The sequence below is a fragment of the Neorhizobium lilium genome (assembly GCF_004053875.1).
In the GTDB taxonomy this organism is placed as follows: domain Bacteria; phylum Pseudomonadota; class Alphaproteobacteria; order Rhizobiales; family Rhizobiaceae; genus Neorhizobium; species Neorhizobium lilii.
Genome location: NZ_SBIP01000002.1, coordinates 1,187,820 through 1,242,963, shown reverse-complemented (window position 1 = coordinate 1,242,963; position 55,144 = coordinate 1,187,820). Strand labels below are relative to the sequence as shown.

Below are 55,144 nucleotides of genomic sequence, written 5' to 3'. Positions count from 1 at the left end.
TTAATGCAGGAAGGGGCCGGATGTCATGCCGAAAGATGGCGGCAGGTCTTTCTTGCAGTTCACTTAGAGCGGGGCTGCCGGTCGGCCAGCCGGTCTACACCGAAATAATCTCAAGTCGCGTGACGATGGCAGGAGCTCAATCCATGACACGAACACTTCATCTTTCTCTCGACATCAATGGGAGGCGGCACGAGCTCGACGTCGAGCCGCGTGTCACCCTGCTGGATGCCCTGCGTGAACATCTCGCGCTGACCGGCACCAAGAAGGGCTGCGACCAGGGCCAGTGCGGTGCCTGCACCTGTCATGTGGACGGCCAGCGGGTCCTCTCCTGCCTTACGCTCGCGGCCCAGGTGGAGGGCCGTCAGATCACCACGATCGAAGGCGTCGCGGGGCCGGAGGGCGAGCTTCATCCGGTGCAGGCGGCTTTTCTGGAGCATGACGCCTTCCAGTGCGGCTATTGCACGCCGGGCCAGATCATGTCGGCGGTCGCCTGCATCCGCGAAGGCCATGCCGGCTCCGACGATGAGATCCGCGAATACATGTCCGGCAATCTCTGTCGGTGCGGGGCCTATAACAGCATCGTTGCGGCGGTGCGTGAAGCGGCGGAGGCAGCCCGATGAGAGATTTTTCCTATTCCCGCGCAGCCTCGCTGGAGGATGCCCGTCAGGCAATCCTTCAGCCGGGCGCGTTTGTTCTTGCCGGCGGCACGACCTTGCTCGACCTTGCCAAATGCGGCGTGACCGAACCGGAAACGGTGGTCGATATCAGCCATCTCGCCGGCCTCGATGCCATCACCGTCGATGAGGAAGGCGTCACCATCGGTGCGATTGCCCGCATGAGTGCTGTGGCCGACCATCCCGGCGTCCAGGCCGCTTTCCCGGCAATCTCGGAATCCCTGTCGCTCGCCGCCTCGGCGCAGTTGCGCAACATGGCAACCATTGGCGGCAATCTTCTGCAGCGGACGCGCTGCGCCTATTTCCGCGATCCCGCAGCATTCCCTGCCTGCAACAAGCGCGTGCCCGGTTCGGGCTGTTCGGCGATCGGCGGCGTCACCCGCAACCATGCGGTGCTCGGTGTCAGCGACAAGTGCATTGCGAGCTATCCGGGCGATCTCGCCGTTGCGCTGGTGGCCTTCGATGCTGTCGTGGATCTCGGCGCGCGCCAGGTGACGGTGGAGGATTTCTTCCTTCCCTATGGCGATGCGCCGGAACAGGAAACCGTGCTGCGGCCGGGCGAGGTGATCCTCGGCGTGAAGATCCGGGCATCTGCGGCGGGGATGAAATCCACCTATCTCAAGGTCCGCGACCGCCAGTCCTATGAGTTTGCTGCGGCAAGCGCTGCCGTCGGCCTCGAATTCGAAGAGGATGGTGTGACGGTGCGGGATATCCGCGTCGCGCTCGGCGGCGTTGCCTCCAAGCCCTGGCGAGCCCGCTCCGTAGAACAGGCCTTGATCGGAAAGCCTCTGGAGGCGGAGACCGTCGCCTGGGCCGCGCGCCTCGCGATGGATGGCGCCGTCAGCTACAGCGACAATCTCTACAAGATCGAACTTGCTCCGCGCGTCATAACCCGCGCCATCCTGACTGTTGGAGGTCTGGCATGACAATCATGGAACCCCGCAAACATGGTAGTGCCTCGGATGGCCTTGTCGGCGGACGGCTGTCGCGTTTCGAAGGCCGGATGAAGATCACCGGCGCCGCTACCTATGCGCTGGAATATCCGGTGGAAGGCGTCGCGCATGCGGTGCTGGTGCAGAGCACGATTGCGGCCGGACGCGTTACCTCCATCGACACGTCGGCAGCACTCGCAGCGCCGGGCGTGCTGCTGGTGCTGACGCCCGAGGACGAGCTGGGTCTGATGACCGCCTCCGACTGGTATGGCAACCGGCCCGAAAACCAGCCTTACTTTCCGCTGCCCCGCGAGGTGAGCTATAACGGCCAGAGCATTGCCGCAGTCGTTGCCGAAAGCCGCGAACTTGCCGTCGAGGCGGCAAAGCTGTTGCGGATCGCCTATGACGAAGCTCCCCGCGTCGCCGATCTCTACGATCCCGCGGCCGGAAAGGGCAAGCTGATGGAGAACCTTTCGGCAGGGTGGGGCGATGCGGAAGCAGCGCTTGCTGCGTCTCCGGTCAGGATCGAGGCGGAATACAGCACGCCGCGCGAATACCACGTCGCAATGGAACCGCATGGGCTGACCGCCAGATGGGATGGCGACAGGCTGACCGTCTGGGAGCCCAGCCAGTGGACCCATGGCATGCAGCGCAATTACGCCGAATGGTTCGGTCTTCCGCTCGAAAATGTGCAGATCGTGTCACCCTTCATCGGCGGCGGCTTCGGCTCCAAGGGTGTGGCGCTGGCCTATGGGGCAGTGGCTGCCGCGGCGGCACGCAAGCTCGGCCGGCCGGTCCGGCTGGCCCTGACGCGTCCGCAGAACTTCACCAGCTATGGCGGCCGTGCCGCGACCCGGCAGACCATCGCACTCGGTGCGACAGAAGACGGCGTGCTGCAGGCGATCGTCCATCGCGGCTTCAACGAAACCTCCACCTATGCGGATGTTCCCGAACAGACGGGTGCCGCAACGCCGATCCTCTACAAGGTGGAGAACTTCTCCTCGCAATCTCGCGTTGTGCCGGTCAACGTGGTTTCGCCCGGCGCCTTGCGTGGGCCGGGCAAGAACCCCAGCGCCTTCGGCATCGAATGCGCCATCGAGGAACTTGCCTACAAGATCGGCATGGATCCGCTGGAACTGCGGCTGAAAAACTATGCCGATCACGATTACCAATCCGGCAAGCCATGGTCGACGCGACGGTTGCGCGAAGCGCTGACCGAGGGCGCCGACGCTTTCGGCTGGAGCAAGCGCAGCCATGCGCCGCGTTCCATGCGCGAAGGCCGCACGCTAATCGGCTGGGGCATAGGCTGCGGCACGTTCCCGGTGCTGCGGGCGCCAAGTGCCGCCATGATCCGCATTCTCGGCAATGGCCGCGTCGAAGTCGTCAGCGGTGCGATCGATATGGGGCAGGGGACCTACACCATCCTTGCCCAGACGGCATCGGAAGCCTTCGGCGTCCCGGTCGAGCAGATCGACGTGGTGCTGGGCGATTCCCGCCTGCCGGGCTCGGCAATCGCGGGTGGTTCCATGCTGGCCGGCTCCATCACCGGGGCGGTCCACAAGACGGCTGCGGCGGCCCGCGACGAATTGATAGGCCTTGCGCTGAACGATCCGATGTCGCCCTTCCGCGACACCGGCGCCAATACGCTGACCGTCAGCGAAGGGCGCATCTCGGTGCCGAGCGGCGAGGGACTTTCACTTGACCTTGCCGAGCTCATGGCTGCCCTCGGCCGCGAGGAGATCGAAGTGACGCGCAACACGCTGCCGGACGATGCGCAAGGCCTGACCGACCAGAACAATGCGTGGAGCAGCATGGCGCGGGTCCAGGGGCCGACCATGGGCGATTATTCCATGCACAGCTGGTGCGCCCATTTCGCCGAAGTGCGGGTGGACGAGGATTTCGGCACGGTGCGGGTTTCGCGCATGGTCTCCGCCTTCGATTGCGGCCGGCTCTATAACCCCAAAATGGTCGAAAGCCAGTGGCGCGGCGGCATCATCATGGGCATCGGCCAGGCGCTGTTCGAAGAGGGCCATGTGGATGGGCGCAACGGCCGCACCGTCAACAACAATGTTGGCGACTATCTGGTGCCGACCAATGCCGACATCCCCGATCTGCAGGTCATCTCCGTCGGCGTCCCGGATTACGAGGCCTCGGCGCTCGGCGGCAAGGGGGTTGGCGAAGTCGGGATCGTCGGCGTCGCACCGGCAATTGCAAACGCCGTTTTCCACGCTACCGGCAAGCGCATTCGCGACCTGCCGCTGACGCTGGAAAAACTGATCTAGCGGAGAAAAGGGCACCTGGTCGCGATCAGGTGCCCTTTCTCATTCAATCGTCCGAGTAGCGTTCCTCGGCCCAGGGGTCGCCGCGCATATGGTAGCCGTTCTTTTCCCAGAAGCCGGCCTGGTCCCGGCTCAGGAATTCGATCCGGTGCAGCCACTTGGCGCTCTTCCAGAAATAGAGATGCGGCACAACGAGACGCACCGGTCCGCCATGCTCCTCCGTCAGCGGCTTGCCGTCCCAATGGGTGACGACGATGGCATCGGGAACCGCGAAATCCGAGAGGAGGAGGTTGGTCGTGTAGCCGTCATAGCTGGTCAGCATGACGGCGACCGCCTCTTGGCGGGGATCGACCGCGTCCAGCAGGTCGTGGGTCGAGACGCCCTTCCAGTCATTGTCGTAGCGCGACCAGGTCGTCACGCAATGGATGTCGGAGCGCATTTCCTTCTGCGGCAGGGCGTGGAAACTGGCCCAGTCGAATGTGATGGGGTTGTTGACGAGGCCGCGCACGTCGAGCTTCCGCTGCGCCGGCGAGACACGCGGCTGCTGGCCCAGATCCAGGACAGGCCAGTTCTTCACGAGATGCTGGCCGGGCGGCAGCCGGTCCGTGTCGGGCCGGGCGATCCGGCCGGTCAGGAACTTGCCCTGGTCCGCCCATTTTCGCTTGGTCAGCGTGAGCTTCGAGTCTTCCGGCAGATTATCGTCGGCCATGCTTGGGTTCTCCTTGCGTTGCCGGATAATCTGATGAACATGAGGCGCAAATCAATCGCCCTTCCTCCACAATCTTCCCCGGAATGCCATGACCCGCTTCAATCCGCTCGTCGAGACGCTTGCGCCTCCGCCCGTGCCATCGGTTGCCGCCTGGGGCCGCGCCTATGACAGATCGAAAGGTCCGCTGATCGACCTCTCGCAGGCGGTGCCGGGTTATCCTGCCCATCCGGAGATGCTGCGGCTGCTCGGCGAGGCTGCCTCATCCACGGCCTATACGGGCTATGGACCGATAGAAGGAGAAGCGGAACTGCGGCAGGCCTATGCGCTGCATTGTTCCGCTGTCTACGGGGCCACCATCGGGGTCAATAACACTCACATCACCTCCGGCTGCAACCAGGCTTTCGTCTGCGCCGCCATGGCGGTGGCCGGTCCCAATGCGGGAGGGGGCGACACGGTGCTGATGACCGAGCCCTTCTATTTCAACCACGAGACCACGCTCTCCATGATGGGGATCAGGACCGGTTTCGTGCGCTGCGACGCCGGCCGGGGCTTTCTCCCTCACATCGAGGATATCGAAGCGGCGATCGTGCCGGGCGTTCGGGCGCTTGCGCTTGTCTCGCCCAACAATCCGACCGGCGCCATCTATCCGCCGTCGCTGCTCGCCGCCATTTTCGAGCTCTGCCGCGCCAAGGGCATATGGCTGATCCTGGACGAGACCTATCGGGACTTCCTGCCGGAAGCGGGCGAAGCGCCGCATGGCCTTTTCGGGCTCGACGGTTGGGAAAACAATCTGATCAGCCTCTACAGCTTCTCGAAATCCTTCTGCATTCCCGGCCACCGGCTCGGCGCCATCACGGCCGGCGCGGAGACCGTCAGCCAGATCGCCAAGATCATGGACAACCTGCAGATCTGCGCACCGAGGGCAGCCCAGGCGGCCGTTGCCAAAGCGCTGCCGCTGCTGGCCGGCTGGCGCGAGGAGAACCGGCAGGAGATCGGTCGCCGCGCCGACGCGCTGCAGCAGGTGATGCGCGGGCTTAACGGCTGGAAGCTCGATGCTATCGGCGCCTACTTCGCCTTCGTGCGACACCCGTTCCAGGGCAAAGGCTCGGCCGACGTGGCAGAAAAGCTTGCAAGGCAGGCGGGCATTACCTGCATTCCGGGCGCCTATTTCGGCGATGCCTGCCAAGATTATCTGCGTTTCGCCTTCGCCAATGCGGATGTTGCGACGATCGGGCAGCTACAGGAACGTTTGCAGAACTTTTCACTGTCGTGAGCGCTGCCGCCGTTCTATAAGCAAGGCATGGCTCAACGCGCAGGCAGTGCCGATCTCCCGCTCCACGGCGGCCGGGTTCCCCGGTGGCTCGGCGAGCGCATGACCAAGCTCGGGGCGGTGATCACCGAAGCAATCGTCATCCATTACGGCCGCGACGAGCTCCTTCGGCGGCTGGCGCACCCGTTCTGGTTCCAGTCCTTCGGCGCGGTCATGGGCATGGACTGGCATTCGTCGGGCATCACCACCAGCGTCATCGGCGCCTTGAAGCGCGGGCTTAACCCGATGTCGGGCGAGCTTGGCATCCATGTCTGTGGCGGCCGCGGCCGCAATTCCAGGGCGACGCCCGACGAGCTGATGGCCATCGGCAACCGCGTCGGCATAGACGGACAGGCGCTTGCGACCACCAGCCGGCTGGTCGCCAAGGTGGACAGCGCCGCCGTGCAGGATGGTTTCGATCTCTACCTCCACGGTTTCATCGTTACCGACGATGGCCGCTGGGTGGTGGTGCAGCAGGGCATGAACGGCGACAGGCGACAGGCGCGGCGCTATCACTGGCTGTCGGAAGGCATTACCAGTTTCGTGGACTCTCCCCATGCGGCGATCGAGGGCCGCGGGCAGGGCGAGATCGTCAATCTCGCCGACCACCGGGCGGATGCCTCGCGAAAGGGCCAGCTCGATCTGCTCGCCTCGCTCGGCCCCGACCGCATCATCCGCGAAATGATCGCTATTGATCCTGGCCGCAAGAGGCCAGAGCCGGCGCAGGGCATGCTGCCGCATCTGGTCATGCCTGAGCATCACGATGTCCGGCAGGAAGACGTCAACATGAAGCGGTTGCACGGAACGCTTGCCGCCGCCATCGACCGCGGCCCGAAGGATTTCGAGGACCTGCTGCTGACGCCGGGCGTCGGCGCCCGCACCGTCAGCGCTCTCGCCATGGTGGCCGAAGTGGTCCATGGCGCGCCCTGCCGTTTTTCCGATCCCGCCCGTTTCTCGCTTGCCCATGGCGGCAAGGACAGGCACCCGTTTCCGGTGCCGATCAAGGTTTATGACGAGACGATCCGGGTGATGAAATCGGCCGTGGGCAAGGCGCGGCTCGGCCGCGATGAGGAGATGCAGGCCCTGAGGCGGCTGGACGATCAAGCCCGGCAGCTCGAACGATATGTAACCGGCCCAGACCTCAAGGAGATCGTCGCCGGCGAATTCTCGCGTTCGCACGACTGGGGCGGCCGCAGCGTGTTCGGCTTCGAGCCGCCACCGGAAGATATCCCGATCCCGACCATCTCGCGGACGGTCCGGGAACGATGACGGCCGACGGTGGTTCGCGAAGAACCACAGGAGGCCCATCATGGACGACAAACCCATCACCAATCAGCCCGATATTGCCGAAAGCTCAGGCACCGCCGCGGTTCCGCGCAAGCAAGACGCACAGCCGGTTGCCGAGGATATCGACGCACCCGCCAAGGTCTGGGAGACGGAAGGGTCGGCCGATCCAAGCGGCCGCGTGGCCGATGTCGGCGGCGCAGGCGGCACGCATTCCATGCCCTATGATGTCGAGAAGGCATCCGACGTGATCGGCGGGCAGACCAATCCGGACAAGGGCAAGGCATAGCCTCGCGCTTCAGGCTCAGGCCGTCGCGCCGATCGTGTTCAGTTGGTGGATCTCGATCAGCGACGGCCCGTCCACGCGTCGCATCGCAGTAAGCGCTGCGGGCAGTTCGTCCACATGCGCCAGCCGCTTGGATGGCAGACCGTAGGCTTCGGCGATCTTCAGGAAGTCGGGAGCGGTGGGCTTCACGCCTTCCGGTTCTATGCCGTTTTCCACCATATAGGTCTCGATCTCGCCATAGCCGTCATTGTTCCAGACGAGGAAGATGACATTCGCGCCGGCATCTCTGGCGGAACCGATTTCCGCGAGGGTGAACTGCAGGCCGCCATCTCCTGTCAGGCAGACCACGGGTGCCTGCGGATCGGCGATGGCTGCGCCCACGGCTGCCGGCGGGCCATAGCCGAGCGCGCCGTAGCCGGTTGCGGCATTGAACCAGCCGTTCGGGCGGCCGGCCTCGTAATAGAGGTTGCCGGCATAAACGGCCTGGGTGGAATCTCCCACGATGATGACGCCCGGAAGCGTGTCGCGAATGATCTCCAGTATGCCGATCTCGACGCGGATCTTCGGCGTCATCTCGGCAAGCGCCTCGCTCCGGGTTGCCTCTGCGCGCTGCGCGCCATTTCTTGGCCGTGGTTGGCCGGGCTTCACGGCGTCCAGAAGATCGGCGGCTGCATTTTCCGCCGAGGAGAGGAGAGACAAGGTCGCCTGCGGCCCGCGTGCCAGCTGCGTTGCATCAATATCGATGCGGATGAGGTTGCCGAGAACGGGGAAGTCGTTTGTGGCATACATGTCGTAGTCGGTCTGGCCCATCTGGGTCCCGAAGGCGAGCACGAGGTCCGCTTCCGCAAGCAGTCGGCGCACTGCGACCAGGCTTGGGCTTGCCGGCACCGAAAGCGGATGCCGGGCGAAGGCGCCGCGGGCATTGGTCGTCGTCACCAGGGGGGCATCCAGCCGTTCCGCCAGCGCCCGGATATCCGCACCCGCAGCCACGCCGCCGCCGCCCACGAGGATGACAGGACGCCGTGCCTCGAGACAAAGCGATGCTGCCTCGGCCATCGCTGTCGCATCGGCGCGCGGCCGCGACACTGCGGGTCGGTGGAGGTGCGGTAGCTCGATCGTCAGCACCATCACATCGGTCGGGATCTCGATATGCACCGGCCCGGGGCGTCCGGAACGGAGGATAGCGAAGGCCCGTTCCATTACGGATGCAAGGTCGTTCGGATCGTGCAGCGTGTGCGACATCAGCGCGAGTGTTGCGATCATCGCCTGCTGGTCCGGCAGTTCGTGCAGCCGGCCGCGCCCATGGCCAAGCGTTGCGCGGGCGTTGACGCCGGAGATCACCAGCATGGGCACGGAGTCCTGATAGGCCTGCGCCATGGGCGTGATGATGTTGGTGAGGCCCGGCCCGGTGATGACCAGGCAGACGCCCGGCTTGCCGCTGACGCGGGCATAGCCGTCAGCCATGAAGCCCGCCCCCTGTTCGTGGCGCGGGGTGATGTGGCGGATGCGGGAGGCGGCGAGGCCACGATAGAGTTCCACGGTATGCACACCGGGAATGCCGAAGACGGTATCGACGCCGTTCGCTTCCAGAAGGTCTATCAGCGTTTCGCCGACCGTCTTCAGCCTATCGGACATGCAGCGGCGCCTCCTCGCGCGACACGATGCGGCCGGCCAGATCGGCGATGCGGGCCATGGCCGTCTGCAGCACATCTTCCGGCACGGTCAGCGATATGCGCAGGAAACCCGCCGCCTGGTCACCGAAGGAGGTGCCGGGCATGACTGCCACCTTTTCCTCCTGCAGGAGCTCCCAGGCAAATTCCTCGCCGCCGATCCCGGTGGCGGTGACATCCAGCAGGATGAACATGCCACCTTCCGGCGCCATCGGCTTGACCAGATTGCTTCCCGCAAAGGCCCGTTCGACGATCGCGGCGCGGCGGCGATAGTTTTCCCGCATCACGTCTGCCGTATCGAAGTGCCGCGACAGGGCGAGCGCCGTCATGTCGGCAATGAAGGGCTGGACGCCGAAGAGCATGGTTTCAGAGACCGGCAGCAGCTTTTCGCAGAATTCTTCCGGTCCCGCCGCCCAGCCGGAGCGGAAGCCCGGTGCGGCATGCGATTTTGAGATGGAGGAGACGACGATGGTGCGTTCCGCAAGTTCCGGCATGTCGAAAGGCGAGGCGAAGGGCGTGCCTTCGAAGATCAACTGCTCGTAGACTTCGTCGCAGACGATCCAGAGATCGTGCTTGCGGCAGATGGTGCCGATCGCGGCAATCTCCGCCGCCGTCAGCACGGCGCCGGTCGGATTGTGCGGCGTGTTGAGGAGCAGGACCCGCGCCTCTGGCGTTACCGCGCGCTCCAGATCCTCGGCCTGAAGGTGGAATTTCTTCTCGGGACGAAGCGGCACCGGGATCGTGTGGGCGCCGGTCGAGGCGATCACGCCCTCGTAGGTCGCGTAGAGAGGATCGCCCACCAGCACGCCGTCGCCGGCTTCGACAAGCCCGGTCATGACGCTGTAGAGCGCGGTCTGGGTGCCGGGGAAGCAGAGAATGTTCTTTTCGGTCACGCCCGGCCGGCGTTTCGCATATTTCTCGGTGAGCGCCTTCAGCACGGAGGGCTCGCCACGACCGTTGGAATAGCGGGTGCGGCCCGCATACATGGCGCGGGCGGCCTCGTCCAGAAGCGCCTGATCCGGCTTCACGTCCGGTTCGCCAATGGTCAGCTCGATGATGTCCTCACCCTGCGCCTTCATGCGGCGCGCGGCCAGATGGACGGCCCAGCGGCCGGAACCGAGATGGGCGAGGCGGTCGGTGATCGAGGCATAACGCATGGGCAAGTCCTTTTATTGTTTTGGGCGTCTTATGCTTTTGGGCATCCGGCGGACGTGCCGTCGGAGGAAAGATGGCCTGGTTCGAGGCGAAGCAGTGCTTCGACGGAACTCAGGGCGTTGTCGGCAAGCTCGCGTTCGCCGAACATGTCGGCGGCGAGCGTCCCTTCCAGCCAGAGACCGTCCACCAACGCGTTGAGCGCGATGGCATAGCCGCGACACTGCGCCTTGCTCACCTCCCGCTTCTCCTCCCGGAAGAAGCCGGTCAGCAGGGTTTCCATCGCTTCGAGGAAGGCGAGGTAATTTTCGCGGTGGATGGCTGCAAAGCTCTGATCGGTCTGGATATGGCTGATGAAGGCCGCCCAGAGCGAAAGGGTTCGCGGATCGGTGACCGGCGGCGTGACATTGGCAACGATGAAGTGCTGCAATCTGGCGCGGGCCGTGTCGCCATGCGCGGAAGCTTCGATTGCGATCTCGGTCATGCCGGTCATGACCTTGCGATAGGCTTCCTGCAGCATCTGGTCCTTACCGGAGAAATAATGCCGGATCAGCCCGCCGGTGACGCCGGCGCGGGTCGCGATCTGCCGCACGGTCGCGCCCTGTATCCCGAACTCGGCGATGCAGTCGAGCGTCGCCAGGATCAGGTCCTCGCGCCGCTCGGCTTCGGAGGCCCGCGTATAGCTGCGGCGGACCACGGTCATCATCTCCGGAGGACGGGCCGCGTCAGGCAGGTCGGCCCTCCCTCGCAGGCAATGCACAGCGCATCGGCTTCGAAGGTCTCGACCGTGCAGCCATTCGCCTCCATGGCCTCCCGGGTCAGGGGAAAGCCGTCGACCATGATCACGTGGCCGGGGCTGACCGGCAGAACGTTGAGGTTCAACCCGTTGCTCTGCGCAAATTCGGATTCCGGCGCATGGATCAGCGTGTAGCCATTGTCCTTCAGCATCAGATAGAAGGCAGCCGGCATCAGCGGCGCATGCACGAGCGCAAGCCTATCGGCCAGCGGGCTGATGACCGACATCAGGTGAAGGCAGGCTTCGACGCCCTGCCAGAGCGGCAGATCATAGCCGAGCACGGTCACGCCGATCGGTGCAAGGATCTCCGCCAGCTGCTCGATACCGCTCTGGTTGGTGCGCACGCCGCGCCCGACGGCAAGCGTCTTGTCGTCCACCCACACGCAATCGCCACCTTCGACCGTGCCGGGCGCCGTGATGCGCCCCAGAACCGGAATGCCGGCAGCGAGATAGGCTTTTTCATGCAGATCGGGTTCGGCGGAGCGCAGCGGCTTGCCCATGCGCAGCAGGACCGCGCCGTGATCCGTCATCAGAGAGGGGTCATGGGTGAACATGCTGTCGGCCAGCCCATCGCCCTCGTCTTCGATCCACAGGATCTCGGCGCCGGATTTTTCGACCAGAGCCGTGAAGGCCGCGTGCTGCGCAATCGCCTTTTCCGCATCGAAGCTCGGGCCGTAATGCCATGTCCGCGGATCGGCTGCCTGGAGGCTTGGGCCCGGCTGTCGCATCAACACGCGCAGCAAGGGCGCAGACATGGCTTGAGAGCCGTAGGCGTTCATGAATTTCCCCCTTGAACCGGTCCGAACCCTTGTTTCCCCCAGGGGCTTTCAGTCCGTTCCTTTTGCAGATCTGGCGTTATTATACGCTTGAACAATTGTCGCACAAGTGCAAGACTTGGTTCCAACAGAGCCGCGGGTCCAGCGCCGCGAGCCATAAATGATAAGCTGGGGGAACAGTTCAATTGTGCGGATCGGCTCCACCAGGGCCGACAGTGACGGTGTCCATGGCGGAATTGGCGCAAGCCATAGAGGTATCCAATCTCCATAAACGTTTCGGCCCTCTGGAAGTTCTGAAGGGCGTCTCGCTCTCAGCGCGTCAGGGCGACGTGGTCGCCATTATCGGCGGCAGCGGCTCGGGAAAATCCACCTTTCTGCGCTGCATCAACATGCTGGAACTGCCGAGCGCGGGTTCGGTCGCCATCCACGGCGAAACCATCGAAATGAAGACGGACCGGCATGGCGGGCTGATGCCCGCCAACCGCCGTCAGGTTCAGCGGCTGCGTTCGCAGCTCGGCATGGTTTTCCAGAACTTCAATCTGTGGCAGCACATGACGGTGCTTCAGAATGTCATCGAAGTGCCGGTGCATGTCCTGAAGCAACCAAGAGACAAAGCCATCGCCGTCGCCGAGGCGCTATTACGGCGCGTCGGGCTCTACGAGAAGCGAGACGCCTATCCAGCCTTCCTGTCCGGCGGCCAGCAGCAGCGCGCCGCCATCGCGCGGGCGCTCGCCATCCAGCCGCTGGTCATGCTGTTCGACGAGCCCACGTCCGCGCTCGATCCGGAACTGGTGGGCGAGGTTCTGGCGGTGATCGGCGATCTGGCGCGGGAAAAACGGACGATGATCCTCGTCACCCACGAGATGAAGTTCGCCCGCGAAGTAGCAAGCCATGTCGTCTTCCTGCACAACGGTATCATCGAGGAACAGGGACCGCCGGATGCGATCTTCGGCGCACCGAAATCCGAACGGCTGCGGAAATTCATCAGCTCCATTCACTAAAGCTAACCATAAAACAGGGGAAGATCATGAAAAGCATCGTGAAGACACTGGCTCTCGCCGCAGCCCTTGGCGCCGCCGCTCTCGGCGCGGCCCAGGCCCAGGAAGTCAAGGTTGGCTTTGCCGCCGAACCCTATCCGCCCTTCACTTCGCCGGATGCGAACGGCAAATGGGTCGGCTGGGAGGTGGATTTCATGGACGCGATCTGCGCCGAAGCCAAGCTCAAATGCGTGATCACTCCGGTCGCCTGGGACGGCATCATTCCGGCCCTGACGTCCAAGAAGATCGACATGATCATCGGCTCCCTGTCGATTACCGAAGAGCGGATGAAGACGATCGACTTCTCCGATAAATACTACAACACGCCGACCGGCATTATCGGGCCGAAGTCGGAAAAATTCGACGCGACGCCGGAAGGTCTCAAGGGCAAGGTGATCGGCGTGCAGGTCTCGACCGTGCACCAGGAATACGTCGCCAAATATTTCGGTCCCGGCGCCGCCGAGGTCAAGGAATACCAGACGCAGGACGAGGCAAACCAGGATCTGGCTGCCGGCCGTCTCGATGCCGTCCAGGCGGATGCCATCGCGCTGGATGCCTTCCTCAAGTCGGACGCGGGCAAGTGCTGCGACCTCAAGGGCAATGTGAAGGATGATGTGGCGATCCTCGGCGCGGGCGTCGGTGTCGGCCTGCGCAAGGGCGAGACGGACCTGAAGACCAAGATCAATGCCGCAATCAAGGCCATCCGCGCCAACGGAACCTATGACAAGTTCTCCAAGAAGTATTTCGACTTCGACGTCTATGGCGGCTGATCGGTAGCCGTACGGCATGCCTGCCGGTTTTCAGCTCCTGTCTCTGACGCCGCCCGGTTGGGGTGGCGTCCTTCTCGCCGGTCTCTTCGCTTCCCTGCAGCTGGCCATCGGCGGCTATCTGCTCGGGCTGGCGATCGGGGTCGGCGGGGCCTTCGGCAAGCTCTATGGCGGGCCGATCCTGCGTGACCTGCTGGAGGTCTATACGACGGTCATCCGCGCGGTGCCCGAGCTGGTGCTGATCCTGCTGCTATATTATGCGGGCACCGACATCATCAATCAGCTGATGGCGCTTGCCGGATTTCCCGCCGTGGATATCAGCGGGCTCGTCGCCGGCATATTCGTGATCGGCGTCGTTCAGGGCGCCTATTCGACAGAGGTTCTGCGGGGTGCGATCAAGGCCATCCCGTCCGGACAGGTGGAGGCGGCGCGTGCCTATGGCATGGGGCCGATTCTGGCGCTGCGGCGGGTTACCCTGCCGGCCATGCTGCCCTATGCCATCCCGGGCCTTGCCAATCTCTGGATGATCGCCACCAAGGACACAGCGCTGCTGGCCGTGGTGGGGTTCAGCGAACTCACGCTGGTCACGCGTCAGGCGGCCGGCGCCACCAAGGCCTATATGACCTTCTATTTGGCGGCCGGTGTGCTTTACCTTGTCGTGACGCTTGCCTCCAGCGTGATCATCGCGCTGATCGAACGCCATGCCCGCCGCGGCATGCCGAGAATGGGGTAATGCCATGAGCGACGGACTGTCCGGCCTTCCCCTCTATGTCGCGCCCAAGGCCCGCAGCCTGCTCGAGCCGCACCGGCTGGTGCTGATGGCGGTATTTGCCGCAATCATACTCTGCGCCATCTGGTTCATGCGCTGGGACTGGCTGCCCAAATACGGGCCGCGGCTGCTCTACGGCGTCTGGCAGACGCTGGTCATGCTGTTCTCTACGGCATCGATCGGTTTTCTCCTCGCCATACCCATCGGTCTGGTGCAGGTGACGGGGCCGCGTCCGCTGGCATGGCTGGCGCGCATTTTCTGCACCGTCATCCGCGGCACGCCGCTTCTGCTGCAGCTCTGGCTTCTCTATTACGGCCTCGGATCGATCTTCGCGCAATATCCGGAACTGCGCTCCTCCGTGTTTTGGCCTTACCTGCGCCAGGCCTGGCCCTATGGGTTCACGGCGCTGATGTTTTCCTTTGCGGCCTATGAGGGGGAGGTCATGCGCGGCGCCTTTGCCGGTGTGCCGCGTGGCGAGCTGGAGGCGGCACGCGCCTTCGGCATGAGGCGCTTCACCGCCTTTCGCCGCATCTGGCTGCCGCGGGCGCTTCACCGAGCGCTGCCGACGCTTGCCGGAGAAACCGTGCTGCAGCTCAAGGCGACGCCGCTGGTGGCAACAATCACCGTGATCGACGTCTATGCGGTGATCTCGAAAGTGCGGCAGGATACCTACCTGACCTACGAACCGCTGCTGCTGCTGGCGCTGATCTATCTCTGTCTGACAGCCGTTCTCGTGGCCGCCTTCCGCTTTCTGGAAGGCCGTATTCCGACACGAGAGGCGTGATCAGCGGCATGCGTCAAGATCCTTGCCTGTCGCCGTCTTTTATAGGATGCTTTAGTCCATTATAGAAGACGAGCATCGGAAACCCGACAAGTTGGAAAAAGCGCAGATCGACCCGGTTCATGCCATTGCGGCAAGGGTAAAGCTCGACCGCGAAAACCGCGGCTGGTCGCTGGCGGATCTTGCGGAACGCTCCAGCGTCTCCAAGGCGATGATCAGCAAGATCGAAAGGGGCGAAGCCAGTCCCACCGCGACGGTGCTCGCCGGCTGTCCGGTGCTTTCGGGCTGCCGCTGTCCGCGCTGCTTGCGCTGGCCGAGCGCGAACAGGAACGTCTGGTGTCGAAGCAGGAGCAGCCGGTCTGGACTGACCCGGAAACCGGCTATACGAGGCGCGCCATCTCGCCCCGCAACGCGCTGCTGGAGCTTGTGGATGTGACGTTGCCGCCGGGTGTGCGGGTTCCCTATCCGGCCTCGGCTTTCGCCTTCCAGCATCAGCAGATCTGGGTCCTTGCCGGCACGCTCGAATTTCGGGAAGGAGCGGCGCTTCATCTCCTGAAGGAAGGAGACTGCCTCATGCTCGGAGCGCCATCCGACTGCGTCTTCTTCAATCCGTCCGACGGGCCGTCGCGCTATCTGGTGGCACTTGCCCGCCGTTGACAGTCGTCGGGGAACAATCGCCTCGACCAGCGGTTGAGCCCCTATGGAAAAAGTATCGTGCAGAACCGGGGAGGGTTCTGCAAAGGACGGATTTCCAGGGAGGAAACCATGATCGACAGATCCCGCGAAGATCACAACCGAAGCGAAACCGCCCGCCAGCTTGCCGAGGCGGTGGAAGGCGGCCACCTTACCAATCCCGTCCTCGTCGCCTTGTCGAATGACGGCTTGCCCTTCGCCTTCGAGATGGCGCAGAGGCTCGGGCTTCCGCTCGATTTCCTGATCATCCAGGAGATTGCGGCGCCCGGCGATCCGCATCACTCCATCGGCATGGTCATCGACGGACCTGAACCGCATACGATTGTCGATGAGAGCGCAGCGCGGCGCTATCGGCCGCCACCCGGCTATATCGATGCGGAACGGCATCACCAGCTTGCGGAAATCGAGCGGCGTCACCGGATGTATTTCGGCGAGGACAATCCAGAGGACCACGATCACAAGGGGCGGGACGTTATCCTTGTCGATGACGGGAGAGCCCCAGCCGCCTCGCTTCAATCAGCCATCCAGGCGCTTCGCCATATGCAGGTGGCATCCATCCGGCTCGCCATGCCGTTTACGCGGGGCGAGGTGATGGACACGCTCGGTAGCGAAGTCGATGACATTATCTGCCTGTCATCGCCCGACAGCCGTTCAGAAGCCGATGCCGCCTATGCGGGTTCGGAATCGACCACAGACCAGGAAGCCGTCCGGCTGTTGCGGGAGGCGAGGAAGCTCGGGCGCATGCTTCACTAGACCTAAACCTCCACGGTCACCAGAAGCGGCAGATGGTCGGAAGCCAGCCTTGCAAGCGGCGTCGAGACGACCTGTGCGTCGACTGCCTTCACATCCGGCGAGATGAAGACGTGGTCGAGGCGCAGGAGCGGAAAGCGCGATGGAAATGTCGCTCTTGGCCGCGGATGGCCCGCCGCATGCGCATCACGATAGACGGCGGCCAGGCTCTTGTATGTTCGCGTCAGCGGCGTCGAGTTGAGGTCGCCGATCAGGATACGCGGCTTGCAGCTCCATGCGGGCTGGGAAAGCCAATCCTCTCCCAGCAGCGCTGCCATCTGGGCGCGCCGATCCCTGCTTCTCAAGCCGAGATGCGTATTGACGATCTGCACGGAACGGTCCCCCACGGAGAGTTCGACCGCCAGCGCGCCACGTTGTTCTCCGAACGAGGGTAGCACATCGGCCTTGATCATTTTGGCCGGAAGCGTCGTCAGGATGGCATCGCCATAGCGTTCTTCCGCCAGATTGAGTGCGGCGTGGAAGTGATATTCCATGCGCAGCAGCGTTGCGATCTCATGCGCCTGGTCCGTGCCGCCCGTGCGGTTACGGCCGACATCCAGCTCCTGCAGGCCGATAACATCCGGCTCCAGGGCGGCTATAACGTCGGCAATGCGGGCAGGATCGAGCTTCCGGTCGGTGCCGATGCAGCTATGGACATTGTAGGTCAGGATTTTCAAACGGCGAGGGGAGAGGCTGCCGACGGGTGTCAGATCGTTCATTCGCGGGGAACACGTTCCGCCCGGTTTCGTTCCCATTTCCAGCAGAAGAGGTGCGGAGAGACGATGACGAACTGGCGGAGCATACTGAAAATCCTGATCATTGCGGCCGTCTGCCTTGCGGCTCTTCTCGTCTACCGCAGCCTTAGCCGGTACAGCTGGGACGAAATCGAGGAATCGGTGCTGTCGATTTCGCGCTACCGTCTGGCGGGCGCTTTCGGCTTCGTCATCCTGTCCTATATCTGCCTGACGCTGTTCGACACGCTGGCAGTGCGCTATGCCGGCAAGCCGTTGCCTTATTACAGGACGGCGCTCGCCTCCTTCACCAGCCTTTCCATCGGCCATAATGTCGGCATGGCGGCGCTCAGCAGCGGCGCGGTGCGCTATCGTTTCTATTCGCGCTGGGGCCTGACGCCGGAACATGTGGGCAAGGTCATCCTGTTCTGCGGCGTCACCGTTGGCCTGGGGCTGGCGACGCTTGCGGGGCTGGCGTTTCTGCTCGATATGCGCAGGCCGGAGGATCTGCTCGGTCTGGATCAGACGGCAAGGGCTCTCCTCGCATTCGCCTGCCTCTCCATTCCCGCCATCTATCTCGTGCTCTGCGTGACGGTCCGGCGGCCGCTCCGCATACGCTCGTGGAACTTCGACATGCCGACGCTGCCGCTCGCTCTTGGGCAAATCCTGGTCGGCGGCTTGAACTTCGCCTGCGTCGCCGCCTGCATTCACCAGCTGCTTGCCGCCTTCACCGATGCCGGATATCTCGAAGTCGCAACGGCCTATGTCACAGCCAACATGGTTTCGCTGATCAGCCATGTTCCGGGCGGGCTTGGCGTGCTTGAAGCCACCATTCTCGGCATTATTCCGGGCACAGCCGCGATCGGGGCGCTGGTGGCGTTTCGTTGTCTTTATTTCTTCGTACCCCTCAGCATAGGCCTCCCGACTCTGCTGGTCGCGGAGGCCTATTATCGCCGGCAGGGGCGTCAGGCTGTCAGGACAGACGGCCCGCTGACAAGCGGCCGGCCATTTTCCTGACCCAGGAGCCGATCTCCGGGATTGGCCAGAAGGGCTGCTTCGGGTCTACCAGACCGGTGCCGATCAGGGAGCCCGTCTCGCCCTTGTGCGGATCGATGTCGAACTGCCTCAAGCCACGCGGACGGGTGTTGAGCCGGTCCACGGCCGCGATCATCGAGCCGGTTTCCTCGATAATGCGAGCCACTTCGGCCGGATCGGCATCGAGATGTTCCGCAATCAACTGGTTGCGGAGCGACACGATGGACGCGCGCGCAACAGGGTCGTTCGACTCGACTGCGATATCGCACTCGGTGTCCAGGCCCTCCGACCGGTTGTTCAGGTTGGACGATCCGACGCGGACGAAGCGGTCATCGGCGATGATCAGCTTCGAATGGACGATGATTTCCCGTTCGCCGCCCTTGCCGTCCGGGGTAACGGCAAAAAAGACGCGCAGCCTTCCATGCCGGTCGGCGCGCCGCAGCCTGCGGATCAGCCGGTTGCGATTGCCGCCCATGGTCACCCGTTCCAGAAAGCCGTGGGATTCGCAGGTCACGATCACGACGATCTCCGGTCCGTCGGAGAGCCGCAACTGCTTGGCCAGCGTCCTGCCGATCCCGAAGGAGGCGAGGTACTGCGTTTCGATGTACAGATGGCGCCTGGCCGACTTCAAGGCGTCATGCGTCAGACGGATCGCTTCCCGATGGCCGCGCCGTCCTTTCCATTTCCAAGGTTCCGTCAGGGCAAGTCCTGTATTGCAATCGACAAGGGATGGCTGCAGGTCGGCCGGCCATGGAGCAGGTTTGTCGACAGCGGTGGCAGGCACGTCCTCGCCGGTTGCCTTGCTCCAACGCCTGCGGGCCACGCCGCCGATCAGCCCGGCAATAGGGCCTGTCGCCAGCGTCTGCATGTCATGCACAGGGCCGTAAGGGGTTCCGTCGGGAGAAACGCGCACGGGGTTATCTATCGAATGACTACGATCGTCCCAGCGGCGGGCGGTGAGGTCTATGCCGCCCAGAAACGCTGTCTGATCGTCGATGACCACGATCTTCTGGTGATGGCTGGCGCGGAGCGGATGGCGGAAGTCGAAGCGCAGATGGATGCGCGGATGATCGCTCCATTCCATCTTGCCGAACATCCTGAAGCTCTTGCCGGAATAGATCGGCCCCATGCCCCAGACGAGGATACGCAGTTCGAGTTCGGGGTTGTCCTCGACGCATTTGCGCAGGAGGTCGCCGAGCTTCGGGCTATCGGGCTCGCGAGGCTTGAGGCGGATGTCAGGATTGAAATCCCATCCGACGATGAAGATCGATCGCCGGGCCTGATGCAGAACGTCCTCAAGGCGAAGGAAATAGTCTTCGCCGTCGATGAGAAAGGCCATCCGGTCCGCACGGGCCGAACGCCACACATTCTTGCCTGGCTTCAGGATCACGTCCCGGCTCTGGAATGAAGTCCGACTGGAAAAACTCGTCACGTCCACCTACTACCCCTGTCCTGTTGGCGCAGATGAACGTACGGCTTCAAATTTTTGTTCCAGCAGTTGGAACAGAATGCTTCTACAGCGAAGATGGATGGTTCAGGTGTCCCGCGGGCGTCTGGAAAGCCAAGCCCTTCTCGGGTTCCTTGAAGACTTCCATCGCGCCGACAAGAAGAAGCAGAATCGCCGCTGCCGCGACGATGAGCTTCCATAATCCCGGATTGACTTGCGCTTCCTGTCTGCAGATCTCGACCCTGTGCGGGTGTGGATGCAGATTGGTTGGGAAAGCCATACTTACCTCATCAATGTTTATCGCCGGTATTCATGTGTCTGGTCGCCCTTTTCTCGAAGGCCAGCCACGGCGGCGGCCTCAGTAGCCGATCTTCCGTCGACAGGTCAAGTCTTGGTGCCTGCGGCTTGCCGCCGCGGAGGTACGCCTTTGCACCATCGTCTTGTCCTTTTATGGTTTCGACGGATCGACCGAGCTTGTGGGTGCCTGGGTTCTCGGATCTGCCGGCCCGGCCGGCAATCTTGTTTCCGTACCTGCCCGGTCCGGCGGATTGCTCGGAGCGGTCGCCGGCATCATCCCGACGAAGTAGCCCAGAGCGCCGATTGCCAGTACAATGACCAGGGCGACCACCAAGACCTTGCCATTGCTGCGGTTCGTCATATCGTCGGCCTCGTTCATCGAATATCCGGCTCTAACCCGGCCAATGGTCAAATGTTCCCCGGTCCGGAACCTCGGCTGCCCCGCCGGGGTTGATCCGCAACAGCCCTGGTAACCAGGAGGAGGAAAAGCATGACACATGCGAGAGACAACTTCATCGCCTGGCTTCGCAATGCGCATTCCATGGAGGAGCAGGCAATCACCATGCTGACGGCGCAGGCTCGGCGCATCGAGAACTATCCTGACCTGAAGGCAAAGATTCTGTCGCATCTTGAAGAGACTCGCGCCCATGCGGAAACGCTCAAAGTGCTTCTCGACAGGTTTTCGGGCGGCGCTTCGACATTGAAGGGCATGGCGGCCAAGCTTGCCGCAACCGCGCAAGGGGTGGGCGGGATGTTGACCAGCGACGAGGTGATCAAGAGTACGGTCGCCACCTATGCCTTCGAGCACACGGAGATTGCCACATATAAGGTGCTGATTGCCGCCGCTGACGAACTCGGCGAGGAGGAGATGAAAGCGGAGCTGGAAAGGATATTGGCGGAGGAAGTCGCCATGTCACAGTGGCTCGAGCTGCATCTCGACGAGATCACGCGGATATTCCTGATGCGCGACGAGCGGGATCTGCTGGCAAAGCGGTAGCGAATAGGCAATTGGCTGCCAGCCCTATGCGTCGGCTGGCAGGAGGTTCAGTTTTAGTTGTTGTGGAAGACGGCCGTCAGTTTCGACTGGAGATCTTGCTCGCTTCGCACGCCTTGCTGGTAAAGTTCGATGATATGAGCAGCAAGCTCGGTGGCAGCGGATGTATCGCCGGGAACGCCCCGCTCGGCGCACATGTCTTTGTAGAAACGCTGGAGAAAGGCGAGATCGCTCGGTTCCAGCGCAGTCGTCGTCATGCCGGCATGGTTCATCTTTTCAGCCTCCCCAAAGGGGCGAAAGCATTCATCGCTCCCGGTCGCCGCTTCCCGTACCCACTCGCTGGCGATGGCGTGACACTACTCCTTCCCCTTTTCTTTACAAGGGAGAAGACCATTACAATTCCGTTAGAGGAAGGTACGCAGCCATAGCTGCGTCGAGAGAATTCCGACGAAGGCCGCGTTGTCGCGGAAACCGGAAACCGGCTGAGCACGGCATTTCTGAAGCAGTCGCGAGACGGCCATGGGATTGAACAGACCGCCCTTCGCCACGGCTGCGGCTCCGAGCGTTTCGCCCAGATACGAGGGCTCTGACGCGCCGAAGAAGGATCTCGAATCCGGCGCCCGGTATGGCTGTTTCGGTCGGTTGACGACGGTCGCGGGCAGAATGCCTTGGGCGACGCGCCGTAGGATGTATTTTTCCTCCAGCCCTCTCAGCTTCATCTCGGGTGGCAGCTTGTTGGCGAACTCCACCAGCCGGTGATCAAGGAAGGGAAAGCGCCCTTCGACACCATGCGCCATGGCCATGCGATCACCCTGGCTCGACAGGATATAGCCCGGCAGCAAAAAGCGGGCTTCAAGATATTGGGCCTGGTTCAGCGCATGCCAGCGGCGGAAATCTGCGGGCAGGCGCGAGGCGAGGTCTTCCGCGGCATCATAGCCGCGGAGCTCAGTACGCAACTGGTCCGAATAGAAGATCTTTGCTGCCGAAGTGGAGCGGAAACGCGGGCGGTGCGAGAAAAGCGGATCATCGGCGATATCCTTCGAGGTGCCGAAGAAGGCGGCCAGATATTCCGGCGACTGCTGCTTGAGGCCCGGCAGATAGGGATAGAGCTTGCGGAACAGATGCGGCCGGATTTTCGATCGGGGCTGGCGGGCGCAAAAGCGGCGCACCCGCGCCTCGCGAAAGATGTCGTAGCCGGCAAACACTTCGTCCGCGCCTTCGCCGGTCAGCACGACCTTCAAGCCGGACTGCCGCACCAGTCGGGCAAGAGAATAGAGGGGCGCCGGGGCGGTGCGCAGGATAGGCCGTTCCGTAAACCTCACGACATCTGGGAAGTCGGCTGCGATATCGCCGGTGCCGCAGGCCACCGAATGATGGCGGGTGCCAAGAGCCTCGACGACCGCCTGCTGGAATGTGCTCTCGTCGTGTTCGGCATCGTCGAAGGTTACGGAAAAGGTGTTGAGCCGATCCATTGCCATCGGAGCCGCCAGCGCGGTGATCAGCGACGAATCCAACCCGCCCGACAGATAGGCGCCGACCGGAACATCGGCACGCATGCGCAGCCGCGTCGCATCCGTCAAAAGAGCGCGCAGTTCCTCTTCCACCTCGGCCGGATGACGCTGCGGGTGTTCGCCCTGGTCCGGATAATCCAAGCTCCAGTAGGAACGAAGCGTCATGCCGCCATTTTCGGCAATTAGAATCTGGCCCGGCTCGAGCTCGGATATGCCCTTGAAGGCGGTGCGGGGCGCGATCGGCGCCCAGAGCGTGAAGATCTGGTCGAGCGCGAACGGGTCGAGTGCCGCCTCGATGCCTGGCACTTGCAGCAGCGCCTTCACTTCGGAGGCGAAGTAGAGACCGCCCCTGTGCTGCGTATAAAACAGCGGGCGCACCCCCATGCGGTCGCGGGCGAGGACGAGCCGCCGCTCGCGCGCATCCCAAATGGCGAAGGCGAAATCGCCGTTGAGGCGCGACAGGCATTGCTCGCCGAAACTGACGTAAAGCTGCAGCAGGACTTCCGTATCGGAGCCGGTGCGGAAAACCACGCCCCGCGCCTCAAGATCGCGGCGCAGCTCGACATAGTTGAAGATTTCGCCGTTGAAGATGATGGTGAAGCGGGCGCTTGGCTCCGTCATCGGCTGCTGGCCGTCGGCAAGACCGACGATCGAGAGCCTGACATGCGCCAAGCCAGCACCTGCCATCACCAGCTGGCCGTTACCGTCGGGTCCGCGATGGGAGATGGCGGACCCCATGGCAGACAGCAGTGCCGCGGCTGCCTCGTTGCCAAATCCGTCACCTACAAAGCCAGCAAAACCGCACATAAGCTTCCATCACGAACAGGGCCGCTCCTGTTCTAGTGCCAAAAGCTTTCACAGCTTCTTACGAAATCCGTGATTCCGATCCTGATAAAATCAGGCGGGCTTCATGGACAGGATGACAGTCGGCCACAGTTCCGAAACGGTCGGATGCACGGGCACTGCCCAGCGCAGCATTTCGTAGTTCGCGCCGGCATTCATCATGTCCAGCACGCCATGGATGGATTCGTCGCCGCCGGTTCCCAGAATGGCCGCGCCCAGAATCTCCTTGCTGTCGGCGTCGGCGACGATCTTCATGAAGCCCTGCGTTTCGCCTTTTTCCACCGCGCGGCCGACGCGGGTCATGGGGCGTTGGCCGACGAGGATCTTGCGGCCGGTCTTGCGCGCTTCCGTCTCGCTCATGCCGACCCGGCCCAGCGGCGGATCGATGTAGAGGGCATAGCCCAGCAGCCGGTCCGAAACTTTCCGGCTGTCGCCATCGAACAGATTGGCCGCGACGATCTCGAAGTCGTTATAGGCGGTGTGGGTGAACGCGCCCCGGCCGTTGCAGTCGCCCAGCGCCCAAATGCCTTGGACATCGGTGGAAAGGTCCTCACCGACGTTGATATAGCCGCGCGCATCCGTCGTTACCCCGACAGCGTCCAACCCGAGATCATGGGTATTGGGCGTGCGGCCAACGGCCAGCAGCACGTCCGAGCCGATCACTTCGGGCTCGCCTTCGGTACAATCGACTCCAACCGCCACGCCGTCGGGATGTTTGGCAAAGCGGATGCACTCGGCGCCGGTGCGAACATGGATGCCTTCGGCTTCAAGGATCTCCCGCACCGCCTGCGAAACATCCTCGTCTTCCCGGCCAACCAGGCGCGGCCCTTTTTCCACCACGGTTACCTCGGCGCCGAAGCGGCGATACATCTGAGCGAATTCCAGGCCGATGTAGTTGCCGCCAATGACAACCAGATGTTTCGGCACCCGGTCCAGCACGACGATATCGCTATTGGTCATGAAGGGCACGTCGTGAACGCCTGGAAAATCGGGAATGGTCGCGCGCGCACCGACGTTCAGGAAGATCTGCGGCGCCGTCAGGATTTCGTCGCCGACGCGTACCGTGTTGCGGCTTTCCAGCCGCGCATGGCCGCGGATCAACGTGCAATGCTCCATGCCCTCCAGCCAGTCCTCATTGCTGTGGCGGCTGTCGAGCGTCAACTGATAGGCGCGGCGCATCACGGCCGGCATGTCGATCCCGACCTCGCCCCGCAGCACCACGCCGTAATCTGCGGCGCGCCGTGCGAGATGTGCCGCATAGGCGCTTGCCACCAGCGTCTTGGTGGGCTTGCAGCCGGTATTGACGCAGGTGCCGCCGACATATTTGCGCTCGATGATGGCGACAGTCTTGCCGGCATCGTTGAAGCGACCGGCGAGTGATGGCCCCGCCTGACCGGCTCCGATGATGATGGCGTCGAAGGATCTCATCGAACGGGGGCTCCGGGAAGCAGAGCGACGACGACGATGGCGGCAATGACGGCAACGGCGTCCTCGATGAAGGCTGCCGGCGCGTCGCGGCCGAATTTTGCGGCGAGCTTGGCGCGCGCGGTGGCCCCGCCCAGCGTTCCGATGACCGCGCCGATCACGCCGGAGACAAGCCCCGCCAGCCAATAGCCATAGGGCATTCCGAGCGCTGCACCGCTCAAGCCGCCGGTGAGGATGCGGGCTGCAAATTGCTGCGGCACTTTGCGGCTCGGCGTTGCCGGTAACTGGTCCGTCACGAATTCCACGCCGGCGAGCAGGGTCAGGATCAGGACGGCCCAACTGCTGCCCAGGAAGGCGAGCCAGGTGCCGGAAAGGTTCAGCCAGCCGAATTGCGCAGCCCAGGCCACCACGGCCGGCGCGGTCATGGCCCGCAGGCCGGCAACCGCACCGATGAAAAGCGCCAGTAGAGAACTCATCCGTTTTCCCCTTCGTCCGCCGCCCCCGGCTATAGACCCGCCGACATGGCGGATACGCAGCATGCTTCAACCATGGCGATATGACAATGCTGCGTCGGCTCGACAAAAGAGGGAGGGCCGAATTCGCAAATGCGGTGATTCGACCCGGAAATCCTGACGCCAGACCAAAGTCCCAAGCAGGAACCTGTCAACTCCTTGCTCGTTATCCGGCCACGACAATCAAGGAGAAGACAATGAAAAAGCTCATCATCCTGTCCGCCGCTCTTGGTCTCGCCGCAACCGGCGTCTTCGCTCAGGAAGGTAATGGCGCTGCCACCGGCATGCTCGGCGGTGCCGCAACCGGCGCCATCGTCGGCGGTCCTATCGGTGCGGGCGTAGGTGCCGTCGTCGGTGCGGTCGCCGGTGGCGCCATCGACCCTCCGCCGCGCGAAGTGGTCACCTATGTTCAGGAACAGCCGGTACAGCAGTCCGTCATCGTGCAGGAGCCGATCACCGTCGGTCACGCCGTGCCAGAAACTGTAATCCTCACTCCTGTCCCGCAAAACCCGAAATATGCCTATACCGTGGTCAACCAGCAGCGCGTCATCGTGGAACCACAGTCGCGCAAGGTCGTTCAGGTTATTCAGTAACCGACGTCACAGATTACCACGCCCCTCCAAGGCAAGCGGAAAACCCCTCCACAGCGAGGGGTTTTCTGCGTTTGGGCCTGCTATTGAGGCCAATCAGGCCCCGTGCAGCACCTGCAAATCGGCAACCGGCGGGCTTCCCGTGATGCGGTTCAGCAGCAATGTCCCCATCTGCCGTCCCGCCTCCGACAGGTCTTCATAGATCGTCTCCACCCGCGGGCGCACCTGGTCGAACAGGCCCGAGGTCTGCTTGGCCACCAGCCGCACATCCTGCCCGATCTCAAGGCCCAGATCATAGGCAGCCGACATCACCGCCATGGCCGAAACCTCGCCGCCGCAGATAAAGCCATCGGGCGGGTCGGCCTCGCTCAGCCGGGCGGCGATGTTGTCGCGGATGGCATCGGATTTGCTGTCCAGCGTGATGCCCTGGGCAATCTCGAAAGCGATGCCGTCTTCTCGCACGGCGGTCATGAAGCCATGTCGCAGGTGCTGGGCAAAAGTAAACCGGGCAGGCGGCAGGATGATGCAAAGCCTGCGACAGCCCGAGGCGATGAGGCTGCGAGCCGCCTTATAGGCGAACTCGTAATTGTCGTAATCGACATAAGGGTGTGCGGTCGCAAGTTCCGTGCGGCCATGGCACACGAAAGGGAAATCGTGCTCCAGCAGGAACCTTACCCGCTCGTCGGACGGCTCGGTGCGGCTGAACAAAATGCCGTCGGCCATCCGGTTGCGCACGATATGGCGGACCGGGTCGATCTGCGGCGTGTCGGAGAAATGCGGCGTGATGACCAGGTGATAGGTGGTGCCACGCAGTGCCGCGGTCACGCCTCGAATCATCGAGGTTCCATAGCCTAAGATTTCCTCATGCGGATCGAGCACGAGGCTGATGACATTGGTGCGGCCGGTGCGCAGGCGCTGGGCAGCCCGGTCAGGCAGATAGCCGATCTCAGCCGCCACCTGGCGGACCCGCTGGCGCGTTTCCAGAGCGATCTGCGGCGCATCGGCAAGTGCGCGTGATACGGTCGTCACAGCAAGGCCGGTCAGGTCTGCAATGGTCTTCAAGGTCGGCTTACCCACATCGGCAGCCTTGCTCTGGCCGGGCTCGCGCCGCGTTTTTCGACCCCGGTCCTCCAGGTCATTCAGCGGCATTCTCCACCTCCCAACGGCACTCTCTAGGAGCCAGACTATATCGATTTAAATCGTCATAAACGCGGTGCAGATACTCTTCCGCACCCTCTCGTTCCTTATACTGGCTAATCAATTTTAATGTAATCAGCGGATTACTTGAACCAAGCGAATTCTGAAAAATCGAATGACTGTCTTGACACTTCACCGATTTATATCGTTATAAATTCTCATATCCGGAGAGGAGCCCGGATGCAAAGGGAGAATCTCGATGAAAATTCGTATGATCAGCAAGCTTGCTGCAGGCGTTGCCATGGTTGCCATGGTCGCGGGTGCCGCCAAGGCCGCCGAGCAGGTTGAAGTCCTCCATTGGTGGACCTCGGGCGGCGAGGCCGCCGCACTCAACGTGCTCAAGGAAAACCTTCAGAAGGAAGGCGTGGGCTGGAAGGACATGCCGGTTGCCGGCGGCGCAGGGTCCGCCGCCATGACCGCGCTGCGCGCCCGCGTCACTGCCGGTGATCCGCCGACCGCCGTTCAGCTGCTCGGTTTCGACCTGCGCGACTGGTCCGAAATGGGCGTCGCGGCCAATCTCGACGATCTCGCCAAGAAGGAAGGCTGGGACAAGGTCATTCCGCCGGCGCTTCAGGCCTTCTCGAAATATGACGGCCACTGGATCGCAGCCCCGGTGAACATCCACTCCACCAACTGGCTGTGGTTGAACAAGGCCGCGCTTGACAAGGCCGGCGGCAAGGCCCCGACCAATATTGACGAGCTGTTCACGCTGCTAGACAACTTCAAGAGCCAGGGCATTATCCCGCTCGCCCACGGCGGCGTTCCGTGGCAGGACGGCACGATGTGGGAATCCGTCGTGCTTTCGGTCGGCGGTCCGGACTTCTACAAGAAGGCAGTTCTCGATCTCGACCCGGCTGCACTGTCCGGCGACACCATGAAGAAGGTGTTCGACGACATGTCCAAGCTGCGCAGCTATTTCGATCCGAACTTCTCCGGCCGCGAATGGAACCTCTCCACCGCGCTCGTCATCGAGGGCAAGGCCGGCGCGCAGGAAATGGGCGACTGGTCCAAGGGCGAATGGTTGCGCGCCAAGAAAGAGCCGGGCAAGGATTTCGTCTGCATCCGCTTCCCCGGCACGCAGGGCTCGGTGCTGTTCAACGCCGATCAGTTCATGATGTTCGACGTGGGTGAAAAGCAGAAGGACGCGCAGATGAAGATGGCGTCCGCCGTCGAGAACCCAGGCTTCCAGATCGCTTTCAACACCGTCAAGGGTTCCGTCCCGGCGCGCACCGACATCTCGGACGAGAAGTTCGACGATTGCGGCAAGAAGGGCATGAAGGACCTGAACGAAGCCTCCGCCAAGGGCACGCTGCTCGGCTCGCTCGCTCATGGTTACGCCCAGCCGGCGGCGATCAAGGAAGCCATGCTGGACGTCATCACTCAGCACCTCAACGGCCAGCTGACGACCGACGCCGCCCTGAAGCGTCTGCCGGAAGCGGTCGCTGCGGCGAAATGATGTGATGGGTGCGTGGCTTTGTTACATTGCTGCTTTGCTGCCTTGAGGGCCACGCACTCCTCATTCCTGTGCTTGTCACAGGAATCCAGCAGCGCCGCGTCCGCGGCGCGAAAGGGTCTTTTCAGCCCAAAGACTTGGGCTGGCTGGATCCCTGTGACAAGCACAGGGATGAGGAGAGGAGGCACCCTCGCTTGTTACCGCTATGGCTTTCGGCAGGAATAATTCTCCGCCCCAATTTCTCTCTCGCTCCTCACCGGAGATCTCCATGACGACAATCGAACCGATGCCGGTGGTTACCGCAAGGAGACAGCGGCGATCGTTTGCCGATGGTATTCGCGACGGGTTGCCTAAGCTGGTGCTTGCGCCGTCCTTCGCCATCATCCTGGTGTTCGTCTACGGGTTTATCCTGTGGACGGTCTACCTGTCCTTCACCACGTCGAAAATGATGCCGATCTACAAATGGGGTGGCTTTGATGCCTATTACCGTCTCTGGTCGCAGCCCAACTGGTATGTGGCGATGGAGAACCTGGCGATCTTCGGCGTGCTCTATATCGGCATCTGCATCGCTCTTGGGCTCGGCATCGCCATCCTGATGGATCAGCGCATTCGTGCCGAGGGCATCTTAAGGCCGATCTTCCTCTACCCGATGGCGCTGTCCTTCGTGGTGACTGGCACGGCCTGGAAGTGGTTTCTCAATCCCGGCCTGGGGCTTGAGAACACCATGCACAATCTCGGCTGGACGAGCTTCAAGTTCGACTGGCTGGTCAACCCCAAGATGGCGATCTACACGATCGTCATCGCGGGCGTCTGGCAGGCGTCGGGCTTCGTGATGGCGATGTTCCTGGCGGGCCTGCGCGGCATAGACGGCGAGATCATCAAGGCCGCCCAGATCGACGGTGCCTCGACCGTTGCGATCTACCGCCGCATCATCATTCCGCTGCTGCGGCCGATCTTCCTGTCGGCCTTCATCGTGCTCGCCCACATGGCGATCAAGTCTTACGACCTGGTGATCGCGCTGACCGGCGGCGGTCCGGGCAATGCCACCGAACTGCCTTCGACCTTCATGTATTCCTACACCTTCAACCGGAACCAGATGAATGTGGGCTCGGCGAGCGCCGTGATGATGCTGATGGGTATCAGCGCCATCATCATCCCCTATCTCTATTCGGAACTGCGGGAGAAGAACCGATGAGCGGAGCTGCCGAAACAGCCAACGGGACCGTGAGCGCAGGCTCGGCGCGCACGGCGCGCTACTTCATCTATGCGACGCTGATCGTGCTGGCGCTGGTTTACCTGCTGCCGCTCTACGTCATGCTGACGACCTCGCTGAAGTCGCTCGACGAGATCCGTGGCGGCGACATGCTGGCCCTGCCGAAGGACCCGTCGATCGCGGCCTGGGTCAAGGCCTGGGGCGAGGCCTGCATCGGGGTCTCCTGTGTCGGCATCAAGGGCTATTTCTGGAACTCCATCAAGATGGTGGTGCCGGCCGTGTTCATCTCCACCCTGCTCGGCGCGCTGAACGGTTATGTGCTGACCAAGTGGCGGTTTCCGGGCCACAGAATAGTATTCGGCATGATGCTGTTTGCCTGCTTCATTCCGTTTCAGGCGGTCCTCATTCCCATGGCCCGCCTGCTGGGCGCAGCCGGCATGTCGAATTCGACGGCGGGGCTGGTGTTCGTACATGTCGTCTATGGTCTCGGCTTCACCACCCTGTTCTTCCGCAATTATTACGAGGCCTTTCCGGACGAGCTGGTGAAGGCTGCGATGATCGACGGCGCCGGCTTCTTCCGCATCTTCTGGCGAATTCTTCTCCCCACATCGGGGCCGATCATCGTCGTCACCGTCATCTATCAGTTCACGAATATCTGGAACGACTTCCTGTTCGGCGTGTCCTTTTCGTCCGGCGAAGCCTCGCCGATGACGGTCGCGCTCAACAACCTGGTTTCCTCCTCCACGGGCGTCAAGGAATACAATGTGGACATGGCGGCAGCCGTCTTCGCGGCGCTTCCGACGCTGTTCGTCTACGTCGTTGCCGGACGCTATTTCGTGCGCGGCCTGATGGCCGGCGCAGTCAAGGGATAATCTCATGAGCTTTCTCGAAATCAGGAATATCCGCAAGAAGATCGGCAACATCGAGATCTTGAAGGGCATCGATATCGACCTGGAAAAGGGCGGCTTCCTTGTGCTTGTCGGCCCCTCCGGCTGCGGCAAGTCGACCTTGCTCAATGCGATTGCCGGGCTTCTGCCGCCTTCATCGGGCGATATCGTCATCGACGGCCAGGTGGTGACGGACCTGCACCCGTCCAAGCGCGATATCGCGATGGTCTTCCAGTCCTACGCGCTCTACCCCAATATGACGGTGGAAGAGAACATTGCCTTCGCGCTTGAAATGCGCGGCGTGGAAAAAGCGCAGCGCGTTACAGCCGTGCGGCAGGTGGCAAAGACGCTGCAGATCGAGCACCTGCTGGACCGGCGTCCGAGCCAGCTATCGGGCGGCCAACGCCAGCGCGTCGCCATGGGCCGCGCGCTCGTGCGCCAGCCGCGCGTCTTCCTGTTCGACGAGCCGCTGTCAAACCTCGACGCCAAGCTGCGCGTGGAAGTGCGCGCCGAGATCAAGGCGCTGCACCAGAACACCGGTGCCACGATCGTCTACGTGACGCATGACCAGATCGAGGCGATGACGCTTGCGACCAAGATCGTCGTCCTGAAGGAGGGCATGGTGCAGCAGGTCGGCTCTCCGGCTGAAATCTACAATCGTCCGGCCAATCTTTTCGTCGCGGATTTCATGGGCTCGCCCGCCATGAACATGCTGAAGGGCAGGGTGGCGGAGACCGGCATCGCGCTGTTCGGCAGCAACGGCGTCGTCGTGCCGGTGCCGCCTTCCGTGACGAAGAAACTGCCTGATGGCAAGGAGGTCATCATCGGCCTGCGCCCGGAAGCGATCACGGATGACGGGCTGGTCGATCCCACCGCCCGCTCCATTGCCCATATTGCCGCAGAAGTTTCCATGATCGAGCCGACGGGTTCGGACACGTTCCTGACCGGGAAGGTGGACGGCGCAAGCTTTACCGCCCGGACCCGCGCCGAAGTGGTGACCGAGCTTGGCCAGAGCTTCCGTTTTGCCTTCAACCTGGACAAGGCGGTCGTCTTTGACCCCGAAACCGGCAGCCGGATCGACTGAAGCTTCACGAAAAGGAGCCCTTTTCGTTCTGCGATCCGCCCTATGCGCCGCAATTTGCATGAGAGCCCCGCCAGCCTGAAATCTCGGAACAAACCCTGGAGGGGGTGGTTGGACTTGATGTTCCGCCTGAGGAACCAAGTCAAACCGAGGAGACAAACAATGGCGAACGGACCTTATTCCCCATCCGGTGGGTATCGCAACGACCGCGGTCGCGACGAGCAAGACCATTCGCGCCAGCCAAGCGAGCGTTCGGGTCGCGATGGCAACGTGCGCGGCTTTGCGGATTATCAGCGCGACGTCGAATTCGGTGGACGCGACGAGCGCGACCGCTCGACCCATGACCAGACTGACAGAGACCGCGGCGGACGCGACGACTACGGACAGGAGGGCAGCTTTAGCGACAGCGATCAGGCTCGTGGCTGGGCACGCGAATCCTATCGCGCCAATCCATCGTCCTTCACCTATGAGCCAGACCGTGCGCGGCCCAATCCTGTCCCGCGGGATCGCTACGCGTCCGGCGTTGACGGTGGTTCCGACGCTGGCCGTTATGGAACCGCTGACCGCCACGGGACCGACCGCTATGGCTCGAGCAATTCTGACAACTACGGCTCGGGCGATCGCACCCGCAGCAATGACGGCCAAGGCGAGCGCCGCGGCCTGATGGAACGGGCCGGCGACGAAGTGGCATCCTGGTTCGGCGACGACAAGGCCAGCCAACGGCGCGACATGGATCAGCATCGCGGCAAGGGCCCTAAGGGATACCAACGTTCTGACACGCGCATCGAGGAAGATATCAACGACCGGCTGAGCGACGATCCTATCCTGGATGCCTCCAATATCAGTGTCACGGTCGCTCAGGCGGAAGTCACCCTGGACGGCTTCGTGTCCAGTCGCTGGGACAAGCGACGGGCTGAAGACCTTGTGGAGGATATTTCCGGCGTTCGTCATGTGCAGAACAATCTGCGCGTCAATAACAGCATGAACGACACGCTTGGTGGATCGACCACGGTTTAAGACAGCGATCAGGGTCGAGCCGGGGTTTCCGGCTTGGCCTGTTCCTGTCCGAAAGCGGTACGACCTTCGAAAAGCGCCTGCCCATCGGAGGTATCGCGGAGGGCTACCCACGGAAAAGCCTGGGATTTTTCAATCAATCCTTGGCCATGTCCGCAAAAACAGATAAAAAAGTTCCGCTACTGCATAGCAAGGGGCGGGACAACGGATGCCATGTGCGTGCGGGTGGAACAGCGCCTGCGAACCAGATCGTGGATCAAGCACGCGAGATGAATAGGTTCTCGCGTTTGCTCCCTGTTGCGCCGATTGGCGCCTATCTGATTGCACTGGCAGTCGGCATAGCCTTGCCTTTGCTGGTCTTCGTCGGCTTCCTGATGATGCAGCTCGAGGAACATGAGCGCGATATCCTGTCCAGCGATACCGCGGAGGATGCCCAGCTGATCGCTCGTTCGGTCGATCGCGAGCTGCAGGATATGGCGACCACGCTTCGCTTGCTGGTCACCTCGCCGGAGCTGGAGGCGGGCGACTTGCGCTCCTTCCACAATCGCACCCAGAACAGCCTCAGGTCGAACTCGCTTTACGTCATTCTTGCCAGTCCCGACGGGCAGCTGCGTCTCAATACGCGTGTGCCTTTCGGTACGACGCTCGGGAAAACCGCCAACATGCCGGCGCTCCAATCGGTGATGCGTTCGCAGGTGACGGAAGTATCGGACGTATTTCTGGGCGCGACCAGCGGCAACTGGGTGTTCAACGTGGCGGCGGCGCTGCCGAAGGACATTTCCTATTCGGGCGCCGTGATGATCATTACGCAGAACGCCGAGGAGCTGAAAAAGCTGATCTCGACGGAAGGCCTTCCCGCCGGTTGGTCGGCGGCCGTGGTGGACGGATCGGGTCATGTGGTCACGTCGGTCGGCGCGCATGCGCTCGGTCCTGGCGATCCTTTTCCGGCTGGCACTCTGCGGCTGATGACAGGGTTCAAGGGCACGATCGAAGATGTCGAAGGCGTCTCCCGCCAGATGTACGGCTATGCGCAGATTACCGGCTGGACCTGGAGGGCCGTGGTATGGGGGCCGATCGATGCCGCTCAGGCCAATATTCTCGCCACCTGGCGGCAGCTCGTGCTGGGTGGCATCCTGTTTCTGGCAGTCAGCGCGCTTTGCGCCTATCTGGTGGCCCGACAGCTGCGAATGCCGATCCAGCAGATCGCGCAGATGGCAGCGCGCATCGGCGAGGGCGAAATCGTCTCGCCCATTCAGACGAGGATCAGGGAAGCCAATCAGGTCGCGATCGCGCTTTCTAATGCGTCCTTCGACAGAAGCCAGGCCGAGGACCGGATACATCTCATTCTCCACGAGCTTGTCCACCGCACCAAGAACATCCTGACCCTGGTCCAGGCGATGATGCGCCAGCTCGCCCGCAAGGATACGAGCATGGAAGAGTTCCAGAAGGCGATCGGCAACCGGCTGCAAGGACTCGCGAAATCGATCGAGGCGCTTGCCAGGGAGCAGTGGGCCGGCGTGTCGATCCGGCGCGTGGTCGAGATCCACATGAGCACGTTTGCCGAAGTGGCAGACCGCGTCGATGTTCAGGGAGAGGATTTCGTTCTCAAGGCGGAAGCAGTGCAAAATCTGGGGCTGGTGCTGCACGAGCTGGCGACCAATTCGGTGAAGTATGGTGCACTGTCGGCACAGCACGGCACGGTGCGCATCGCCTGGACCAGTCTTGACGAGCCCGCCCAGGGCGGCCCTATGCTGCGGCTGAGCTGGGAGGAGCAGGGCGGGCCACCGGTAAAGGAACCGTCCGAAACCGGTTTCGGAACGACCATCATCAAGCGCCACGCGGCCGCATCCTTTGCCGGCCAGGTAGAGGTCAACTTCCGTCGCGAGGGCCTCCAATGGATACTGATTGCCCCTCGATCCTCTTTCGAGCGCGGCGAGGGCAGCGAAACTCCCGCCGACGTGACCGTTTAGACTTGCGGCTTCGTATCGTCGCGCGTGCCGGGAACGAAGCAGTTTCTGCTCCGTTTAGCGGGCATGGACGCTATGCTCACTGCCACCACAATCACCGCCGAAACGACGACGACCACGACGATCGAAATCGATCAGGTCTCTCTCGAAAGCATTGGCCTCACCTATGTCAGCGATGGCGAACCGGGAATCCGCCGGCTTCGCCGCGGCAAGGGGTTCTGCTACCGGCTGCCGGATGGGGGGCTACTTTCCGACGAACTGGAAAAGCGGCGGATTGCTTCGCTCGGCCTGCCGCCGGCTTACGAGAATGTCTGGATCTGCCTCGATCCGCGTGGCCACCTGCAAGCGACCGGTTACGACTCCCGTGGCCGTAAGCAATACCGTTACCACACGGAGTGGCAGCTGTTTCGCAGCGAGCAAAAGTATGACCAGCTTCTCCGGTTCGGAGAGGCCTTGCCGCGCATCCGCCGCCGCGTGACGCGTGACATCTCGCTTGGCCTCGGTCAGACGGAAGCCGTGATTGCGGCCCTGGTCGCGCTGATGGATGCGACGCATTTGCGGGTGGGCAACCGTCTCTACGCCAAGGAGAACAAGACCTACGGCGCCACGACGCTTCTGAAGCGACACATGAAGCGCTCTGGCGATACGGTTCTGCTGCGCTTCACAGCCAAGGGCGGCAAGCGGGTGCAGCACACGATCAAGCATCCGCGGCTGCAGCGCATCTTCGAAGAGATTGCCGATCTGCCGGGCCGGCAATTGTTCTCTTGGCCGGACGAGCACGGCGTGCCGCATCCGATCGACTCTGGACGGCTCAATGCCTATCTCGCAAAGGCGGCAGGCTTCAGCATTTCCGCCAAGACCTTCCGCACCTGGGGCGGAAGTCTGGCAGCGCTGATGGAAGCATGGAAGATCATCGAGGAGGACGGCAAGCGGCCGAAGGTAAAAGCCATCTGCAAGGCCGCGTCCGAGGCGCTGCACAATACGCCCGCCGTCTGCCGCTCGAGCTACATCCACCCGAGCATTCTTGCCTTGGCGGAGGATATTTCCCCTGTTGAAAAGCTGATGGCTGAAAAGCCTTATCTCAAAGGTCCGAAGGGGCTGCGCTCCACCGAGCAGCGGCTCCTGGCATTCCTGCGAGAAACCGCCGGTTCCCAAGCGGAATGAGGTGGGACTAGTCGCATTTCATCATTGAAAAAGCCGCCCGGCATGTGCAGGGCGGCTCATTTTGGACTAGGTCAGGACTAGGCGGCTTGGCGGTTATGTTTGCCTTCCTGGATTTCCTCGACAATCTTGTCGATGAATTGCGGCAGATCCTTTGGCGAACGCGAGGTGATGATGCCGTTGTCGGTTACCACGGCCTCGTCCCGCCAGGAGGCGCCAGCGTTCCGCAGGTCGGTCCGGATGGAATGGTAGGACGTTGCCTTGCGGCCGCGCAGAGCATCGGCTTCCACCAGAAGCCAGGGGCCGTGGCAGATCGCAGCGACAGGCTTGCCGCTCTTCACGAAATCGCGCACTACACGCACCGCATCTTCATCGACACGCAGGAGGTCGGGGTTGATCTGGCCGCCCGGTAGAACCAGGGCGTCGAAATCTTCCGCCTTCACATTTTTTGCTTCGAGATCTACGGGCACGCTATCGCCCCAGTCGGTCTCGTCCCAGCTTTTGATTTCGCCGGTTTTGATAGAAGCGATCTTCACGTCGGCGCCGCGCTTGCGCAGTTCTTCCAGCGGCACGCGGAGCTCGGAACGCTCGTACCCATCGGTGGCCAGAATGAGGATTGAGGCGGATTGGATGTCAGCCATCTTTGATCCTTTCGATTTAAGTTGGTCTTGATGCTGCTCACAGGCGGCCAGTCGAGAGGTCCCTGCCATTGATCGAGGCGGGCACGCTGATCTCGTCACGCGGCGCCTTCGAGAGCGGGAGAGCAACGTTGTTCGGTACGACCACATGAAACTCTGCCGAACGCACAAGAGCTGGAGACTTCTTGGTCGTGTGGGGAAAAAACCTGTCCTTGAGCGTCCTGAACATGTCCTGCATGGTGCACCTCCGTTGCAGGCGCCACCTCCGGGCGCCCATCAAGGCTAACCCACCGTCAAGGCTTTGGTTCCAGTTTTTAACCGCGTGTAAGATTTGGTGATCGCCGCCACGGGATCACCACCGGGGGCAGGCGCGCCTCGTTCTTGCGCACGCGAAGCCGCCCTCGCGGGCGTATGCACACCGCGAGGGCGTTGGCCTTGCGGCCGCTCTCCTCCTCAGGAGCCTTAATCTATAGTCAGACCGGGACGATCATCATGTAGCACACGGCTACCGTGAGAACGAAACCCGCTACTTCCATCCATTCCCTGACCATGGTCGCCTCCACCTTGTCGTCAATGAACGTGAACATCCGTATTATGGTTCCACAATCTCGCCATAAACGTGGCAGCAGCGCCTTAAACCTTTAAACTCGGGTGTCACTATTGGCAGAGGCCCTGGCCCGCGCAGCATCGAGGATCGCCCTTGTCTCGCTTGCGGTTGCATTCTCCAAGGCGAAGGCCTCGTCCGGCATGACGCCCGGATCCTCCTCATAGTCGGATACTGACGCATCATCCCGCAGTCTCCGCAGAACGTCTTCCGCCTTCTCGCCGCCGATGACAGCTGCAAGAAGATCGATGATCAGTTCCCGGTGGGCGTTCAACCGTGCCTCAAGTTCCTGCGGTGTCATAGTCTCTCGCATGTCGGCCTCCATCTTGTCTGTACCCCAATTTAGCGCGACATGCGTTGGAGGGAACCATTGCGATGACCGGATGTTGAGCCTTCAGCACATTTTGGAGGTTAGCAATGAGTCATATTGCCATGTCTGAGCAAGCCGGAGAGCGCGATGTCCGCGACAGGTTGATCCTCGCACTCTATGCGCAGCTGAAAGCCGAACGTCAGACGCGCGAGGCTTTGGAGTACGTCATCCGAAACGGTGGCCTCGCGCCGGAGGTCCTGGAGGCGATTGCCAGCGACCCTATTCCGGTTGCTGCTGCGGAAGATGTCGCAGCAGTGGAAAAAGTCGTCGCACTCGATCGCCGCCGCCGTGCCACTCCAGCCACCAAAGCCGATGGAGATACACGGTGATGAGACGGTTAATCCTAGCCGCATCCGCTGTGGTGTTGCTTTCCACATGCAGCGATTCCAGCAATACGCAGAGCGACCCGATCGATAACACGCCGCCGCCGCAGGCCGAAAACATGGCCCCGACAGAGCGGCGGGCTACACCGCAGAGCGGCTCCGGGTATGAGGCGCCGGTCAATAATGCCGCCGGCGCGACGAACCAGCAGCCAACGGAACCACCAAAACCATAGTTTTTCGAAACCACGGAACGATTTGTTGTGCCGCACCATTATGTCGGCGATCTTCAAAAAGGGTGCGGTATGGATATGAATTCAACGAATTTTGCGATTGAGCCGGGCTCATGGCTCCAGCTCGGGGCAAATTATGACGGCGAAGGCGTGAACTTCGCGATCTTTTCCGCGCATGCGGAGGGGGTCGAATTATGTCTCTACGACCCCAGTGGCAAAGTCGAGATCGCGCGCTTGGCGCTTCCGGAATACACGCACGAAATCTGGCATGGCTACGTTCCCGGGTTGAAGCCAGGTGCGCTCTATGGCTACCGCGTTCATGGTCCCTATGACCCGGAAAACGGTCACCGATTCAACCCCAACAAGCTGCTGATCGACCCCTACGCCCGCGAACTGGTGGGAGATGTGGAGTGGAACGAAGCTCATTTCGCCTATGATCTTCTGCACGAAGACAAGGATCTCGTGTTCGATGCACGCGACAGCGCTCCTTTCATGCCAAAGTGCCGGGTCATCGACCCGAAGGAGTTCGATTGGAACGACAACCGGCCGAATATCCCTTGGCCGGCCGCGATCGTTTATGAAACCCATGTGAAGGGCTTCACGCAACTCAACCCCGGCGTTCCTGAGGAGCTTCGCGGCACATTCGAGGGCATGGGCCACAAGGCTACGGTGGATTACATCAAGAGCCTCGGAATTACCTCCGTGGAGCTTATGCCGGTCCATTATTTTCCGGATGACCAGCACCTGCTCGAAAAAGGTCTTCACAATTTCTGGGGCTACAACACGCTCGGATTCTTTGCGCCGGCCTCGCGATATTACGGGCCACGCGGGATCCAGGGCTTCCGCGACATGGTCCGCAGCTTCCACGACGCCAATATCGAGGTGATCCTCGACGTCGTCTACAACCACACGGCCGAAGGCAACGAGCTTGGCCCGACGCTCTCGTTCAAGGGTATCGACAACTTCTCCTACTACAGGACGATGCCTGACCAGCACCGCTACTACATCAACGATACCGGCACCGGCAACACCGTCAATACCTCACATCCGCGCGTCCTGCAGATGGTCACGGATTCGCTGCGTTATTGGTCCGAGGCCATGCACATCGACGGCTTCCGCTTCGATCTTGGCACCATTCTCGGGCGCGAGCCGGAAGGCTTCAACGAGCGCGGCGGATTCTTCGACGCAATCACGCAGGACCCTGTGCTCTCCAAGGTCAAGCTGATCGGCGAACCGTGGGATATCGGCCCCGGCGGCTATCAGGTCGGCGGCTTCCCGCCTGGCTGGGCCGAGTGGAACGACAAGTACCGCGATACGGTGCGCGAATACTGGAAGGGCACGAATGTCTCCACCGATTTCGCAGCACGCTTGCTCGGTTCGGGAGACCTTTATGACCAGCGCGGACGCCGGCCCTGGGCGAGCGTCAACTTCGTCGCGGCCCATGACGGCTTCACGCTGAACGATCTGGTCTCGTATAACGAGAAGCACAACGACGCCAACGGCGAAGACAATAACGACGGCCATAACGATAACCGCAGCTATAATTATGGCGCCGAAGGTCCGACCGAGGACGAAGGTATCAATGCGGTGCGAGAGCGCCAGAAGCGCAACTTCCTGGCGACGCTACTGTTTTCGCATGGCACGCCAATGCTTCTGGCCGGCGATGAATTCGGCCGCAGCCAGCTCGGCAACAATAACGGCTATTGCCAGGATAGCGAGATTTCCTGGGTTCATTGGGAAAACCTGCCGGAAAGCTGCGAGGAACTGCGCGAATTTACCCGCCAGATCATCAAGCTGCGCCACGAGCAGCCGCTCCTGCGGCGCGAAAACTGGCGCGATGGCATGGATATCAAGTGGTTCAATGCCGGCGGCGGGTTCCAGACGGCCGAACAATGGGACGAGGGATCGACGATCGGCCTCTATATCGGCCGGGGCGATCTCAAGGAAGAAGAAGGGATTTGGCACGACGTGCTGCTGCTCTTCAATCCGTTCGAGGGCAATGTGCCTTTCCAAATTCCGCAGTTCGGCGAGGGTGGCTGGGTGCTGGAACTGACCACGTCCGATGTCACCAAGCACGGTCAGGTCATTACCAAGGAAAAGGATTTCGAGCTGGAAGGCCGCAGCCTGGCGCTTTTCCGCCGCCCATAGGCGGTCAGTCAACAACATGCGAACGAAAGAGGCCGGCCCCAGCGCCGGCCTCTTTCGTTGCTAAGGCTTGGCAGTTGCCGTGCGAGAGGCCGCAACTGTCAGCAAGATTGCCGATAGCAGGAAATAGAAAGCGCCGAAGCCGACATAGGGCACGATGTCGAGAATAGTGGGCTGGATGGCACCGAGAGACCGGGTGATCATAAACCCGCCGGCAAGCGTTGATTGAGCGCCGCTCAGGATCATAGCCCATTGCGCGCCATAAAGGCGCCACCGCCGCACTGCGGTGGAAAGCTGCAGCAGGCCGGACAGGATCGCCCAGACGCCGAAGACGGCCAGAACCGCCTGGTTGTCCTTCATCAAGGCGAAGAAGACCGCCAGTGCCGTTATCGTACTGACGGCAACGTTCAATGCTTGGGACCGATTAGCCTTCAGACCGCCATTCGAGCGGGCATCGACAAGATTGGCGAGGGCATCCCAGGCCGGGTAGATGACGAGCAACAGAAAGGCAAAGGCGGAATGAGCGCCGAAAAGGACGGCAGCTGCGATCCAGAAGATCGAGAAGAGGGCGCGGATAAGATAGTAGGATCGCAACCAGTTGGATTGGGTATTCGATTGATTTGACATGGCAGACTCCTTGGAATGCCATCCTACTAATAGGTAGGTAATTTTCGATGTCAATTCCTTTGTTGGGCCGGCTGGATTCAAACGGGCACCCCGAACATTGACAGCCTCCCTAGCAGAAGGTAGGCAGCATCATGAACGTTTCGACTTCGGAAAAAATATTGGATGTCGCAGAGTCTCTCGTCGTCGCGGGAGGCTATAACGGTTTTAGCTATGCGGACATTTCCGATGCCGTCGGCATCAGGAAGGCCAGCATACACCATCATTTTCCGACAAAGGCTGAACTGGTCGAGGTTCTGCTGGATCGGTATGTGCAACGCGCCGTCTCGGGACTGAAAGCCCTTGGCGAGCAGGTCACGAACCCGGCCAAGCAGCTGGAGGCCTATCTAGGCTACTGGCAGTCATGCATTCTAGACGCCTCGCAGCCGTTTTGCGTCTGCGCAATGCTCGCCAGCGAGATGCAGATGCTGCCGGAGGAGGTCGCGGCGCATGTCCGGGCCCATTTTCGCAACCTGGCCATCTGGGTGAGATCCGTGCTCGAAGCGGGGGTCGAGCAAGGGTTGTTCAGTTTATCCGCGCCGCCGGAACAGGAAGCAGAAATCCTGATTGCCTCGGTGCACGGGGCGATGCTGTCGGCGCGTGCGCTTGGAAAACCGGACGTTTTCTCGGCAATCGTCAGTCCACAACTTGCCCGGCTTATGACGCCCAGGTGACTGCGGATGGCCCTCGGGCCGGCTTGGCCCTAGAATGTCGCCCGGCGAATGCTCTGCGGTGCATGGCCGGACTTGCGCACTATGTTTGCATAGACCGTTGCATATTGCTGGGCACTGCGCTCCCAGGAAAACTTCGCCTTCATGCCCTGGTTCTGCAGCCGCGCCCACATTTTCGGTTCTTCAAATGCGTGCATGGCACGCCGAAGCGCCAGACGCAGGCCATCCGTCGTGACAGGATGGAACTGGAAGCCGGTTGCCACGCGCGCAGACATGGCTGCGTCGTTTGCGTCGATGATGGTCTCCGACAGGCCGCCGGTGCGCGACACCACAGGTACGGTGCCATAGCGCAATGCGTAGAGCTGCGTCAGGCCGCAAGGCTCGAAGCGTGACGGCTGGACGATCGCATCCGAGCCACCGTGTATCAAATGGGCAATCGGTTCGTCATAGCCGATATGCACCGCCATGCGGCCCGGATAGCGCTCGGCGGTGCGGATCAGATGCTGTTCCACCTCCGGATCGCCCTGGCCGAAGATGATCAGCTTGCCACCGTTCGCGACGATCTCATCGGCCGTCTCGGCCAGCATATCGAGACCCTTCTGCCAGGTGAGACGGCTGACGGCGGAGAAGACCGGCCCATTGCCTTCCGTGTCGAGGTCGAAATTCTTGAGCAGGATCTGTCGGATTTCGCGCTTCCGCCGCAGGCTATGCAGGTCGTAGTTCCGGGGCAGATGCGGGTCGGTGGCCGGATCCCAGACATCCAGGTCGATCCCGTTGACGATGCCTCGCAGCACCGAGACCCGCTCGTTGAGGATACCGTCCATGCCCATGCCGAAGCGGGGCGTCAGGATTTCGCGGGCATAAGTCGGGCTGACGGTGGTGATGGCATCGGCCGTTACCAAGCCGCCCTTCAGGAAGCTGATATCGCCGTAATATTCGAGGCCTTTCGACGAAAACAGGCTGCTCGACAGTCCGATCGCGGGAAGGATATCGGCCGAATACTGGCCCTGGAAGGCGATGTTGTGGATGGTGATCACCACCGGGACCGAGCATCCCATTTCCCGCATGTAGACGGAGGTCATGGCAGACTGCCAGTCGTGGGTGTGCACGAGGTCCGGCTGCCACCCAGGCAATATGCCGTTGGCAATCTCGGCCGCGGCCCGCGACAGGGCGGCAAAGCGTCTCCAGTTGTCGTGATGATCGCGCCCGTTGCCATCCACATAGGGACCGCCGGAGCGATCATAAAGTTCGGGCGCATCGAGGATGAAAAGGCTGAGGTCGTCGATGCGAGCGTGGATCAGAGCCGCCTGCACGCCGAGCAGATCGTCGAAGACGAGGAGCGGGGTGGCATTGTTCAGCAGCCGCATGACCTTCGGGTAGCCCGGCACGATGGACGTCGTCTCGATGCCACTGGCGACCAGAGCCTTTGGAAGCGAACCCGTAACGTCTGCCAAGCCGCCGGTCTTTACCAAAGGAAAGATCTCGGAAGTGACTGACAGAACCTTCATATGCGCAATATCCCTATTTCCGCGGTCAGATGCGGCGGATCGGCTCATCCTGTGACCAGGATTAACACCAATTTCATCGAACCGGGCATGTACATCCATTATGCTTGCCTCTGCCATGCTGCATTTGCATGACTGAGAACGCATCGTTCATATGCCCCGTTCCATTCCAGAATACGGTTTGAATGAATAAGAAGAAATGGCATTTCGGCGCCCAAAGCATAAATAAACCACTCGCCGCGGCGGGTGGGAAACGCCACGGGCAGTCGTCATCCTCTTGCGGAGGTGGGGCACGTCAGGCCTCGGTCGAGGCCTTCTTTGCACGCTTTTTGCCAGGTACTTCCGGCGAGGGCGCCGGCGTCTTCGGTGCCGCAGATGTTGTTTTGGCCGTCACCACTTTCGAGGCGGCAGCCTTGCTGGGTTTTGCCGTCGGCTTTGTTGCGGGTTTGACCGGCTCCTCTGCAGCCGGAGGCTCTGCGCTCTTGCGGCGCGACTTCGGCAGATTGCCGGTCGTCTGTTTTGCGCTCTCGTATTCGAGCGTTGCGCGCTCCCAGTGCTCGGTATCCTTGCCTGTGGGGTAACCCTCCGCCTCCCACAACTCGTAAGCGCGCGCCTTGATCCAATCGTCTTCGGATTCCGCCATCATCGTCTCCATTCGCCCAACCGCCACAACGGGGGTGCAACGTGAAAGTTCCAACGCAATCTCCATCTTGCGCGCTTCTTTCCGAGAAAGAATGAGCGGCAATCCAAACCGGCGGAACTTATGACTGAGAATTTGGTTAGAGCCGCCGGGAAGGAGACATCACAATGCAAAAATACTGCGACATAATGCCCGATGCAACCGGCTGGGTCTACGTCATAGATGGCGTAAGATCTGCGTCCTATCACCACACCTACGAGCTTGCGCTGGAAGCGGCCAAATCCCAATTCGTTCGCAAAGGACGATTTGCCGAGAGGCTGTTCCGACTGCAGGCGCCGAATGGCGAGATGCTTCCGATCAGCCGTTCTCCAACGGTGGCAGGAGCAGCGCCTCGGCTCAGCGCTCATGCCTGATCGTCATGCTTGAAGACATAAAAAAGGTCCGGTTTTACCGGACCTTTTCAGTTGGTGAAGAGGATGCCTGATGGCATCCTCTTGCTTATTCAGGCGGCCTTCTTGGCGGCAGAATTGACGGCCGTTTCGGCAAGTCCGCTCAGAAGTTCATCCGTCTTGGATTCCTCTGCGAGCGTTTCCTCGAGAAGGGTGGCGGCGTCCTTCATGCCGAGCTGCTGAGCCCAGGAACGCAGCGTGCCGTAGCGGCTGATTTCGTAGTGCTCGACAGCCTGTGCGGCCGCGAGAAGGCCGGCATCAAGAGCAGGCGTGCCCTTGAATTCGTCCATGATTTCTTCGCCTTCGGAAAGAATGCCTTCGATCGCATCACAGGTCTTGCCCTGTGCACGCTTGCCGATGATTTCGAACACCTGCTTCAGGCGGTCGATCTGACCTTCGGTTTCTTCCTTGTGCTGCAGAAATGCAGCCTTCAGCTGTTCGTCCTGGGCCGCACGAGCCATCTTCGGCAGTGCCTTCAGGATCTGGCGCTCGGCGTAGTAGATGTCCTTGAGCGTCTCGTGGAATAGGTCGTTCAGGGTCTTGGTAGCCATGGGTTTCTCTCCTTGGTTGTTCTCAAAATTGGTTCGCGTGGGCTTGCGATGCACCTAACGTGAAGATGCTTGCAAGGTTCCGAATCAGCATGAATTCGGTGACCTCAGCGGGCGGCTTGACAGGCGCAAGCCACCATTTCAGTGCCGTTCAGGCGCAAGGCGCAGGTTGTTCTGGCAGGAGCGCGCGCCATGTACAGACATAGCGGTCGCTTCAGCCTGCTCCTTGTCGGCAAGTTTTGCGACAAATCCCTCCAGAAGGACTTCGCCGCCGCTGACGGTGACCGTCAGGTTGGTGGGATCGAGAAAAGCGTCCTGGGTCAGCTTTTCCTTGATATCCTGCTCGACCAGATGGTCGGGGCGGTCGTAATCGGCCGGCGGCTCGCCTGCATGGTTTTGCGTCTCCGGGCCATCGGCGAATATGTTTGCCTCTCCCTGGAGATAGCCGCTCGGGCGGCTTTCCGCCGGACCTTCCCAGCGTGGCCATTGCGAGGTTTCGCCCGGCCGTCCCGCCTTTGGTTCCTCATTTTTCATCGGTCTCTCCTGCGATGGCGAGCACCATTGCTCTGCTTTGGAAACAGATGGGCGCGCGTAAGGTTCCGCAACCATCTATCCCCACTGACTGAGGATTTCCTCCGTGGAGGCAAGCCGAAGCTGGCTTGAGAAGCGGGTGCCGAACAGCGAGAGGGAAGCGTCATGGGTCTGGTCGGAGGTACTGCAGATCCCATCCTTGAGAAGCACGATGTAGTAGCCGAGGTCGACGGCGCCGACGACGGTAGCAAGCACGCAGACGTCGGTTTCGCCGCCCGAGATGACCAGCGTCGTGATCTCCTGCTGCTGAAGGAAGGCGTGAAGCCGCCCGTCGAGCCAGGGGGAGTAGCAGGGCTTGTCGAAGACGATGGCGGGTGGAACCAGCGCCCGCAGCTCGGGAACGAGATCCACCATTTCGTTGCCGAGCCGGTGGCGCGTCATCATCGGCCATTTGCGGTAATAGTCCCGCCAGCTCCGAACGGCATCCTCCGGCGTGACGGGCGGCACGAAGCGGTTAAAAATGGTTCCCTCGGGCGGGCCCCCGCCAATGCGGCGACCGGTTCGCGCACCCGCGCCATCCAGGGTATGTTCCAGGGCGTATCTTCGGCGAACATGCGCTGCATATCGACGCAAAGGTGGCGGCAGCGACCAAGATCCTCCATGGTTTCCTCCTCCTCATTTCAGGAGGCCAAAGAACCTGAACGGAAGATCAAAGTTCCAGAGGGAGGATATGCCGCTTCAACGAGGCCAGGAGCATGCTGCAGAGGGGGTTCCGGGCCGGCGCAGGCGCGACCAAGTACAGTCGGTCGCGACTATTCCGCCGCGCGGGCCTCAAGCTTGTCGTTCAGCGCTTTTTGAAGCTCCCGGGCAAGGTCGAGCAGCCTGTCCGGCACGTCTTCCTTTTCGATCTCGGTCAGGAGAACGGAAACCTGCCGGCTGACGCGCCGCCCGATCTTCTTTTCCTGTTCCGTAACAGATCTATCTTGTTTCGACATTCCGACCTCTGATGCCATCATCAAACGGCGCCCCGCCCGAAAGAAATATCAGCCCACCATACCCAGTTGGTTCTCCTTACAGCATCGAAGGCAAGTTCGGATATCCCGAAAAAGTCACAGAGGATAAATGAAGTAAGGCGACTCCCTATCCAGGAAGCCGCCCCATTTGTTCCAGTGAATTTCTGCGGGAGTTGTACGGGTCAGTTTTTAGGCGGAGGCGGAGTGCCTGCCGGAATGGAGGTGACCGTTGTCGAGACGGGGTCGCTTGCCGGAAACGTGTCTTCCAGCCCTTCGTTCAACTGCTCTTCCAGATCGGCCTTGTGGCCCTTTTCGCGAGCCGTGCTCTCCGTCTTCCTGTCGTCGTCTTCGGTGGGGGAGGTCGGATTGCTGTCCATGCTCATAGGCTTGTCTCCTGTCATGTCGTCCCGGTGCAAACGGATGGTCGAATGCTTTGTTCCGGAACCAAGCATTGCTTCTGGTGTTGATGGGCAAACACAGGAGTTCTTGCCTTGGCCCCGCGCGTATTCTGGAAGGGATATCTGAAACTGTCGCTGGTGACTTGCAGGGTCACGATGACGCCGGCGATTTCGGAAGGCTCCAAGGTCAAGTTCCACAACATCAACCGCAACACCCATAACAGGGTGCTGAGCCAGTATGTGGATGCCGAGACGGGCGAGGCGGTCGAGGACGAGGATCAGGTCAAGGGCTATCCCAAGAGCGAGGATGAATACGTCCTGTTCGAGGATGAGGAGATCGAGGATGTAGGGTTGGAAAGCACGCGCACCATCGATATCGAGACCTTCGTGCCGGAAGGCTCGGTCGGCTGGATCTGGTATGACCGGCCGCATTATCTCGCGCCCGATGACGAGGTAAGCGCCGAGGCCTTTTCGGTCATCCGCGAAGCCATGGCGAAAACCGGCACCGGCGGCATTGCACGCCTCGTCATGTACCGGCGAGAGCGTGCCGTGCTGCTCCTTCCCAAGGACAAGGGCATTATCGTTTGGACGTTGCGCTACGGGGATGAGGTGCGGGATGGCGACGAATATGCCGCCGACCTTCCCAACGGGAAACCGGATGCGAAGCACCTGGCGATGATGAAGAAGATCATCGACGAACGCAGCGAAAAGTGGAAACCGAGCATGGTGGACGATCCGGTTCAGGACCGTTTGCTGGATATCATTGCCGAGCGCAAGAAAGGCCGCAAGACGAAGAAGAAGGCCGAGGAGAAAGACAAGGCGCCGGCCCGAACCAACAACGTCATCGACATTACCGCCGCTCTCAAGAAGAGCCTGGAGGCAGAGCGCAAACCGTCACGGAAGTAGAACGGTTCAATTTTGCCCTGAAACGCTCTTAAAAAAGCAAGGCCCTCCCCACCCTCCCCACAAGGGGGAGGGCTTAACCAGTCGAACCGCTGAAGGTAAAGCGAGAGAGCGCCACGAGTGTTCTCCCCCAAGGGGGGAGATGGCCGGCAGGCCAGAGGGGGCTAAACCTCTACCGCTTCTTGCCGTTGCTCTTCCCCTTGAACTCGATCGGGGCTTCGGCTTTCCGGAAATCGCTCCAGGGATCGCTTGCCATCTGGGCGATGCGCGCCGGCGCATTGTTCACTGTAAAATAGTTCGGGCCGATGGCGCCACCGAGTTCATCCCAGGCGACCGGCATGGAAACCGGAGCGCCTGGTCTCGCGCGGGTGGAATAGGGAGCGACCGCTGTCGCGCCGCGCCCATTGCGCAGGTAGTCGATGAGGATCTTGCCCTGGCGCTTCGACTTGGTGATGGTCGAGACATATTTGTCAGGATCGTCGCCGGCCATGCTGTCCGCCAGTGCCTTCATGGCGGCCTTGACGTCCGGCCATTCCGCCTTGGGCTTCACCGGCGCCACGACATGGAGGCCTTTGCCGCCCGATGTCTTCACGAAGGCGACCAGCCCCATTTCCTCGAAGCGTCGCTTGACATCGTGGGCGGCGGCGATCGTCTCAGCCCAGGAGACGCCATCACCCGGGTCGAGGTCGATATTGACCATGTCCGGCTTTTCCCAATCGTCCAGGGTCGAGCCCCAGGGATGGATCTCCAGCGTGGCGCCCTGAACGAGGCCCAGCAGGCCGTCGAAATCGCGGATGGTGACATCCTCTTCCTTGAAATCGGTAGGATCAGGCTTCAGGAGGATGTTCTTGTTCATACCCTTCCAGCCATGTTTCTGGAAGAAAAGCGGCTTGCCGATGCCGTCCGGCCCTCGAACAAGAGAGAGTGGCCGGTTGACGATATATGGCGCCATCAGCCGCCAGACCTGCGCATAATAATCCGCAAGGCCGCCTTTGGTGACGCCGGCGTCGGGCCAGTAGACGCGGTCGGGATGGGTCAGTTCCACGGTGCGCTTGATGGGCTTGGCTTCCTCGGGCGTGTCGCTCACCACAGTTCCCTCCCGTACGATCTCCTTGGCGGGCTTGTCCTCCCTCAAACCCCGGAAGGAAGCATGACGGATATGCGCATCGGCTGTCCAGCCGTGGAACTCGACTTCCGCGACCTTGATGGGCTCCACGAAGACGACGTCCTTCTTTTCGATGCTGGCGAGCTTTTCATCGAACGGGCTCCTGCCGACCCGGATCTGGTCGAGATCCCTGAACAGGGATTGTGCCACCACATTCGAATATCCGGTGCCGACGCGACCTGCATGGCGCAGCTTGCCCTTCTCGTAATAACCCATAACCAGAGAGCCGATTGCCTTGCTGTTGACGGAGGAGGGGACATAGCCCGCTACTACGAATTCCTGACGCGACGAGCATTTGGATTTGACCCAGTCGCGCCCACGGCCGGCGCGATAGGGCGCGTCGGCGATCTTGGAAATAATGCCTTCAAGGCTTAGGCGGCAGGCATGTTTGAGCACAAGGCCGCCTTCATCGCCGAAATGCTCGCTATAGTGCAGGGCAGGGCCGCTGCCGGCCAGAAGCGCCGCCAGCGCCTCCTTGCGCGTCTCCAGCGGCGCGCCGGTCACATCCTGCCCGTCGAGATAGAGAAGGTCGAAGGCATAGAAGGTGAAGCGGTCGCTGCGCCCCTCGCTCAAATCCTGCTGCAATAGGGAAAAATCCGTGGCGCCCGAGCCACCCTGGACGGCCACCTCGCCATCGATGATCGCGCTCTGCGCCTGCAGCTTGGCCAGTTCGGCGGTGATGTCCTCACCGAACTTGTGCGTCCAGTCGAGGCCGGTTCGGGTGAGGAGTTTGACCTCGCCGGCCTTTATATGTGCCTGCAGCCGATAGCCATCGAGCTTGATCTCGTGAAGCCAGCGCTTGCCCGACGGCGCGCTCTTAACCAGCGTCGCAAGCTGCGGCTCCACGAATTCGGGCATGTCGGCCTTCTTCGCGCCTTTCATCGATGGCGTGGCGGTGGCTTTCGGGGCTGTTGCAGGCGTGGATCTGGCCTTTGAGGCCCGCGCCTTTTTTGCGGGTTTGGTGTTGCCCCAGATGTCTTCGAGCGTCTTACCCGTCGAAACCGATAGCGGCAGCTCCTCCAGTATGTCCTTTTCGTCTTCTGCTCGGGCGAACTCGTCCTCGGCCTTGATGAGCAACCAGTTCTCGCGCTTCTCGCCTTCCCGGTGTCCCATCCGCACCAGATGCCAGCGGCCATGCAGCTTCTCGCCCTTCAGCTCGAACTCGAGATGGCCCTTCTTGTAGGCCTTCTGCAGATCGCCGATCGGCTCCCAGCTGCCACGGTCCCAGAGCATGACCGCGCCTGCACCGTAATTGCCTTCCGGAATCATGCCTTCAAAGCCGCCATAGTCGAGCGGGTGGTCCTCCACATGCACGGCAAGGCGTTTTTCGCCGGGCACGAGGCTTGGCCCTTTAGTTACGGCCCAGCTCTTCAGCACGCCGTCCATCTCCAGCCGAAAATCGTAGTGCAGCCGCGTGGCGTCGTGCTTCTGGATGACGAAGCTGTTGCCCTTTTGCTTTGCCTTCTGGCCGCGAGGCTCGGGCGACACTTCGAAATTGCGTTTCTGGTTGTAGAGTTCGAGCGCCATGTCAGCCTGCCTTTTTCTGCGGAGCGGCGGTCTTGCGAGATACGGGTTTCTTTTCGGAGGCGGCCTTTTTCGGCGCTGTCTTCTTTGCTGCGGGCTTCGTTCCGGGTGGCGGCGATGCACCACCGATGCTCTCGCGCAGCGCTTCCATCAGGTTCGACACCTTCTTCGGTTCGGGCGCCGGCTTTCTCTTGATCTTGCGGCCTTCGATCTTGGCGCGGATCAGCTCGGCCAGCGCCGTCTCGTAGCGGTCGTCGAATTTGGTCGGATCGAACTTGCCGCGCTTGGTGTCGATAATGTGCCGGGCGAGGTCGAGCATCTCGCCTTCGATCTCGAAATCCTTGATGTCGGCGAAAATCTCCTTGGCCGGACGCACCTCGTAATCGTAGTTCAGGGTGCTGGCGATGAGGCCGTCTTCGGTGGGGCGGATCAACACCGTACGCAGCCGCCGGAAGAGAACGGTGCGGGCAAGCGCCGCAACGCTCTTTTCCTGCAGACCCTTGCGGATGAGCGCAAAGACGTCGGCCGAGGGCTTGTCCACCGGTGCCAGGTAATAAGGACGGTCGATATAGGTCGTATCCACGCCGTTGCAGGGAATGAAGGTATCGAGTTCAAGCGTCTTGTCGCTTTCGGGCACCGCCGCCTTGATCTCGTCCGGCTCCAGAAACACGTATTGGCCGCTCGAAACCTCATAGCCCTTGACGATGTCTTCGGCTTCGACCTCGTGACCCGTATCGGCATCCACCATCTGGCGGTGGACGCGATGGCCGGTCTCGCGATTGACGATATGGAAGCTGACGCGGTCGGATGTGGAGGCGGCCGTATAGAGCGCCACCTGGCAGCTCAGCTCGCCGACTTTAAGGTAGCCTTTCCAGTTTGCACGCGGTGCCACGATCGATACTCCGTGAAAGCCCTATCAACCGATGCGGGTAGTTCTTTGTTCCGTTTCAGACATGAACGGGCTGTTCAGATTAGCGGAACCAAATCCACAGGGCGTGCGTTTGCCACCGTCAATTCCCGCCATAGAGACTCAGGAGAGGTAGGCAACGGTGTCTGAATCACAGTTGAATGGTGATCCTGCACGTGCAGACATAGTGAAGCTCATCCCGGCTCTGCGCGCCTTTGCCCGCACCTTCTGCCGCAATCCTACGGATGCGGACGATCTCGTCCAGGAAACGCTGATGAAGGCCCTGGCCAATCTCGACAAGTTCGAGCCCGGGACGAAGCTGAAGTCGTGGCTGTTCACGATCATGCGCAATACATTCTATACGCGCGCCAAGGTGCTGGGCCGCGAGGCGCCTGGCGTGGAGGAGAATGTATCGGGCGATACGCCAATGGCAGCAACGCAGGAGATTTCCGCGCGCGCCAAGGAGGTGCAGCGAGCGTTGCAGAAGCTGCCTCCGCATTATCGCGAGGTCCTCACTTTGGTGGCCATTCTCGGCGAAAGCTACGAGGCAACGGCTGAAATCTGCAACTGCGCCGTCGGTACGGTGAAGAGCCGCCTCAACCGCGCCCGCCACCACATCCTGCAGGAACTCGGTGAGGAGGAAAGCTGAACGAAGCGGGCTCGGCTTTACGCTCCATCCATGCAATCGGCCGGCGTCATGCCGGCCATTTTCTTGGGCCAGTTCAGGCCGGATCCTGGTCCAGTTCCGGGTAACGGCGGAAGATGCCGCTCTCGTTGAAGGCAAGCCGCCGGTCGGATTTCAGATAGGCGGCGATCCGTGGCAGGGCGCGGACGTCTTCCTTGAGCGCTGCTACATGCGGATAATTCTTTTCGAAATCGTCCATGGCGCGGGGAAAGGCATAGGCCAGCCCCTCCGCCACCTGAAAAAGCGAAAGGTCCACGTAGGTCAGCTTTTCGCCCAAAATGTAGCCGCCGTGCGAGGAGTTGGCCTCGATCAGCCGATTGAAGTAGCCGATGAATTTCGGGACTCTGTTTTTCAGGAAGGCCCGGCTGCGGTCCTTGGCTTCCTTGCGCTGGTCTTCGTAATAATCTGCCGTGCTGATCGGGTGGTGGGTGTCGTGCACCTCCATCAGGAAATCGGTGATGGTCAGTTGCAAGCCGTTGGCGAAGATGCGGGAGCCTTCGTCTAAAGGCACAAGGTCCAGCTTCGGGGCCAGATGATGCAGGATGTTGGCGACATGGGAGATGACGAGGTCGCCGTCTCGCAGAAAGGGCGGCGCAAACGGCGTCTTCAGGTTCCCGTGGCGCCCCTGCATGTATTCCATCATCTTCTGCGTGCCGGACCCGGTGCGGGCCACGTCCATATAATCGGCGCCCGCCTGCTCCAAAGCCAGCCGTACGAATTCTCCGCGGCCCTGAATGCCGTCCCAGTAATAAAGTTCGTATGCCATGCCTGCTCCAGATGATCGGTGATCTTATTCAAATCGGGAATTGAATGTGGTGGGTCCGCCCCTGGCGACTTCGCTGCTTTTCGGGCGGGCAGATCGATAACTCGGTATGCTAAGTGCCCGACACTACCAACCACGTGAAGGTACAGAACCCCGGTCATCACCGGAGTGTTCCGAAGAATTTACGGGGGCGACGAAGCGGGCTGGAACTTTGTTCCGCCGATAGTGTTGAAGCCGCGGGTTTCCGTGAGCTATGCACACTTCACGTTTTTCATCGGACGGGGTTTCATTATGGCTATCAAGATTACTGCGGTCATATTCACGCTGATAGGTCTCGCTCTGGCGATTGGCGGCGGGCAGCTGCTGATGCTCGGCGGCAGTGCCTACTACCTCATTTGCGGCCTGGCCTTCGTGCTGACGGCCATTCTGCTGTTTCTTCGCAAGCGCGTCGCGCTGCATGTCTATGCGGGGATCGTCGTCGTTTCGCTCATCTGGGCGATTTGGGAAGTCGGCCTGGACTGGTGGCAGCTTGGCCCGCGAGGTGGCGTCGTCATCGTGCTCGGCATCTGGCTCCTGACGCCGTGGATCCGCCGGCCGCTCGGCTTCCAGAGCCCCAGCGGCATCCGCTATGGTGCAAGTGCCGTGCCGTTGGCGATCAGCGTCGTGATCTCTGTCGCCGTCGCAATTCTGTCCATGTTCTTCGACCCTTACGACCAGAGCGGCGACCTCCCGACACAAGCGGTGGCCGCGGCACCCGCCCTTGGCGGCAATGTGCCCAATGGGGATTGGCACCAATACGGTCGCACGCCCTTCGGCCAGCGCTATTCGCCTCTCGACCAGATCAAGGTCGATAACGTTGCCAACCTCAAGGAGGTCTGGCGCTACCAGACGGGCGACGTGAAGCGGCCGGACGACGTGGGCGAGACCACCTATCAGGTCACGCCGCTCAAGATTGGCGATTCGCTTTACGTCTGCACGCCGCACAACCTCGCCATCGCGCTCGATGCGACGACGGGTAAGGAAAAGTGGAAGTTCGACGCCAATTCCGGCATGAACCCGGATCGTCAGCATCAGACCTGCCGCGGCGTCAGCTACTACAAGGATCAGGCTGCCGCACCCGGCAGCGCCTGCGCCGAACGGGTCTATCTGCCGACATCCGACGCGCGGTTGATCGCGCTCGATGCCGCCAATGGTCAGGTCTGCCCATCGTTTGCGGACAAGGGCACGCTGCATCTGGAAGCCGGCATGAAGTTCGATCCGGCCGGCTACTACTACTCGACCTCGCCGCCTGCCATCGCCGGCAACAAGATCATCATCGGCGGTGCGGTGAACGACAACTATTCGACCCAGGAACAGTCGGGCGTCATTCGCGCCTATGACGTCAATACCGGGCAGCTCGTCTGGAATTGGGATTCGGGCAACCCGAGCCAGATCCAGCCGCTCCAGCCGGGCCAGACCTATACCACGAACTCCCCAAACAGCTGGTCCGTGTTCAGCGTCGATGAGGATATGGGGCTTGTCTATATTCCGCTCGGCAATCAGGTGCCCGACCAGCTCGGCATGAACCGCAGCGAGAATGTGGAGAAATATTCGTCCTCCATCGTGGCGCTTGACCTCAATACCGGCGCCGATAAATGGGTGCGCCAGTTCGTCCACCACGACCTGTGGGACATGGACGTGCCGGCCCAGCCCGTACTCCTCAACATCACCAAGCCGGACAACAGCGTCGTGCCGGCCCTGGTCGGTCCGACCAAGCAAGGCGATATCTATGTGCTCGATCGCCGCACCGGCGAGCCGATCCTGCCCATCACCGAAGAGCCGGCGCCGGGCGGCGCGATTCCCGAGGACCGTACGGCCCCGACGCAGCCCACATCGGCGCTCAGCTTCAAGCCGGATCGGCTCAAGGAGCACGACATGTGGGGCGTCACCATGTTCGACCAGATGGTGTGCCGCATCTGGTTCCATCAGTACAAGTATGATGGTCGCTACACGCCGCCGTCGCTGCAGGGCTCGATCATCTATCCCGGCAATTTCGGTACGTTCAACTGGGGCAGCGTCGCGGTGGATCCGGAGCGTCAGGTGATGTTCGGCATGCCGACCTATCTCGCCTTCACCTCGAAGCTGGTGCCTCGCGCCGACGTGCCGGCCAAGGGCCAGGGCGAGAAGGGTAGCGAGCAAGGCCTCAACCGTAACGACGGCGCGCCATACGGCGTCTATATGGGTCCCTTCCTCGGCCCGCTGAACATTCCCTGCCAGGCACCGCCTTGGGGCTATGTCGCCGGCGCCGACCTGCGCACCGGCAAGGTCGCCTACAAGCACAGGAACGGCACCGTCCACGACATGACGCCGCTGCCGCTGCCCTTCAAGGTGGGCGTGCCCGGCATTGGCGGCCCGATGATCACCAAGGG

56 protein-coding genes and 2 pseudogenes (1 of these 58 running past the window's edge) are annotated in these 55,144 nt (G+C 61.6%); 30 read left to right on the top strand and 28 right to left on the bottom strand.

The window, feature by feature from the left end; translation table 11 throughout:
• Positions 1-143: 143 nt before the first annotated feature.
• From EPK99_RS12220 to EPK99_RS12210, 3 genes are read left to right on the top strand one after another with little or no spacing between them, the layout of a single operon-like run.
• Positions 144-620 carry a (2Fe-2S)-binding protein gene (locus tag EPK99_RS12220; protein ID WP_128443282.1) on the top strand — a complete coding sequence of 159 codons (477 nt, stop codon included), beginning with the start codon at positions 144-146 and terminating at the stop codon, positions 618-620.
• Complete coding sequence (locus EPK99_RS12215) at positions 617-1,600, top strand: FAD binding domain-containing protein (protein ID WP_128443281.1); 984 nt, start codon at positions 617-619, stop codon at positions 1,598-1,600. Before EPK99_RS12220 ends, EPK99_RS12215 begins: the two co-directional genes overlap by 4 nt.
• Entirely contained in the window at positions 1,597-3,888 is a 2,292-nt protein-coding gene (locus EPK99_RS12210) for a xanthine dehydrogenase family protein molybdopterin-binding subunit (RefSeq protein ID WP_128443280.1), read from the top strand. Before EPK99_RS12215 ends, EPK99_RS12210 begins: the two co-directional genes overlap by 4 nt.
• Before the next feature lie 43 nt (positions 3,889-3,931).
• Here the strand turns inward: EPK99_RS12210 and EPK99_RS12205 are convergent, their stop codons facing one another.
• Complete coding sequence (locus EPK99_RS12205) at positions 3,932-4,594, bottom strand: sulfite oxidase-like oxidoreductase (protein ID WP_128443279.1); 663 nt, start codon at positions 4,592-4,594, stop codon at positions 3,932-3,934.
• Between the two features lie 88 nt (positions 4,595-4,682).
• On the opposite strand from EPK99_RS12205, the gene EPK99_RS12200 reads away from it, so the two are divergent.
• The 3 genes from EPK99_RS12200 to EPK99_RS12190 are packed head-to-tail and all read left to right on the top strand — an operon-like array spanning position 4,683 to position 7,476.
• Entirely contained in the window at positions 4,683-5,867 is a 1,185-nt protein-coding gene (locus tag EPK99_RS12200) for an aminotransferase (RefSeq protein WP_128443278.1), read from the top strand.
• Between the two features lie 27 nt (positions 5,868-5,894).
• Positions 5,895-7,172: a DUF763 domain-containing protein gene (locus EPK99_RS12195; protein ID WP_128443277.1), complete on the top strand. Its 1,278-nt coding sequence runs from the start codon at positions 5,895-5,897 to the stop codon at positions 7,170-7,172.
• Between the two features lie 40 nt (positions 7,173-7,212).
• Positions 7,213-7,476 carry a hypothetical protein gene (locus tag EPK99_RS12190; RefSeq protein WP_128443276.1) on the top strand — a complete coding sequence of 88 codons (264 nt, stop codon included), beginning with the start codon at positions 7,213-7,215 and terminating at the stop codon, positions 7,474-7,476.
• A gap of 15 nt (positions 7,477-7,491) precedes the next feature.
• On the opposite strand, the gene EPK99_RS12185 is transcribed toward EPK99_RS12190, so the two are convergent.
• Genes EPK99_RS12185 through EPK99_RS12170 form a run of 4 tightly spaced genes read right to left on the bottom strand, consistent with a single transcriptional unit; the run spans position 7,492 to position 11,870 of the window.
• Complete coding sequence (locus tag EPK99_RS12185) at positions 7,492-9,108, bottom strand: 5-guanidino-2-oxopentanoate decarboxylase (RefSeq protein ID WP_128443275.1); 1,617 nt, start codon at positions 9,106-9,108, stop codon at positions 7,492-7,494.
• Entirely contained in the window at positions 9,098-10,300 is a 1,203-nt protein-coding gene (locus tag EPK99_RS12180) for a pyridoxal phosphate-dependent aminotransferase (RefSeq protein WP_128443274.1), read from the bottom strand. Before EPK99_RS12180 ends, EPK99_RS12185 begins: the two co-directional genes overlap by 11 nt.
• A 29-nt stretch (positions 10,301-10,329) precedes the next feature.
• Entirely contained in the window at positions 10,330-10,992 is a 663-nt protein-coding gene (locus tag EPK99_RS12175) for a TetR family transcriptional regulator C-terminal domain-containing protein (RefSeq protein WP_128443417.1), read from the bottom strand.
• 5 nt (positions 10,993-10,997) lie between these two features.
• Positions 10,998-11,870 carry a dimethylarginine dimethylaminohydrolase family protein gene (locus EPK99_RS12170; RefSeq protein ID WP_128443273.1) on the bottom strand — a complete coding sequence of 291 codons (873 nt, stop codon included), beginning with the start codon at positions 11,868-11,870 and terminating at the stop codon, positions 10,998-11,000.
• Positions 11,871-12,094: 224 nt separating this feature from the next.
• On the opposite strand from EPK99_RS12170, the gene EPK99_RS12165 reads away from it, so the two are divergent.
• The 6 genes and pseudogenes from EPK99_RS12165 (at position 12,095) to EPK99_RS12140 (ending at position 16,667) form a co-directional block, all read left to right on the top strand.
• Positions 12,095-12,868, top strand: a complete 774-nt coding sequence (locus tag EPK99_RS12165; protein WP_128443416.1) for an ABC transporter ATP-binding protein — start codon at positions 12,095-12,097, stop codon at positions 12,866-12,868.
• A gap of 26 nt (positions 12,869-12,894) precedes the next feature.
• Positions 12,895-13,674, top strand: coding sequence for a transporter substrate-binding domain-containing protein (locus EPK99_RS12160; protein ID WP_128443272.1), 780 nt, complete (start codon positions 12,895-12,897; stop codon positions 13,672-13,674).
• Between the two features lie 16 nt (positions 13,675-13,690).
• Positions 13,691-14,404 carry an ABC transporter permease gene (locus EPK99_RS12155; RefSeq protein WP_128443271.1) on the top strand — a complete coding sequence of 238 codons (714 nt, stop codon included), beginning with the start codon at positions 13,691-13,693 and terminating at the stop codon, positions 14,402-14,404.
• A 4-nt stretch (positions 14,405-14,408) separates the two neighbouring features.
• The gene (locus EPK99_RS12150) at positions 14,409-15,224 is read left to right on the top strand and encodes an ABC transporter permease subunit (protein WP_128443270.1); all 816 of its coding nucleotides are present in this window, start codon (positions 14,409-14,411) and stop codon (positions 15,222-15,224) included.
• Between the two features lie 91 nt (positions 15,225-15,315).
• Positions 15,316-15,878 (top strand): annotated as a pseudogene (locus tag EPK99_RS12145) (helix-turn-helix domain-containing protein).
• 108 nt (positions 15,879-15,986) lie between these two features.
• A complete protein-coding gene (locus EPK99_RS12140) occupies positions 15,987-16,667 on the top strand; it encodes a phosphoribosyltransferase (RefSeq protein ID WP_128443269.1) in 681 nt (226 codons plus the stop codon).
• A gap of 2 nt (positions 16,668-16,669) precedes the next feature.
• Here the strand turns inward: EPK99_RS12140 and EPK99_RS12135 are convergent, their stop codons facing one another.
• Entirely contained in the window at positions 16,670-17,422 is a 753-nt protein-coding gene (locus EPK99_RS12135) for an endonuclease/exonuclease/phosphatase family protein (RefSeq protein WP_128443268.1), read from the bottom strand.
• Positions 17,423-17,485: 63 nt separating this feature from the next.
• Here EPK99_RS12135 and EPK99_RS12130 point away from each other — a divergent pair, with 63 nt between their 5' ends.
• Positions 17,486-18,451: a putative bifunctional lysylphosphatidylglycerol flippase/synthetase gene (locus tag EPK99_RS12130; RefSeq protein ID WP_128443267.1), complete on the top strand. Its 966-nt coding sequence runs from the start codon at positions 17,486-17,488 to the stop codon at positions 18,449-18,451.
• Here the strand turns inward: EPK99_RS12130 and EPK99_RS12125 are convergent.
• The 3 genes from EPK99_RS12125 to EPK99_RS12115 all read right to left on the bottom strand — a co-directional run bounded on the left by EPK99_RS12125 (position 18,408) and on the right by EPK99_RS12115 (position 20,592).
• Positions 18,408-19,859 carry a phospholipase D-like domain-containing protein gene (locus EPK99_RS12125; protein WP_245582394.1) on the bottom strand — a complete coding sequence of 484 codons (1,452 nt, stop codon included), beginning with the start codon at positions 19,857-19,859 and terminating at the stop codon, positions 18,408-18,410. The two genes, EPK99_RS12130 and EPK99_RS12125, sit on opposite strands and share 44 nt — an antisense overlap.
• Positions 19,860-19,983: 124 nt before the next feature.
• Positions 19,984-20,196, bottom strand: coding sequence for a hypothetical protein (locus EPK99_RS12120; RefSeq protein ID WP_128443266.1), 213 nt, complete (start codon positions 20,194-20,196; stop codon positions 19,984-19,986).
• A 168-nt stretch (positions 20,197-20,364) separates the two neighbouring features.
• Positions 20,365-20,592, bottom strand: coding sequence for a hypothetical protein (locus tag EPK99_RS12115; protein WP_128443265.1), 228 nt, complete (start codon positions 20,590-20,592; stop codon positions 20,365-20,367).
• A gap of 111 nt (positions 20,593-20,703) precedes the next feature.
• On the opposite strand from EPK99_RS12115, the gene EPK99_RS12110 reads away from it, so the two are divergent.
• Positions 20,704-21,210 carry a ferritin-like domain-containing protein gene (locus EPK99_RS12110; RefSeq protein WP_128443264.1) on the top strand — a complete coding sequence of 169 codons (507 nt, stop codon included), beginning with the start codon at positions 20,704-20,706 and terminating at the stop codon, positions 21,208-21,210.
• A 53-nt stretch (positions 21,211-21,263) separates the two neighbouring features.
• Here EPK99_RS12110 and EPK99_RS12105 read toward each other — a convergent pair whose 3' ends face one another.
• The 4 genes from EPK99_RS12105 to EPK99_RS12090 all read right to left on the bottom strand — a co-directional run bounded on the left by EPK99_RS12105 (position 21,264) and on the right by EPK99_RS12090 (position 25,462).
• Entirely contained in the window at positions 21,264-21,479 is a 216-nt protein-coding gene (locus EPK99_RS12105; protein WP_128443263.1) for a hypothetical protein, read from the bottom strand.
• Between the two features lie 132 nt (positions 21,480-21,611).
• Positions 21,612-23,525 carry an asparagine synthase (glutamine-hydrolyzing) gene (gene asnB, locus EPK99_RS12100; protein WP_128443262.1) on the bottom strand — a complete coding sequence of 638 codons (1,914 nt, stop codon included), beginning with the start codon at positions 23,523-23,525 and terminating at the stop codon, positions 21,612-21,614.
• Between the two features lie 90 nt (positions 23,526-23,615).
• Positions 23,616-24,989: an FAD-containing oxidoreductase gene (locus EPK99_RS12095; RefSeq protein ID WP_128443261.1), complete on the bottom strand. Its 1,374-nt coding sequence runs from the start codon at positions 24,987-24,989 to the stop codon at positions 23,616-23,618.
• Entirely contained in the window at positions 24,986-25,462 is a 477-nt protein-coding gene (locus tag EPK99_RS12090; RefSeq protein ID WP_128443260.1) for a DUF4126 family protein, read from the bottom strand. Before EPK99_RS12090 ends, EPK99_RS12095 begins: the two co-directional genes overlap by 4 nt.
• A 233-nt stretch (positions 25,463-25,695) precedes the next feature.
• Between EPK99_RS12090 and EPK99_RS12085 the strand changes: the two genes are divergently transcribed.
• Positions 25,696-26,091, top strand: coding sequence for a DUF1236 domain-containing protein (locus EPK99_RS12085; RefSeq protein ID WP_128443259.1), 396 nt, complete (start codon positions 25,696-25,698; stop codon positions 26,089-26,091).
• Between the two features lie 93 nt (positions 26,092-26,184).
• Here EPK99_RS12085 and EPK99_RS12080 read toward each other — a convergent pair whose 3' ends face one another.
• Entirely contained in the window at positions 26,185-27,237 is a 1,053-nt protein-coding gene (locus EPK99_RS12080; RefSeq protein WP_128443258.1) for a LacI family transcriptional regulator, read from the bottom strand.
• 253 nt (positions 27,238-27,490) lie between these two features.
• Here EPK99_RS12080 and EPK99_RS12075 point away from each other — a divergent pair, with 253 nt between their 5' ends.
• The 7 genes from EPK99_RS12075 to EPK99_RS12040 all read left to right on the top strand — a co-directional run bounded on the left by EPK99_RS12075 (position 27,491) and on the right by EPK99_RS12040 (position 36,064).
• The gene (locus tag EPK99_RS12075; protein WP_205909096.1) at positions 27,491-28,741 is read left to right on the top strand and encodes an ABC transporter substrate-binding protein; all 1,251 of its coding nucleotides are present in this window, start codon (positions 27,491-27,493) and stop codon (positions 28,739-28,741) included.
• A gap of 283 nt (positions 28,742-29,024) precedes the next feature.
• On the top strand, positions 29,025-29,933 hold the full coding sequence (locus tag EPK99_RS12065) for a carbohydrate ABC transporter permease (protein ID WP_128443414.1): 909 nt from the start codon (positions 29,025-29,027) through the stop codon (positions 29,931-29,933).
• Entirely contained in the window at positions 29,930-30,823 is an 894-nt protein-coding gene (locus EPK99_RS12060; RefSeq protein ID WP_128443256.1) for a carbohydrate ABC transporter permease, read from the top strand. The genes EPK99_RS12065 and EPK99_RS12060 overlap by 4 nt, the downstream gene beginning before the upstream one ends.
• Positions 30,824-30,827: 4 nt before the next feature.
• Positions 30,828-31,922, top strand: coding sequence for an ABC transporter ATP-binding protein (locus EPK99_RS12055; RefSeq protein ID WP_128443255.1), 1,095 nt, complete (start codon positions 30,828-30,830; stop codon positions 31,920-31,922).
• A gap of 159 nt (positions 31,923-32,081) precedes the next feature.
• The gene (locus EPK99_RS12050) at positions 32,082-32,936 is read left to right on the top strand and encodes a BON domain-containing protein (RefSeq protein WP_128443254.1); all 855 of its coding nucleotides are present in this window, start codon (positions 32,082-32,084) and stop codon (positions 32,934-32,936) included.
• Positions 32,937-33,202: 266 nt separating this feature from the next.
• On the top strand, positions 33,203-34,903 hold the full coding sequence (locus tag EPK99_RS12045; protein WP_128443253.1) for a sensor histidine kinase: 1,701 nt from the start codon (positions 33,203-33,205) through the stop codon (positions 34,901-34,903).
• Between the two features lie 126 nt (positions 34,904-35,029).
• Positions 35,030-36,064: a DNA topoisomerase IB gene (locus EPK99_RS12040; RefSeq protein WP_164901769.1), complete on the top strand. Its 1,035-nt coding sequence runs from the start codon at positions 35,030-35,032 to the stop codon at positions 36,062-36,064.
• Between the two features lie 77 nt (positions 36,065-36,141).
• On the opposite strand, the gene EPK99_RS12035 is transcribed toward EPK99_RS12040, so the two are convergent.
• From EPK99_RS12035 to EPK99_RS12025, 3 genes are all read right to left on the bottom strand, one after another.
• Positions 36,142-36,702, bottom strand: a complete 561-nt coding sequence (locus EPK99_RS12035) for a type 1 glutamine amidotransferase domain-containing protein (RefSeq protein WP_128443251.1) — start codon at positions 36,700-36,702, stop codon at positions 36,142-36,144.
• A 37-nt stretch (positions 36,703-36,739) separates the two neighbouring features.
• The gene (locus EPK99_RS12030; protein WP_128443250.1) at positions 36,740-36,937 is read right to left on the bottom strand and encodes a hypothetical protein; all 198 of its coding nucleotides are present in this window, start codon (positions 36,935-36,937) and stop codon (positions 36,740-36,742) included.
• A 403-nt stretch (positions 36,938-37,340) separates the two neighbouring features.
• On the bottom strand, positions 37,341-37,616 hold the full coding sequence (locus EPK99_RS12025) for a hypothetical protein (RefSeq protein WP_128443249.1): 276 nt from the start codon (positions 37,614-37,616) through the stop codon (positions 37,341-37,343).
• A gap of 119 nt (positions 37,617-37,735) precedes the next feature.
• Between EPK99_RS12025 and EPK99_RS12020 the strand changes: the two genes are divergently transcribed.
• The 3 genes from EPK99_RS12020 (at position 37,736) to glgX (ending at position 40,374) form a co-directional block, all read left to right on the top strand.
• On the top strand, positions 37,736-38,002 hold the full coding sequence (locus tag EPK99_RS12020) for a hypothetical protein (RefSeq protein ID WP_245582393.1): 267 nt from the start codon (positions 37,736-37,738) through the stop codon (positions 38,000-38,002).
• Entirely contained in the window at positions 38,002-38,229 is a 228-nt protein-coding gene (locus EPK99_RS12015; RefSeq protein WP_128443247.1) for a hypothetical protein, read from the top strand. Before EPK99_RS12020 ends, EPK99_RS12015 begins: the two co-directional genes overlap by 1 nt.
• Before the next feature lie 69 nt (positions 38,230-38,298).
• Positions 38,299-40,374: a glycogen debranching protein GlgX gene (glgX, locus tag EPK99_RS12010; RefSeq protein WP_205909089.1), complete on the top strand. Its 2,076-nt coding sequence runs from the start codon at positions 38,299-38,301 to the stop codon at positions 40,372-40,374.
• 60 nt (positions 40,375-40,434) lie between these two features.
• Here glgX and EPK99_RS12005 read toward each other — a convergent pair whose 3' ends face one another.
• The gene (locus EPK99_RS12005) at positions 40,435-40,998 is read right to left on the bottom strand and encodes a DUF308 domain-containing protein (protein WP_128443246.1); all 564 of its coding nucleotides are present in this window, start codon (positions 40,996-40,998) and stop codon (positions 40,435-40,437) included.
• 131 nt (positions 40,999-41,129) lie between these two features.
• Between EPK99_RS12005 and EPK99_RS12000 the strand changes: the two genes are divergently transcribed.
• The gene (locus EPK99_RS12000) at positions 41,130-41,708 is read left to right on the top strand and encodes a TetR/AcrR family transcriptional regulator (protein ID WP_128443245.1); all 579 of its coding nucleotides are present in this window, start codon (positions 41,130-41,132) and stop codon (positions 41,706-41,708) included.
• A gap of 29 nt (positions 41,709-41,737) precedes the next feature.
• Here the strand turns inward: EPK99_RS12000 and glgA are convergent, their stop codons facing one another.
• Both glgA and EPK99_RS11990 read right to left on the bottom strand, forming a co-directional pair.
• On the bottom strand, positions 41,738-43,213 hold the full coding sequence (gene glgA / locus EPK99_RS11995; protein ID WP_128443244.1) for a glycogen synthase GlgA: 1,476 nt from the start codon (positions 43,211-43,213) through the stop codon (positions 41,738-41,740).
• Positions 43,214-43,505: 292 nt separating this feature from the next.
• The gene (locus tag EPK99_RS11990; protein ID WP_128443243.1) at positions 43,506-43,853 is read right to left on the bottom strand and encodes a DUF2934 domain-containing protein; all 348 of its coding nucleotides are present in this window, start codon (positions 43,851-43,853) and stop codon (positions 43,506-43,508) included.
• 164 nt (positions 43,854-44,017) lie between these two features.
• Between EPK99_RS11990 and EPK99_RS11985 the strand changes: the two genes are divergently transcribed.
• Positions 44,018-44,263 (top strand): hypothetical protein, encoded by a 246-nt coding sequence (locus EPK99_RS11985; RefSeq protein ID WP_128443242.1) that lies wholly within the window; start codon positions 44,018-44,020, stop codon positions 44,261-44,263.
• Between the two features lie 89 nt (positions 44,264-44,352).
• Here the strand turns inward: EPK99_RS11985 and EPK99_RS11980 are convergent, their stop codons facing one another.
• The 5 genes and pseudogenes from EPK99_RS11980 to EPK99_RS11960 all read right to left on the bottom strand — a co-directional run bounded on the left by EPK99_RS11980 (position 44,353) and on the right by EPK99_RS11960 (position 46,774).
• Positions 44,353-44,850: a YciE/YciF ferroxidase family protein gene (locus EPK99_RS11980; RefSeq protein WP_128443241.1), complete on the bottom strand. Its 498-nt coding sequence runs from the start codon at positions 44,848-44,850 to the stop codon at positions 44,353-44,355.
• A 138-nt stretch (positions 44,851-44,988) separates the two neighbouring features.
• Complete coding sequence (locus EPK99_RS11975) at positions 44,989-45,381, bottom strand: BON domain-containing protein (RefSeq protein ID WP_128443240.1); 393 nt, start codon at positions 45,379-45,381, stop codon at positions 44,989-44,991.
• A 75-nt stretch (positions 45,382-45,456) separates the two neighbouring features.
• A pseudogene (locus EPK99_RS11970) lies at positions 45,457-46,040 on the bottom strand (cysteine hydrolase family protein).
• A gap of 150 nt (positions 46,041-46,190) precedes the next feature.
• On the bottom strand, positions 46,191-46,373 hold the full coding sequence (locus EPK99_RS11965) for a hypothetical protein (RefSeq protein ID WP_128443239.1): 183 nt from the start codon (positions 46,371-46,373) through the stop codon (positions 46,191-46,193).
• Positions 46,374-46,573: 200 nt separating this feature from the next.
• Complete coding sequence (locus EPK99_RS11960) at positions 46,574-46,774, bottom strand: hypothetical protein (RefSeq protein ID WP_128443238.1); 201 nt, start codon at positions 46,772-46,774, stop codon at positions 46,574-46,576.
• Between the two features lie 108 nt (positions 46,775-46,882).
• On the opposite strand from EPK99_RS11960, the gene ku (EPK99_RS11955) reads away from it, so the two are divergent.
• A complete protein-coding gene (gene ku, locus EPK99_RS11955; protein ID WP_128443237.1) occupies positions 46,883-47,695 on the top strand; it encodes a non-homologous end joining protein Ku in 813 nt (270 codons plus the stop codon).
• Between the two features lie 169 nt (positions 47,696-47,864).
• Here the strand turns inward: ku (EPK99_RS11955) and ligD are convergent, their stop codons facing one another.
• Complete coding sequence (gene ligD, locus EPK99_RS11950) at positions 47,865-50,384, bottom strand: DNA ligase D (protein WP_128443236.1); 2,520 nt, start codon at positions 50,382-50,384, stop codon at positions 47,865-47,867.
• A gap of 1 nt (position 50,385) precedes the next feature.
• On the bottom strand, positions 50,386-51,276 hold the full coding sequence (gene ku / locus EPK99_RS11945) for a non-homologous end joining protein Ku (RefSeq protein WP_164901768.1): 891 nt from the start codon (positions 51,274-51,276) through the stop codon (positions 50,386-50,388).
• A gap of 154 nt (positions 51,277-51,430) precedes the next feature.
• Here ku (EPK99_RS11945) and EPK99_RS11940 point away from each other — a divergent pair, with 154 nt between their 5' ends.
• Complete coding sequence (locus tag EPK99_RS11940; RefSeq protein WP_245582392.1) at positions 51,431-51,937, top strand: sigma-70 family RNA polymerase sigma factor; 507 nt, start codon at positions 51,431-51,433, stop codon at positions 51,935-51,937.
• A gap of 73 nt (positions 51,938-52,010) precedes the next feature.
• Here EPK99_RS11940 and EPK99_RS11935 read toward each other — a convergent pair whose 3' ends face one another.
• The gene (locus EPK99_RS11935) at positions 52,011-52,739 is read right to left on the bottom strand and encodes a glutathione S-transferase (protein ID WP_128443234.1); all 729 of its coding nucleotides are present in this window, start codon (positions 52,737-52,739) and stop codon (positions 52,011-52,013) included.
• A gap of 288 nt (positions 52,740-53,027) precedes the next feature.
• Between EPK99_RS11935 and EPK99_RS11930 the strand changes: the two genes are divergently transcribed.
• Positions 53,028-55,144: the 5' portion of a glucose/quinate/shikimate family membrane-bound PQQ-dependent dehydrogenase gene (locus EPK99_RS11930; protein ID WP_128443233.1), read on the top strand. 226 nt of this gene lie beyond the right edge of the window; 2,117 of the gene's 2,343 nt are visible here — the first part of the coding sequence; it begins with the start codon at positions 53,028-53,030; its stop codon lies off the right edge, out of view.

Bases quoted from the DNA above. Each gene is read 5' to 3' on its own strand.
- EPK99_RS12220 (WP_128443282.1), top strand. From the start codon at position 144: ATGACACGAACACTTCATCTTTCTCTCGACATCAATGGGAGGCGGCAC.
- EPK99_RS12215 (WP_128443281.1), top strand. From the start codon at position 617: ATGAGAGATTTTTCCTATTCCCGCGCAGCCTCGCTGGAGGATGCCCGT.
- EPK99_RS12210 (WP_128443280.1), top strand. From the start codon at position 1,597: ATGACAATCATGGAACCCCGCAAACATGGTAGTGCCTCGGATGGCCTT.
- EPK99_RS12205 (WP_128443279.1), bottom strand. From the start codon at position 4,594: ATGGCCGACGATAATCTGCCGGAAGACTCGAAGCTCACGCTGACCAAG.
- EPK99_RS12200 (WP_128443278.1), top strand. From the start codon at position 4,683: ATGACCCGCTTCAATCCGCTCGTCGAGACGCTTGCGCCTCCGCCCGTG.
- EPK99_RS12195 (WP_128443277.1), top strand. From the start codon at position 5,895: ATGGCTCAACGCGCAGGCAGTGCCGATCTCCCGCTCCACGGCGGCCGG.
- EPK99_RS12190 (WP_128443276.1), top strand. From the start codon at position 7,213: ATGGACGACAAACCCATCACCAATCAGCCCGATATTGCCGAAAGCTCA.
- EPK99_RS12185 (WP_128443275.1), bottom strand. From the start codon at position 9,108: ATGTCCGATAGGCTGAAGACGGTCGGCGAAACGCTGATAGACCTTCTG.
- EPK99_RS12180 (WP_128443274.1), bottom strand. From the start codon at position 10,300: ATGCGTTATGCCTCGATCACCGACCGCCTCGCCCATCTCGGTTCCGGC.
- EPK99_RS12170 (WP_128443273.1), bottom strand. From the start codon at position 11,870: ATGAACGCCTACGGCTCTCAAGCCATGTCTGCGCCCTTGCTGCGCGTG.
- EPK99_RS12165 (WP_128443416.1), top strand. From the start codon at position 12,095: ATGGCGGAATTGGCGCAAGCCATAGAGGTATCCAATCTCCATAAACGT.
- EPK99_RS12160 (WP_128443272.1), top strand. From the start codon at position 12,895: ATGAAAAGCATCGTGAAGACACTGGCTCTCGCCGCAGCCCTTGGCGCC.
- EPK99_RS12155 (WP_128443271.1), top strand. From the start codon at position 13,691: ATGCCTGCCGGTTTTCAGCTCCTGTCTCTGACGCCGCCCGGTTGGGGT.
- EPK99_RS12150 (WP_128443270.1), top strand. From the start codon at position 14,409: ATGAGCGACGGACTGTCCGGCCTTCCCCTCTATGTCGCGCCCAAGGCC.
- EPK99_RS12140 (WP_128443269.1), top strand. From the start codon at position 15,987: ATGATCGACAGATCCCGCGAAGATCACAACCGAAGCGAAACCGCCCGC.
- EPK99_RS12135 (WP_128443268.1), bottom strand. From the start codon at position 17,422: ATGAACGATCTGACACCCGTCGGCAGCCTCTCCCCTCGCCGTTTGAAA.
- EPK99_RS12130 (WP_128443267.1), top strand. From the start codon at position 17,486: ATGACGAACTGGCGGAGCATACTGAAAATCCTGATCATTGCGGCCGTC.
- EPK99_RS12120 (WP_128443266.1), bottom strand. From the start codon at position 20,196: ATGGCTTTCCCAACCAATCTGCATCCACACCCGCACAGGGTCGAGATC.
- EPK99_RS12115 (WP_128443265.1), bottom strand. From the start codon at position 20,592: ATGAACGAGGCCGACGATATGACGAACCGCAGCAATGGCAAGGTCTTG.
- EPK99_RS12110 (WP_128443264.1), top strand. From the start codon at position 20,704: ATGACACATGCGAGAGACAACTTCATCGCCTGGCTTCGCAATGCGCAT.
- EPK99_RS12105 (WP_128443263.1), bottom strand. From the start codon at position 21,479: ATGAACCATGCCGGCATGACGACGACTGCGCTGGAACCGAGCGATCTC.
- asnB (WP_128443262.1), bottom strand. From the start codon at position 23,525: ATGTGCGGTTTTGCTGGCTTTGTAGGTGACGGATTTGGCAACGAGGCA.
- EPK99_RS12095 (WP_128443261.1), bottom strand. From the start codon at position 24,989: ATGAGATCCTTCGACGCCATCATCATCGGAGCCGGTCAGGCGGGGCCA.
- EPK99_RS12090 (WP_128443260.1), bottom strand. From the start codon at position 25,462: ATGAGTTCTCTACTGGCGCTTTTCATCGGTGCGGTTGCCGGCCTGCGG.
- EPK99_RS12085 (WP_128443259.1), top strand. From the start codon at position 25,696: ATGAAAAAGCTCATCATCCTGTCCGCCGCTCTTGGTCTCGCCGCAACC.
- EPK99_RS12080 (WP_128443258.1), bottom strand. From the start codon at position 27,237: ATGCCGCTGAATGACCTGGAGGACCGGGGTCGAAAAACGCGGCGCGAG.
- EPK99_RS12065 (WP_128443414.1), top strand. From the start codon at position 29,025: ATGCCGGTGGTTACCGCAAGGAGACAGCGGCGATCGTTTGCCGATGGT.
- EPK99_RS12060 (WP_128443256.1), top strand. From the start codon at position 29,930: ATGAGCGGAGCTGCCGAAACAGCCAACGGGACCGTGAGCGCAGGCTCG.
- EPK99_RS12055 (WP_128443255.1), top strand. From the start codon at position 30,828: ATGAGCTTTCTCGAAATCAGGAATATCCGCAAGAAGATCGGCAACATC.
- EPK99_RS12050 (WP_128443254.1), top strand. From the start codon at position 32,082: ATGGCGAACGGACCTTATTCCCCATCCGGTGGGTATCGCAACGACCGC.
- EPK99_RS12045 (WP_128443253.1), top strand. From the start codon at position 33,203: ATGAATAGGTTCTCGCGTTTGCTCCCTGTTGCGCCGATTGGCGCCTAT.
- EPK99_RS12035 (WP_128443251.1), bottom strand. From the start codon at position 36,702: ATGGCTGACATCCAATCCGCCTCAATCCTCATTCTGGCCACCGATGGG.
- EPK99_RS12030 (WP_128443250.1), bottom strand. From the start codon at position 36,937: ATGCAGGACATGTTCAGGACGCTCAAGGACAGGTTTTTTCCCCACACG.
- EPK99_RS12025 (WP_128443249.1), bottom strand. From the start codon at position 37,616: ATGCGAGAGACTATGACACCGCAGGAACTTGAGGCACGGTTGAACGCC.
- EPK99_RS12020 (WP_245582393.1), top strand. From the start codon at position 37,736: ATGTCTGAGCAAGCCGGAGAGCGCGATGTCCGCGACAGGTTGATCCTC.
- EPK99_RS12015 (WP_128443247.1), top strand. From the start codon at position 38,002: ATGAGACGGTTAATCCTAGCCGCATCCGCTGTGGTGTTGCTTTCCACA.
- glgX (WP_205909089.1), top strand. From the start codon at position 38,299: ATGGATATGAATTCAACGAATTTTGCGATTGAGCCGGGCTCATGGCTC.
- EPK99_RS12005 (WP_128443246.1), bottom strand. From the start codon at position 40,998: ATGTCAAATCAATCGAATACCCAATCCAACTGGTTGCGATCCTACTAT.
- EPK99_RS12000 (WP_128443245.1), top strand. From the start codon at position 41,130: ATGAACGTTTCGACTTCGGAAAAAATATTGGATGTCGCAGAGTCTCTC.
- glgA (WP_128443244.1), bottom strand. From the start codon at position 43,213: ATGAAGGTTCTGTCAGTCACTTCCGAGATCTTTCCTTTGGTAAAGACC.
- EPK99_RS11990 (WP_128443243.1), bottom strand. From the start codon at position 43,853: ATGGCGGAATCCGAAGACGATTGGATCAAGGCGCGCGCTTACGAGTTG.
- EPK99_RS11985 (WP_128443242.1), top strand. From the start codon at position 44,018: ATGCAAAAATACTGCGACATAATGCCCGATGCAACCGGCTGGGTCTAC.
- EPK99_RS11980 (WP_128443241.1), bottom strand. From the start codon at position 44,850: ATGGCTACCAAGACCCTGAACGACCTATTCCACGAGACGCTCAAGGAC.
- EPK99_RS11975 (WP_128443240.1), bottom strand. From the start codon at position 45,381: ATGAAAAATGAGGAACCAAAGGCGGGACGGCCGGGCGAAACCTCGCAA.
- EPK99_RS11965 (WP_128443239.1), bottom strand. From the start codon at position 46,373: ATGTCGAAACAAGATAGATCTGTTACGGAACAGGAAAAGAAGATCGGG.
- EPK99_RS11960 (WP_128443238.1), bottom strand. From the start codon at position 46,774: ATGAGCATGGACAGCAATCCGACCTCCCCCACCGAAGACGACGACAGG.
- ligD (WP_128443236.1), bottom strand. From the start codon at position 50,384: ATGGCGCTCGAACTCTACAACCAGAAACGCAATTTCGAAGTGTCGCCC.
- EPK99_RS11935 (WP_128443234.1), bottom strand. From the start codon at position 52,739: ATGGCATACGAACTTTATTACTGGGACGGCATTCAGGGCCGCGGAGAA.